This window comes from Kitasatospora sp. NPDC004272, assembly GCF_053603035.1.
This window is the reverse complement of the sequence record NZ_JBSGET010000027.1, coordinates 1-55,786: the sequence shown is the minus strand read 5'-3', so window position 1 is coordinate 55,786 and position 55,786 is coordinate 1. Positions and strand designations below refer to the sequence as shown.

At 74.3% G+C, this 55,786-nt stretch carries 53 protein-coding genes (1 of these 53 cut by a window edge); 26 read left to right on the top strand and 27 right to left on the bottom strand.

Annotated elements, in window-relative coordinates; all coding sequences use genetic code 11:
• Positions 1-7, top strand: the end of a protein-coding gene (locus ACWEO5_RS11735; protein ID WP_452162247.1) for a cellulose-binding domain-containing protein. Its footprint begins 1,220 nt before the window's first position; the window shows 7 of its 1,227 coding nt (coding positions 1,221-1,227); its start codon lies beyond the left edge, outside the window; its stop codon occupies positions 5-7.
• A 185-nt stretch (positions 8-192) separates the two neighbouring features.
• Here the strand turns inward: ACWEO5_RS11735 and ACWEO5_RS11730 are convergent, their stop codons facing one another.
• Positions 193-834 (bottom strand): MBL fold metallo-hydrolase, encoded by a 642-nt coding sequence (locus tag ACWEO5_RS11730; protein ID WP_452162246.1) that lies wholly within the window; start codon positions 832-834, stop codon positions 193-195.
• A gap of 95 nt (positions 835-929) precedes the next feature.
• Between ACWEO5_RS11730 and ACWEO5_RS11725 the strand changes: the two genes are divergently transcribed.
• The 12 genes from ACWEO5_RS11725 to ACWEO5_RS11670 all read left to right on the top strand — a co-directional run bounded on the left by ACWEO5_RS11725 (position 930) and on the right by ACWEO5_RS11670 (position 13,499).
• Complete coding sequence (locus ACWEO5_RS11725; RefSeq protein WP_452162245.1) at positions 930-1,478, top strand: MarR family winged helix-turn-helix transcriptional regulator; 549 nt, start codon at positions 930-932, stop codon at positions 1,476-1,478.
• A 185-nt stretch (positions 1,479-1,663) separates the two neighbouring features.
• On the top strand, positions 1,664-2,605 hold the full coding sequence (locus tag ACWEO5_RS11720) for a CPBP family intramembrane glutamic endopeptidase (RefSeq protein ID WP_452162244.1): 942 nt from the start codon (positions 1,664-1,666) through the stop codon (positions 2,603-2,605).
• 38 nt (positions 2,606-2,643) lie between these two features.
• Positions 2,644-4,041, top strand: coding sequence for a sensor histidine kinase (locus tag ACWEO5_RS11715; protein WP_452162257.1), 1,398 nt, complete (start codon positions 2,644-2,646; stop codon positions 4,039-4,041).
• Between the two features lie 33 nt (positions 4,042-4,074).
• Entirely contained in the window at positions 4,075-4,839 is a 765-nt protein-coding gene (locus tag ACWEO5_RS11710) for a response regulator (RefSeq protein WP_452162243.1), read from the top strand.
• Positions 4,840-5,108: 269 nt separating this feature from the next.
• Positions 5,109-6,410 carry a cytochrome P450 gene (locus ACWEO5_RS11705; RefSeq protein ID WP_452162242.1) on the top strand — a complete coding sequence of 434 codons (1,302 nt, stop codon included), beginning with the start codon at positions 5,109-5,111 and terminating at the stop codon, positions 6,408-6,410.
• Positions 6,411-6,543: 133 nt separating this feature from the next.
• Positions 6,544-7,674: an acyl-CoA dehydrogenase family protein gene (locus tag ACWEO5_RS11700; protein ID WP_344555578.1), complete on the top strand. Its 1,131-nt coding sequence runs from the start codon at positions 6,544-6,546 to the stop codon at positions 7,672-7,674.
• A gap of 28 nt (positions 7,675-7,702) precedes the next feature.
• Positions 7,703-9,046 carry a GNAT family N-acetyltransferase gene (locus tag ACWEO5_RS11695; RefSeq protein ID WP_452162241.1) on the top strand — a complete coding sequence of 448 codons (1,344 nt, stop codon included), beginning with the start codon at positions 7,703-7,705 and terminating at the stop codon, positions 9,044-9,046.
• Positions 9,033-9,488, top strand: coding sequence for a type II toxin-antitoxin system RatA family toxin (locus tag ACWEO5_RS11690; protein WP_452162240.1), 456 nt, complete (start codon positions 9,033-9,035; stop codon positions 9,486-9,488). The genes ACWEO5_RS11695 and ACWEO5_RS11690 overlap by 14 nt, the downstream gene beginning before the upstream one ends.
• Complete coding sequence (locus tag ACWEO5_RS11685) at positions 9,485-10,870, top strand: aspartate aminotransferase family protein (protein ID WP_452162239.1); 1,386 nt, start codon at positions 9,485-9,487, stop codon at positions 10,868-10,870. Before ACWEO5_RS11690 ends, ACWEO5_RS11685 begins: the two co-directional genes overlap by 4 nt.
• Positions 10,857-11,180 (top strand): acyl carrier protein, encoded by a 324-nt coding sequence (locus ACWEO5_RS11680; protein ID WP_344555570.1) that lies wholly within the window; start codon positions 10,857-10,859, stop codon positions 11,178-11,180. Before ACWEO5_RS11685 ends, ACWEO5_RS11680 begins: the two co-directional genes overlap by 14 nt.
• Positions 11,177-12,430, top strand: a complete 1,254-nt coding sequence (locus ACWEO5_RS11675; protein WP_452162238.1) for a beta-ketoacyl-[acyl-carrier-protein] synthase family protein — start codon at positions 11,177-11,179, stop codon at positions 12,428-12,430. The genes ACWEO5_RS11680 and ACWEO5_RS11675 overlap by 4 nt, the downstream gene beginning before the upstream one ends.
• Before the next feature lie 31 nt (positions 12,431-12,461).
• On the top strand, positions 12,462-13,499 hold the full coding sequence (locus ACWEO5_RS11670; protein WP_452162237.1) for an SDR family oxidoreductase: 1,038 nt from the start codon (positions 12,462-12,464) through the stop codon (positions 13,497-13,499).
• A 153-nt stretch (positions 13,500-13,652) separates the two neighbouring features.
• Here the strand turns inward: ACWEO5_RS11670 and ACWEO5_RS11665 are convergent, their stop codons facing one another.
• The 4 genes from ACWEO5_RS11665 to ACWEO5_RS11650 form a co-directional block, all read right to left on the bottom strand.
• Positions 13,653-14,615 carry a glycoside hydrolase family 11 protein gene (locus ACWEO5_RS11665; protein WP_452162236.1) on the bottom strand — a complete coding sequence of 321 codons (963 nt, stop codon included), beginning with the start codon at positions 14,613-14,615 and terminating at the stop codon, positions 13,653-13,655.
• Positions 14,616-15,060: 445 nt separating this feature from the next.
• Positions 15,061-16,077 carry a polysaccharide deacetylase family protein gene (locus ACWEO5_RS11660; RefSeq protein WP_452162235.1) on the bottom strand — a complete coding sequence of 339 codons (1,017 nt, stop codon included), beginning with the start codon at positions 16,075-16,077 and terminating at the stop codon, positions 15,061-15,063.
• Positions 16,078-16,529: 452 nt separating this feature from the next.
• Complete coding sequence (locus tag ACWEO5_RS11655) at positions 16,530-17,783, bottom strand: FAD-binding protein (protein ID WP_452162234.1); 1,254 nt, start codon at positions 17,781-17,783, stop codon at positions 16,530-16,532.
• Between the two features lie 189 nt (positions 17,784-17,972).
• Entirely contained in the window at positions 17,973-19,019 is a 1,047-nt protein-coding gene (locus tag ACWEO5_RS11650; RefSeq protein ID WP_344555553.1) for a LacI family DNA-binding transcriptional regulator, read from the bottom strand.
• Between the two features lie 178 nt (positions 19,020-19,197).
• On the opposite strand from ACWEO5_RS11650, the gene ACWEO5_RS11645 reads away from it, so the two are divergent.
• The 4 genes from ACWEO5_RS11645 to ACWEO5_RS11630 are packed head-to-tail and all read left to right on the top strand — an operon-like array spanning position 19,198 to position 24,645.
• Positions 19,198-20,487 carry an ABC transporter substrate-binding protein gene (locus ACWEO5_RS11645; RefSeq protein WP_452162233.1) on the top strand — a complete coding sequence of 430 codons (1,290 nt, stop codon included), beginning with the start codon at positions 19,198-19,200 and terminating at the stop codon, positions 20,485-20,487.
• An 11-nt stretch (positions 20,488-20,498) separates the two neighbouring features.
• Complete coding sequence (locus tag ACWEO5_RS11640; protein WP_452162232.1) at positions 20,499-21,434, top strand: carbohydrate ABC transporter permease; 936 nt, start codon at positions 20,499-20,501, stop codon at positions 21,432-21,434.
• Positions 21,434-22,252 carry a carbohydrate ABC transporter permease gene (locus tag ACWEO5_RS11635; RefSeq protein ID WP_452162231.1) on the top strand — a complete coding sequence of 273 codons (819 nt, stop codon included), beginning with the start codon at positions 21,434-21,436 and terminating at the stop codon, positions 22,250-22,252. Before ACWEO5_RS11640 ends, ACWEO5_RS11635 begins: the two co-directional genes overlap by 1 nt.
• An 8-nt stretch (positions 22,253-22,260) precedes the next feature.
• On the top strand, positions 22,261-24,645 hold the full coding sequence (locus ACWEO5_RS11630; protein WP_452162230.1) for a beta-xylosidase/alpha-l-arabinosidase: 2,385 nt from the start codon (positions 22,261-22,263) through the stop codon (positions 24,643-24,645).
• Positions 24,646-24,739: 94 nt separating this feature from the next.
• Here the strand turns inward: ACWEO5_RS11630 and ACWEO5_RS11625 are convergent, their stop codons facing one another.
• From ACWEO5_RS11625 to ACWEO5_RS11600, 6 genes are all read right to left on the bottom strand, one after another.
• Complete coding sequence (locus tag ACWEO5_RS11625; protein ID WP_452162229.1) at positions 24,740-25,123, bottom strand: hypothetical protein; 384 nt, start codon at positions 25,121-25,123, stop codon at positions 24,740-24,742.
• 277 nt (positions 25,124-25,400) lie between these two features.
• Positions 25,401-26,552, bottom strand: a complete 1,152-nt coding sequence (locus tag ACWEO5_RS11620; RefSeq protein WP_452162228.1) for an endo-1,4-beta-xylanase — start codon at positions 26,550-26,552, stop codon at positions 25,401-25,403.
• A 343-nt stretch (positions 26,553-26,895) separates the two neighbouring features.
• Positions 26,896-28,338 carry a condensation domain-containing protein gene (locus ACWEO5_RS11615; RefSeq protein WP_452162227.1) on the bottom strand — a complete coding sequence of 481 codons (1,443 nt, stop codon included), beginning with the start codon at positions 28,336-28,338 and terminating at the stop codon, positions 26,896-26,898.
• A 115-nt stretch (positions 28,339-28,453) separates the two neighbouring features.
• Positions 28,454-31,201: an alkaline phosphatase family protein gene (locus ACWEO5_RS11610; RefSeq protein WP_452162226.1), complete on the bottom strand. Its 2,748-nt coding sequence runs from the start codon at positions 31,199-31,201 to the stop codon at positions 28,454-28,456.
• Between the two features lie 6 nt (positions 31,202-31,207).
• Positions 31,208-32,611 (bottom strand): ABC transporter permease, encoded by a 1,404-nt coding sequence (locus ACWEO5_RS11605; RefSeq protein WP_452162225.1) that lies wholly within the window; start codon positions 32,609-32,611, stop codon positions 31,208-31,210.
• Entirely contained in the window at positions 32,608-33,636 is a 1,029-nt protein-coding gene (locus ACWEO5_RS11600; RefSeq protein ID WP_452162224.1) for an ATP-binding cassette domain-containing protein, read from the bottom strand. The genes ACWEO5_RS11605 and ACWEO5_RS11600 overlap by 4 nt, the downstream gene beginning before the upstream one ends.
• 259 nt (positions 33,637-33,895) lie before the next feature.
• Between ACWEO5_RS11600 and ACWEO5_RS11595 the strand changes: the two genes are divergently transcribed.
• From ACWEO5_RS11595 to ACWEO5_RS11585, 3 genes are all read left to right on the top strand, one after another.
• A complete protein-coding gene (locus ACWEO5_RS11595; RefSeq protein ID WP_452162223.1) occupies positions 33,896-36,097 on the top strand; it encodes an MMPL family transporter in 2,202 nt (733 codons plus the stop codon).
• Between the two features lie 152 nt (positions 36,098-36,249).
• Complete coding sequence (locus tag ACWEO5_RS11590; RefSeq protein WP_452162256.1) at positions 36,250-37,536, top strand: sensor histidine kinase; 1,287 nt, start codon at positions 36,250-36,252, stop codon at positions 37,534-37,536.
• Between the two features lie 112 nt (positions 37,537-37,648).
• Positions 37,649-38,320, top strand: coding sequence for a response regulator (locus ACWEO5_RS11585; RefSeq protein WP_452162222.1), 672 nt, complete (start codon positions 37,649-37,651; stop codon positions 38,318-38,320).
• 4 nt (positions 38,321-38,324) lie between these two features.
• Here the strand turns inward: ACWEO5_RS11585 and ACWEO5_RS11580 are convergent, their stop codons facing one another.
• From ACWEO5_RS11580 to ACWEO5_RS11570, 3 genes are all read right to left on the bottom strand, one after another.
• Positions 38,325-38,996 carry a LuxR C-terminal-related transcriptional regulator gene (locus ACWEO5_RS11580; protein ID WP_452162221.1) on the bottom strand — a complete coding sequence of 224 codons (672 nt, stop codon included), beginning with the start codon at positions 38,994-38,996 and terminating at the stop codon, positions 38,325-38,327.
• The gene (locus tag ACWEO5_RS11575; RefSeq protein WP_452162220.1) at positions 38,981-40,294 is read right to left on the bottom strand and encodes a sensor histidine kinase; all 1,314 of its coding nucleotides are present in this window, start codon (positions 40,292-40,294) and stop codon (positions 38,981-38,983) included. Before ACWEO5_RS11575 ends, ACWEO5_RS11580 begins: the two co-directional genes overlap by 16 nt.
• A 136-nt stretch (positions 40,295-40,430) precedes the next feature.
• A complete protein-coding gene (locus ACWEO5_RS11570; protein WP_452162219.1) occupies positions 40,431-41,456 on the bottom strand; it encodes an NADPH:quinone reductase in 1,026 nt (341 codons plus the stop codon).
• Positions 41,457-41,601: 145 nt separating this feature from the next.
• On the opposite strand from ACWEO5_RS11570, the gene ACWEO5_RS11565 reads away from it, so the two are divergent.
• Positions 41,602-41,937, top strand: a complete 336-nt coding sequence (locus ACWEO5_RS11565; protein WP_452162218.1) for an ArsR/SmtB family transcription factor — start codon at positions 41,602-41,604, stop codon at positions 41,935-41,937.
• 6 nt (positions 41,938-41,943) lie between these two features.
• Here the strand turns inward: ACWEO5_RS11565 and ACWEO5_RS11560 are convergent, their stop codons facing one another.
• From ACWEO5_RS11560 to ACWEO5_RS11550, 3 genes are read right to left on the bottom strand one after another with little or no spacing between them, the layout of a single operon-like run.
• Positions 41,944-42,243, bottom strand: a complete 300-nt coding sequence (locus ACWEO5_RS11560; protein WP_452162217.1) for a hypothetical protein — start codon at positions 42,241-42,243, stop codon at positions 41,944-41,946.
• Positions 42,240-42,551 (bottom strand): hypothetical protein, encoded by a 312-nt coding sequence (locus ACWEO5_RS11555; RefSeq protein ID WP_452162216.1) that lies wholly within the window; start codon positions 42,549-42,551, stop codon positions 42,240-42,242. The genes ACWEO5_RS11560 and ACWEO5_RS11555 overlap by 4 nt, the downstream gene beginning before the upstream one ends.
• A 45-nt stretch (positions 42,552-42,596) precedes the next feature.
• A complete protein-coding gene (locus tag ACWEO5_RS11550; protein WP_452162215.1) occupies positions 42,597-43,085 on the bottom strand; it encodes a hypothetical protein in 489 nt (162 codons plus the stop codon).
• Between the two features lie 119 nt (positions 43,086-43,204).
• Between ACWEO5_RS11550 and ACWEO5_RS11545 the strand changes: the two genes are divergently transcribed.
• The 3 genes from ACWEO5_RS11545 (at position 43,205) to ACWEO5_RS11535 (ending at position 44,643) form a co-directional block, all read left to right on the top strand.
• Entirely contained in the window at positions 43,205-44,038 is an 834-nt protein-coding gene (locus ACWEO5_RS11545; RefSeq protein ID WP_452162214.1) for a helix-turn-helix domain-containing protein, read from the top strand.
• The gene (locus ACWEO5_RS11540; protein ID WP_452162213.1) at positions 44,028-44,249 is read left to right on the top strand and encodes a DUF397 domain-containing protein; all 222 of its coding nucleotides are present in this window, start codon (positions 44,028-44,030) and stop codon (positions 44,247-44,249) included. Before ACWEO5_RS11545 ends, ACWEO5_RS11540 begins: the two co-directional genes overlap by 11 nt.
• Before the next feature lie 178 nt (positions 44,250-44,427).
• Positions 44,428-44,643: a DUF397 domain-containing protein gene (locus ACWEO5_RS11535; protein WP_452162212.1), complete on the top strand. Its 216-nt coding sequence runs from the start codon at positions 44,428-44,430 to the stop codon at positions 44,641-44,643.
• Positions 44,644-44,668: 25 nt separating this feature from the next.
• Here the strand turns inward: ACWEO5_RS11535 and ACWEO5_RS11530 are convergent, their stop codons facing one another.
• The 7 genes from ACWEO5_RS11530 to ACWEO5_RS11500 form a co-directional block, all read right to left on the bottom strand.
• On the bottom strand, positions 44,669-45,559 hold the full coding sequence (locus ACWEO5_RS11530; protein WP_452162211.1) for an NmrA/HSCARG family protein: 891 nt from the start codon (positions 45,557-45,559) through the stop codon (positions 44,669-44,671).
• A 98-nt stretch (positions 45,560-45,657) separates the two neighbouring features.
• Entirely contained in the window at positions 45,658-46,083 is a 426-nt protein-coding gene (locus tag ACWEO5_RS11525) for a MarR family winged helix-turn-helix transcriptional regulator (RefSeq protein WP_452162210.1), read from the bottom strand.
• Between the two features lie 109 nt (positions 46,084-46,192).
• Positions 46,193-47,293, bottom strand: a complete 1,101-nt coding sequence (locus ACWEO5_RS11520; RefSeq protein WP_452162209.1) for a M20 family metallopeptidase — start codon at positions 47,291-47,293, stop codon at positions 46,193-46,195.
• Positions 47,294-47,331: 38 nt separating this feature from the next.
• Entirely contained in the window at positions 47,332-47,937 is a 606-nt protein-coding gene (locus tag ACWEO5_RS11515) for a TlpA disulfide reductase family protein (RefSeq protein WP_452162208.1), read from the bottom strand.
• Between the two features lie 118 nt (positions 47,938-48,055).
• Positions 48,056-49,294: a cytochrome P450 gene (locus ACWEO5_RS11510; protein WP_452162207.1), complete on the bottom strand. Its 1,239-nt coding sequence runs from the start codon at positions 49,292-49,294 to the stop codon at positions 48,056-48,058.
• Positions 49,295-49,563: 269 nt separating this feature from the next.
• A complete protein-coding gene (locus ACWEO5_RS11505) occupies positions 49,564-49,863 on the bottom strand; it encodes a hypothetical protein (RefSeq protein WP_452162206.1) in 300 nt (99 codons plus the stop codon).
• Complete coding sequence (locus tag ACWEO5_RS11500) at positions 49,838-50,530, bottom strand: hypothetical protein (protein WP_452162205.1); 693 nt, start codon at positions 50,528-50,530, stop codon at positions 49,838-49,840. Before ACWEO5_RS11500 ends, ACWEO5_RS11505 begins: the two co-directional genes overlap by 26 nt.
• Before the next feature lie 113 nt (positions 50,531-50,643).
• On the opposite strand from ACWEO5_RS11500, the gene ACWEO5_RS11495 reads away from it, so the two are divergent.
• Positions 50,644-51,078 carry an Hsp20/alpha crystallin family protein gene (locus tag ACWEO5_RS11495; RefSeq protein WP_452162204.1) on the top strand — a complete coding sequence of 145 codons (435 nt, stop codon included), beginning with the start codon at positions 50,644-50,646 and terminating at the stop codon, positions 51,076-51,078.
• Positions 51,079-51,151: 73 nt separating this feature from the next.
• Here the strand turns inward: ACWEO5_RS11495 and pntB are convergent, their stop codons facing one another.
• From pntB to ACWEO5_RS11480, 3 genes are all read right to left on the bottom strand, one after another.
• Positions 51,152-52,582: a Re/Si-specific NAD(P)(+) transhydrogenase subunit beta gene (pntB, locus tag ACWEO5_RS11490; protein ID WP_452162203.1), complete on the bottom strand. Its 1,431-nt coding sequence runs from the start codon at positions 52,580-52,582 to the stop codon at positions 51,152-51,154.
• Positions 52,583-52,588: 6 nt separating this feature from the next.
• A complete protein-coding gene (locus ACWEO5_RS11485; protein ID WP_452162202.1) occupies positions 52,589-54,148 on the bottom strand; it encodes a Re/Si-specific NAD(P)(+) transhydrogenase subunit alpha in 1,560 nt (519 codons plus the stop codon).
• A 247-nt stretch (positions 54,149-54,395) separates the two neighbouring features.
• On the bottom strand, positions 54,396-55,232 hold the full coding sequence (locus tag ACWEO5_RS11480; RefSeq protein ID WP_452162201.1) for a siderophore-interacting protein: 837 nt from the start codon (positions 55,230-55,232) through the stop codon (positions 54,396-54,398).
• Between the two features lie 51 nt (positions 55,233-55,283).
• Here ACWEO5_RS11480 and ACWEO5_RS11475 point away from each other — a divergent pair, with 51 nt between their 5' ends.
• Positions 55,284-55,751 (top strand): DUF3995 domain-containing protein, encoded by a 468-nt coding sequence (locus ACWEO5_RS11475; protein ID WP_452162200.1) that lies wholly within the window; start codon positions 55,284-55,286, stop codon positions 55,749-55,751.
• Positions 55,752-55,786: the final 35 nt, after the last annotated feature.

Sequence of the window (55,786 nt, the reverse complement as noted above, 5' to 3'; positions counted from 1 at the left end):
CTGCTGAACCGGCCTGAACCGGCCTGAACCGGCCTGAACCGGCCGGGAACGGTCGGGAACGTTCGGACGGGTGGCCGTCCCCGGCCCGGTGGGTCGGGGACGGCCGCGCCGGCGCGGGTCCCCGGGGGTGGATGGCGGGCGGAGGGGGGCGACGCGTCCTCGGCTGCGCCGGGGGCCCGGGCGGGGCCGTCGTCAGGCGGTGACGGTGGTGCCGGGCGGGAGGACGGTCAGGGGCACCGGGCTGAGCATCGCGGGGCTGAGGAAGCGGGCCGTCGACTCCTGGCCGATCCGGCTGAGCATCACCTCGTGGATCTGGATCAGCCGCTGCGGGGCGAGTTCGCGGACGTAGTCGGCCGCCGCGCCGATGCCGGTCCAGGGGCCGCTGGTGGGCAGCAGCAGGGTCTCCACCGGGGCGTCCGGGACGTGGTAGGCGTCGCCGGGGTGGTAGAGGCGGCCGTCGACCAGGTAGCCGAGGTTGGTCACCCGGGGGACGTCGCGGTGGATCGCGGCGTGCAGCTCGCCGAAGACCGCGAGGTCGAACCCGGCGACGGTGACGCGGTCGCCGGCCCGCACCGCGGTGGCCCGGCCCCGGTGGGCCGACCAGCGTTCGACCACCGCTTGCGGGCCGAACACCCGCAGGTCGGGGCGGGTCTCCAGGGCCCGGTCGAGCAGTTCGGCGTCGAAGTGGTCGGGGTGCTCGTGGGTGATCAGGACGGCGGTGGCGGCGGCGACCGCGTCGGCCGCCTCGGGGGTGAACGCGCCGGGGTCGATGACGATCCGGGCGTCGTCCTTGGTCAGGGTGACGCAGGCGTGGGTGTGCTTGGTCAGGTGCATCGTCGGCCCTTCCGATGGCGGGGCGCGCGAGGGCGCGCAGCAGATGTGCAGGGTGGACTGTACAGTTGAAACTGTACTTCTGGTAACCTGGAGCCATGAACGATTCGCCCGCCCCCGGCTCCGTTGCCGCCGCCCCTGACTCCGTTGCCGCCGCCGGCCTCGCTGCCGCGGCGACCTCGCCCGACCGGCTCGCCGCCGACCTGCGGACGGCGGTGGGCGCCCTGGTCCGGGCCACCCGCTCGGAGGACCGGCTCGCCCCCATCCCGGCGGCGGTGCTGGACCTGCTGGACGTGCACGGGGCCCTGACCACCGCCGAGTTGGCGGCCGGCCGCGGCGTGCGGCACCAGACCATGGCCGCTACGGTCAAGGAGCTCACCGCCGCCGGCCACCTCGCGGCGGGTGACGACCCGTCCGACGCCCGGAAGAAGGTCCTCAGGCTGACCGCCGCCGGGAAGGCCGCGATCGAGCAGGACCGCCGGCACCGGGTCGGCCTGCTCTCCCGGGCCCTCGCCGACACCCTCGACGACGCCGAACGGCGGGAGCTGGCAAGCGCGTTGACGCTGCTGGGCCGGGTCACGGCGGCGCTCGCCGAGAGCGGGACGGCGCCCCGGGCCGACCGCGGCCCGGTCACCGGCGCCTGGTGAGCACGGCCTTCGGCGGCTGATCACGGGCCGATCGGGGGCCGATCGGGGGCGCGGCCGCCGTCGCGCATCCCCCGTGCGAGCTACCCGGGGTGTCCCGGCGCGGGTGATTCGCGGGCGTCGGCGGATTCCTAACGTGGTGGTCAGGTCGGCGCGAGGGCGACCGGACCGCGACTGGGGAGGACACCATGGGGACGACGACCACCGGACAGCAGGGCGTCGAGTTCGACGGATCGGGCGAGGGCACCGCCGGGGCCGGGGCCGAAGCCGGGGCCACCGCAGGTGCGGCGGGCGGCGCCGCAGTCCGCGGCGGGCGGCCCGGCCCGGTCGGGCGGGCGCTGCGCTCGCCGATCGGCTGGATGCTGACGGGGGCGGCGGGGGTCACCCTGGTCTCGGGGCTGACGGCGAACGGGCCCGGGCCGGTCCCGGCGCTGGGGGCGGCCGCCGCGGTGGCCGTGTACTGGCTGGTGATGCGGCGCCAGGCCGGGCGCCCGGTACCGGAGATCGCCCGGTCTGGCGCCTGGCGGGCGGCGCTGCAGGGCGGCGGGGTCGGGCTGGGGTTCGTCCTCGGCTCGGTGCTGGTGATCATGGCGTGCGGCGGCTACTCGTTCTCCTGGGCGGGCAAGGGCGTCCTGTCGGTGGTCGGGAGCGCGGTGGTGGTGCAGATCGGCGCCTCGGTCAGCGAGGAGCTGATCTTCCGGGGCCTGGCCCTGCAGGCGCTGGAACGGCTCTGGGGCAGCCGGGTCGCCCTGGTGGTCACCTCGCTGTTCTTCGGCGTCGCCCACCTGGTCGTCCCGGCGGCCAACGGCTGGAGCGCGCTGGCGATCTCGCTGGAGGCGGGCGGGCTGCTCGGGGCCGCGTTCCTGTGGCGGCGTAGCATCTGGTTCGTCACGGGCCTGCACTTCGCCTGGAACACCCTGGAGCAGCTGCTCGGCATCCCGGTCTCCGGGCACGCGCCCGAGGGCCTGTTCGACGTCGGCGTCCACGGTCCCGCCGTCCTGAACGGCGGCGCCTTCGGGCTGGAGACCTCGCTGGTGCCCGTGCTGACCGCGCTGGTCCTCGCCGCCGTGATGTTCGTCCGGGCCCGGCGCGAGGGCGGGATCAAGTCCCGTCGCCGGGTGGGCAACTGAGGCGCGGTCGGGCGGCGGAGGAAGAAGGGGGAAGGGTGATGGAGCGTCGGCTGGTCCGGCTGCTGCGGGGGTCGTACGACCGGTGGCGGGAGCGGGACGCCCTGCTCAAGGACGGTGTCCTGGCGGTGGCGCTCGCGCTGGCGGCCTTCGTGCCGACGCTGTCCGGGGTCGGCGCGCAGATCGGCGACCTGCCGGAGCGGCCGATCGGCCTGCTGGGCACCGGCCTGCTCGGCACCGGGCTGGTGCTGGCGCAGTCCCTCCCGCTGGCGGTCCGCCGCCGGTGGCCGGGGGCGGTGCTGGCGGTGGTGGCGGTCGCGTTCGCCGTGCACCAGGCGATGGGCTTCCCGACCACGCCCGCCAGCACGGGCCTGTACCTGGCGCTCTACTCCGCCGGGGCCCACCAGGTCCGGGCCCGGCGCGCGCTTGCCGCCGCCGCGGTCGCGCTCTACGCGGCGCTGGCGGTCGTGCTGCACCGGCTCGGTTCGCCGCAGGCCGTACCGGACTACCTGGTGTTCGGCCTGGTGCTGGCCGTGTTCCGGCAGGCCGGGAGCGCGGTGCGCGTCCGGCGGGCCGAGGAGGTGCAGCGGCGGCGGCTGGCGGCCGAGGCGGCCACCGCCGCCGAACGGGCCCGGATCGCCCGCGAGTTGCACGACGTGGTCACCCACCACGTGACGGCGATGGTGGTCCAGGCCGACGCGGCGCAGTTCCTGGTCGAGTCCGCGCCGCAGCGCGCGGTGGAGGCACTGGAGGCCGTCAGCGACACCGGCCGGCTGGCACTGACCGAACTGCGGTACCTGCTCGGCGTCCTGGAGGCGACCGGCGAGGCCGCGAGCGAGGCGGCGGGCGCGGCGGCGGGCGGAGTCGCGGGCGCCGCCGCGGGCGGGGCCGGCGGGGCGGCCGGCGGGGTGGTCGACACCGGGCCGCCCGCCGCCCTGGGGCGGGTGGCGGACCTGGTCGAGCGGGCCCGCCGGTCGGGGCAGCCGGTCGAGTTCGAGGAGCGGGGCGAGCCGGACCAGCCCGGCGTGGACGTCGAACTGGCCGCCTACCGGGTGGTGCAGGAGGCGCTCACCAACGCCCTCAAGTACGCGGCGGGGCGGCCGACCCGGGTCCTGCTGCGGCACGGCGGCGGGCAACTCGGGGTCGAGGTGGCCACGGACGGGCCGGCCGAGGGGGCGGCGGGCGGCGCGGCGAACGTCCCGGCGGCCCGGCCCGCGGCCCGCGGTCCGCGCGGCGGGCGGGGGCTGACCGGGCTGCGCGAGCGGGTGGGGATGCTCGGCGGCGAACTGGTGGCCGGACCGCGGCCCGGCGGCGGGTTCGAGGTCCGTGCGATGATTCCAGCCGGACCGGCGGGGGACGGCGGGGCCGGTGGGGACAGCAGGCTCGGCGGGTCCGGCGGGGGCGGCGGGTCCGGCCGGGCCGGGACGATTCGGGAGTGAGACCCAGTGACTGACGCGCCGACAGGGGCAGCGGTGCCGACGCCGATCCGGGTACTGGTCTGCGACGACCAGGCGCTGGTGCGGACCGGCTACGTGACCATCTTCTCCGCGCAGCCCGACCTGGAGGTGGTCGGGGAGGCCGCGAACGGCCACGAGGCGGTCGAGGCCGCGCGGCGGCTGCGCCCCGACGTGGTGGTGATGGACATCAGGATGCCGCTGCTGGACGGCATCGAGGCGACCCGCCAACTGGTCGGGCCCGCCGCGGAGGACGGCACCGCCACCGGGCCCAAGGTGCTGGTGGTCACCACCTTCAACGTCGACGCGCACGTGTACGAGGCGCTGCGCGCCGGGGCGAGCGGGTTCCTGCTCAAGGACGCGCGCCCGGTGGAACTCGTCAACGGCATCCGGACGGTGGCCCGCGGCGAGGCGCTGCTGGCCCCCGCCGTCACCCGGCACCTGATCGGCCACTTCGCCCAGCACGTGCGTCCGGCCGGGAGCGCCCGGGCCGCCGGGCACGACGTGGTACGGGTGCTGACGCCCCGTGAGCTGGAGGTGTTCCGGCTGATCGCGGACGGGCTGTCGAACGTGGAGATCGCCGGGGCGCTGTTCATCACGCCCGAGACGGTCAAGACCTACGTGTCGCGGATCCTGGCGAAGCTCGGCCTGCGCGACCGGGTCCAGGCGGTGGTCCTGGCCCACCGCGCCGGCCTGGCCCCCGGAGCGGACGGCGCCGCAGCGGCGGGCGGGCCGGGAGCGGCGGCCGGGCCAGGCGCAACGGGCGCCCCCGGCCGGGCCTGAGGGCCACCCGCCCGGGACGGCCCGGCCCCGGCGGAGCAGCGCCAGGCGCTCCGAGGCAGTGCTCGGGGTCAGCACGTAGGGCGCGGTCACCGTCCAGTCGGGGGATGATCTGACGATTGATAAGTCCTATGGGCGGATGGCTATTTCAATGATTTCCTGCCGTGCGCGGGAATTCACATTCGGCTACTCTCTACCCGAACGGCATGCCATTGCAGGGTCGCTTCGGCGGGCCCGGCGTGCGCCGCTGCGGGTGAAGGTGGGCGAGTTCGGTGAACGGTTCTGCGGTCGGCCCGGCGGGGGCGGTCGGGCTCCTGCGGGCGGCCCTGGCTCCTGGTGTCTCCGACTCCCCGGCGGGGCCCTACGCTTCGCTCGCGCTGCTGCGCGAGGTCGCCCCGGTGCTGCACGACGAGGAGTTGGACACCCGCTTCCTGACCGGGTTCGCCGACTGCCAGGCGGTGCTGTCCGGCCCGGCCTTCGCGGTGCCGGACGGCGACTGGCTGCGCCGCGAGCGCCCCGAGTGGGTGGCCCGGCCGGCGGCGGACTTCTTCTACGCCTCGCTGCTCGGCACCAACGGCGCCGCGCACGAGCGGCTGCGCGCGCCGCTGACGGGGGCGTTCGGTCCGCGCCGGGCGGCGGAGTTGTCCGCCGGGGTGGAGAAGACCGTGGAGGAACTGCTCGACCGGTTCGCCGACGCCACCTCGGACGGCGGGACGGCCGATTTCCAGGAAATCGTCGGATATCCGCTGCCGGTCGCGGTGGTGGGCGAACTGATCGGCGTCCCCGGGGCCGACCGGGAGCGTTTCCACCAACTGGGCCGGGACGCCGCCCGGTTGCTGGAGCCGGTGCGCTCGGACGAGGACTGGCGGCGGGCGGACGCGGCGGTGACCGCCCTGCGCGAGTACTTCGCCGCCCTGCTGTGCGAGCGCCGGGCCCGTCCCGCCGAGGACCTCGCCTCGGCGCTGCTCGCCCCGACCCCGGCCCCGACCTCGTCCGACCGCTCCGACGGTGCGGACCGGCGCCCCGCTGGAGGTCAACGACCGCTGAGTGAAGGCGAGTTGGCGGACCTGCTGGTGCTGGTCTTCGTGGCCGGGTTCGAGACCACCGCCGGGCTGCTCGGCACGGCGGTGCACACCCTGCTGGCCCACCCCGGGCAGGCCGCGCTGCTCCGCGCCGATCCGGGCCTGCTGCCCGGCGCGGTCGAGGAGGTGCTGCGCTGGGACGGGCCGGTGCTGATGACCGAGCGCCTCGCGCTGCGCCCGGTCGGGGTGGGCGGGGTGGACGTCCCCGCCGGGGGCAGCGTGACCGCGGTGCTCGGCGCCGCCAACCGGGACCCGGACCGCTACCCGGATCCGGACGCCTTCCTGGTGCACCGGACGGGCGTGCGGGTGCTGAGCTTCGGCGCCGGACCGCACTACTGCTTCGGCGCGGCGCTGGCCCGGCTGGAGGGGGCGCTGCTGCTGGGCCGGCTGCTGGAGCGCTTCCCCCGGCTGGCCCCGGCCGGGCCGCCGGTGCGGCGCCCCTCGGCCTGCCTGCGCTCGTTCGACGCACTGCCGCTGGCGGCCACCGGCTAGCCCCGCGCACCGGCCCGGCCCCCGGCCCCCGGCCCGTCGTACCGAACTGAACCGCATCCGCACCCGCACTCGCACCCGTACCCGTACCCCAGTCGTGTCCGAGCTGTCCCGTCCCTCCCCGAAGGACCAGCACGTGAACTTCCTGCACCGCGAACGCGCCGAACTCGAAGCGCTCATGCCCGGGTTGGACCGGGCGCTGGCCCGGTACCCGCTGGCCGAACTGGAGCGGTCGCCCAGCCCGGCGATCGCCGCGTTCCGGGAGGCCGGCGGCCCGGGGCTGCTGGTGCCCGCCGCGAACTCCGGCGCGGGGGCCACCGCGCTGCAGGCCGTCCGGGTCCAGCGGGCGGTCGGCGCCCGCTGCCCCTCGCTGGCGGTGGCCACCACCATGCACCATTTCTCCGTCGCGGGCCTGGTCGAGGCTGCCGCGTACGGGGACGGCCTGGAGGGGGCGCTGCTGGAGACCGTCGCCAAGGAGCGGCTGCTGGTGGCCTCCGCGTTCGCCGAGGGCCGACCCGGGCAGAACATCCTCACCCCGCACCTGACCGCCGAGCGGCGCGGCGACCGGATCGTGCTGAACGGCCGCAAGATGCCGTGCAGCCTCTCCCGCTCGATGGACCTGCTGACCGCCTCGGTCGCGCTGCCCGGGCCGGACGGCGTGGAGCGCCTCGCCGTCGCGCTGATCCCGGCCGACACCCCCGGCATCACCGTCCACCCGTTCTGGGGCACGCCGATCCTGGCGGGCGCCGAGAGCGACGAAGTCCGGCTCACCGACGTCGAGTTGGATCCGAGCATGGTGGTCGCCACCGAGGTCACCGCCGACGCCGTGCCGGACGCGCTCAACGTGGCCGGCTTCCTCTGGTTCGAACTGCTGCTCACCGCCGGGTACCTCGGCGTGGCCAGCGCCCTGGTCGAACGGACCCTGGAGCGCCCCGGCGGTGGCGAGGCCGACCCGACCCCGTACCTGGTCCCGGTGGAGGGCGCGGTGCTCGCCGTGGAGGCCGTCGCCCGGGCGATGGCCGACGAACCCCGGGACGAGGCGCTGCTGGTGCGGGCGCTGACCGCCCGCTACGCCGCGCAGGACGCGATCGCCGCCACCACCCGGGCCTGCCTGGAGGCGCTCGGCGGCATGTCCTTCATCGGCTCCCCGGACGGCTCCTACCTGGCCTCCGCCGCCACCGGCCTGACCTTCCACCCGCCCGCCCGCTCCAGGATGGCCCGCCCGCTGCGGGAGCACCTGGACGGCCGCCCGCTGCGGATCGGCTGAACCGGTGCGGCGATCGGTACGGAGGGCGGTGCTCCCGGGGCGGTCGTGGGCCGGGCCGCGGGCGGCGGACCCGGAACGGGACCGCTACCGGGTCGAGGTGCGGCGCGGCGTCGGACAACTGCCGCCCGGCCTGTGGGAACGGCTCGCCCCGGCCGACGACCCGATGTGGTCCCGGAGCGTCTTCGCCGCCCTGGAGGGCAGCCGGGTCGGGCCCGCCGGGTACGCCTACCTGACGGTGCACCGGGACGGCGAACCGGTCGCGCTGCTGCCGCTGAGCCTCTTCCCCGACCTGGCCCTGGACCGGATCGTCGGCCCGGACGAGCGCCGCCGCCTCGCCCCGCTGCGCCGCCTCGCCCCCCGCCTGCTGCGGGTGCCGACGCTGTTCTGCGGCCACCTGCTCGGCCAGGGCCACCTGCTGGCGCCGGAGCCGCTCGACCCGGTCGCCGGACGGCTGCTGGTCGCCGCCGTGCTGGACCTCGCCCGCCGCGAACGGCTCGGCACCGTGCTGTTCAAGGACTTCGCCGGAGCTGACCTCGCCCCGCTGCGCGCCCCGCTGACGGAGGCCGGGTTCTTCCTCGCCCCCGCCCTGCCCGACACCGAACTCGCCCTGCCCGGAGCCTCGTTCGAGGAGTACCTGGCCGCCCTCCCGGCCAAGCCCCGGCGCAACGCCCGGGCCAAGATCCGCCGCTTCGACGCCCACCCCGGCCTGCGGATCGAGGTGCTGGCCGAGTTCGACCACCTGCTGCCCCAGCTGCCCGCCCTCTACCGGCAGGTGATGGACCGGGCCGACCAGACCCTCGACGTGCTGGACGACGCCTTCCTGGCCGCCGTCGCCGCCGACCCGGACAGCCGCCTGGTGGCCTGCTTCGAGGACGCCCCGGCGGAGGGAGCGGGGGACGCCCCGGCGGCCGGGCGGGAGGGCGTCCCGCAGCGGGTGAGGCTGGTCGGCTTCCTGCTCTGCCTGTTCGCCGGGGACGGCGCGACCGGCGCCCGGATCGGCCTGGACTACCGCCTCGCCCACGAGGCCGCGCTCTACCACAACCTGCACTACGCGGCCGTCCGGCTGGCCCTGTCGAACGGCAGCCGGCGCATCCGCTTCGCGCAGACCGCGTACCTGCCCAAGGTGGAGATGGGCTGCGCCCTGGTCGGGCAGTGGCACGCGATGACCCACCTGCGCCCGCTGCCCCGCGCGCTGCTGCGCCGCCTGCTCCCGGCCGCCCTGGGCGCCGCCCGGACCCAGGCCCTCGGCCCGCACGCCGACCGGCTCCCGTCCCGCCCCGCCCGGGGGACCCCGTCCCGTCCCGCCCGGGGCGCCCCGCTCCCCGGGCCCGCCAGCCGTCCCGTAGAGAGGCCGTCAGATGCCGCACGTTGAAGTGGAACTGCCCGTCGCCGCGGCGCCCGAGGTCGCCTGGCCGGTGGTGGTCGACGTCCTCGGCTACCCCGGCTGCATGGACAGCGTCGACTCGGTCGAACTCGTCGAGCAGCCCGACCCGCGGCACCGCACCACCGCCTGGTCGGTCCGGTTGCAGGGCTCGGTGCTGCGCTGGGTCGAGACGGAGGTGATCGACCACGCCGCGCGCCGCTTCGACTTCGAGCAACTCACCGGCGACCTGGGCGAGTTCGCCGGTCACTGGGCGGTGCGGGCGGCGCCCGGCGGGGGCAGCACCGTCGAACTGCACGTGGACTTCGACATCGGCATCCCGCTGCTCGCCGAGATGCTCAACCCGGTCGCGGCGGACGCCCTGCGGGAGAGCGCCGCGCAGATGCTCGGCGCCCTGGAGCGCCGGATGATCCCGGAAGGGGCCGCCCGGTGACCACCACCCTGCCCGGCCCGGTCCCGGGCCCGGGCCCGAGCACGGCCGCCGCGGCCGCCGTCCCGGACGCCGCCGCCGTCTTCGACCGGCTGCGCCGCCACCTCTCCCCGAAGCTCGCCCTCACCGGCGGCTTCGCCGGTCGCGGCGCGGTCGAATCGGTCGCCGAGGGCTGCCAGGTGACGCTCTCCGACGGCCGGACCGCCCTGGACTTCGGCTCCTACGCGGTCACCCTGCTCGGCCACCGCCACCCCGCGGTCACCGCCGCCGTCCGCGGCCAGCTGGACGCCATGCCCACCGCGACCCGCAGCCTGGCCAACCCGGTCACCGCCGAGGCCGCCGCCCGGCTCAGCGGCTACCTCGGCGACGCGCTCCCGAAGGTCTACTTCGGCCTGAACGGCGCGGACGTGGTCGAAGTCGCGGTCAAACTGGCCCGGTTGGCGACCGGACGCCCCCGGGTGCTGGCGGTCCGCGGCGGCTTCCACGGCAAGTCGCTGGGCGCCCTCGCGCTCACCCACAGCCCGCTGTACCGGCGGGGGCTGCTCGGCTGCGAGGTGGACGTCGTGCACGTCGACGCCGAGGATCCGGCGGCGGTGGGCCGGGAGACCGCCGGTGGCGAGGTGGCCGCCGTGGTCCTCGAACCGGTGCAGGGCGAGAACGGCGCGCTGCCGCTGCCCACCGAGGTGCTGCGGCAGTGGTGCGCGGACGCGGCCCGCGACGGGGCGTTCGTGATCGCCGACGAGATCCAGTGCGGCCTGCGCCGGTGCGGACCCCGCTCGGTGGCCCTCGCCGACGGCCTGCCGGTGGACGCGGTGCTGCTCGGCAAGCCGCTCGGCGGCGGCGTCGTCCCGCTCTCCGCCCTGCTGTGCTCCGAGCGCCTGTACGCGCCGCTGGCCGCCGATCCGTTCCTGCACTCGGCGACCTTCGGCGGCCACCCGCTGAGCTGCGCCGCCGTCCCCGCCGCGCTCGACGCGATCGAGGAACTCGCCGACCACGGAACGGAGTTGGCCGCCCGACTGGACGCCGTGCTGACCGGCCTGCGGGAGCGCCACCCGGACGTGGTGCGGGCGGTGCCCGGCCGCGGCCTGCTGCGCGGCCTGGACTGCGCCTCCCCGCAGGCCGCCGGCGCGACGGTGCTCGAACTCGCCGCCACCGGCCTGCTGGTCTCCCCCTGCCTGAGCCGCCCCACCACCGTCCGGCTGCTGCCGCCGCTGATCACCAGCGCCGCCCAACTCGCCGAAGCGGAAAGCATCCTGGACGCCGCGTTGGCCGCCACCGGCCGCACCCTGCGGCCCACCCCGGGCACCGCCACCGCGCGGTCCGCCGCCGTACCGGGCACCGCCCGCACCACCACCGAAGGAGGGCACCCGGGTGCTCACGCGTGAGGAACTCGCCGCGACGGTCCGGACGGTCGTCTCCGACGTCCTCGGCACCGAACCGGACGACCTGCACGACCGGACCAGCCTGGCCGACGAGTACGGCATCGACAGCCTCGAACTCATGGAGATCGGCGCCCGGTTGGAGCGCACCCTGCGGCTGCGGATCGACCCGGACGACCTGCTCTCGGCCCGCGACGTCGGCCACGCCGTCGACCTGCTGCACGCCCGGGCGGCCGACCCCGCCACCGCCGCGCCCGGCAGCCGCACCGCCCACGCGGTGATCGCCCTGGTGCCCGCCCCGGAGGGCTCCGCGTGAACGCGCGAGACCGGCACCCCTCGGGCGGCCACCGGGTCGCCGTCACCGGCATCGGCCTGAAGACCCCGGCCGGCAACACCCTCGACGAGGCGTACGCCGCCGTCCTGTCCGGCAAGCCCGCCGCGACCCGGCTGGACCGCCTCGCCGAGGCCGGCCTGCCGGTTCACATCGCCTGCCTGGTACCGGAGTTCGACACCGAGCCGTACCTGAGCCGGCGCGAGGCCCGGCAGATCGACCGCCCGGCCCGGCTGCTGCTGTGCGCCGCCGCCGACGCGCTCGCCGACGCCGCACTGCCCGCCGAACAGCCGCGCGAGCGGATCGGCGTCCAGATCGGCACCGGCATCGGCGGCCTCACCAGCATGGAGGAGGCCACCGCCGGCTACGTCCACCGGCCGCGCGACCTGCCCGTGCACACCGTCCCGCGCACCATGGCCAACTCGCCCGCCTGCCGGGTCGCGCTGCGCCACGGCTTCCAGGGCGTCTGCACCACCTACTCCAGCGCCTGCGCCAGCGGCGGCACCGCCCTCGCCGAGGCCGCCCGCCGGATCCGGTACGGCGAACTGGACGTCGCGGTGGCCGGCGGCGTCGACGCGGCCGTCAGCACCGTCGTGCTCGGCTCCTTCGCCCGGATGCGCGCGCTGTCCCTGCGCAACGACGAACCCGCCCTGGCCAGCCGCCCGTTCGACGCCGACCGGGACGGCTTCGTGATGGGCGAGGGCGCCGTCGTGCTGATCCTCGAACGCTGGGAGGCGGCCCGCGCCCGCGGCGCCCGGATCCACGGCGAGATCGCCGGGTACGCCGAGAACTGCGACGCCTTCCACATCGCCGCCCCGCACGAGGACGGCGAGGTCGCCGCCCGCTGCATGCGCGCCGCCGTCGCCGACGCCGGACTCACCCTCGCCGACATCGGCCACATCAGCGCCCACGGCACCTCCACCGTCCCCGGCGACCGGGCCGAGGCCCGCGCCGTCGCCCGCTGCTACGGCGTCGAACCGCCGCCCGTCACCGCGATCAAGGGCGTCACCGGCCACCTGATCGGCGCCGCCGGGGCGCTCGCCGCCGCGCTCGCGCTGCGCTGCGCCGCCGACGGACTCGTTCCGCCGGTCGCCAACCTGTGCCGCAGCCCCGAGGCCGACCTGGTCGACCTGGTGCACGGCGCCCCGCGCGCCGTCGCCCCCGCCCCCGTGCTCTCCAACGCCTTCGGCTTCGGCGGCCAGAACGCCTGCCTGGTGCTCGCACCCCCCAGCTGACCCGCCCGCACACAGGATGAGGGAACACCCCATGCGCGTCCTGCTCACCGGGGCGACCGGTGTCGTCGGCACCGAACTCGCCCACCAGCTACCGGCCGCCGCCCGCGAACACGGCCGCCCGCTCGATCTCGTCCCGGTCGCCCGGCGCGGCCCGGGCACCGTGCACTGGCGGATGGGGGCCGAACCCCCGCCCCCCGAACTCGGCGGCCACTGGGACGTCATCGTGCACGCCGCCGCCAGCACCCGCTGGACCCTCGGCCGCGCGGAGGCCACCGCCGCCAACCTCGACCCGCTGCGCGCCGCCCTCGCCCTCGCCGACCGGGACACCCACCTCGTCCAGGTCTCCACCGCGTACGTCGGCGGCGACCGCAACCCCGAGGACCTGCGCGGCGCCGAGTTCGAGGGCTACCGCAACGGCTACGAGTGGTCCAAGGCCCGCTGCGAGGAGACCGCCCGCGAGCTCCACCCCGGCCCGCTCACCCTGGTCCGCCCGCCGCTGGTGGTCGGCCGCCGCTCCGACGGCGCGATCGCCCGCTTCTCCGGCCCCTACACGATGCTCCAGGCGCTGGTCTCCGGCACCGCCGCCGTGGTGGTCGGCGACCCGGCCGGCCACGCCGAGATCAGCCCCGTCGACGAGGTCGCCGCCGCGCTCACCGCCGCCGTCCTCGCCGCGCCCCCCGAGCGCCCCCGCACCGAGGTGATCGCGGCCGGGCCCGACAGCCTCGACCTCGACACCCTGCTCGACGTCATCCTGGACACCCTCAACGCCTTCCGCGCCACCCGCGGCGTCGCCCCGCTGGACCGCCCGCCGCTGGTCTCCACCGACAGCTGGAACCGCTTCTTCCTCCCGCTCTCCGACCGGTACCTCTCCCCGGTCCAGAGCCAGGCCGTCAAGCTGCTCGCGATGTTCCAGAGCTACACCGGCATGCGCCGCCCCTTCACCCCGACCTGGAAGGTCCCCGACCCCGCCACCGCGATGGCCACCGCCGTCCACCACTGGGCCCACCGCCGCCCCCGCCTCGCCCTGGCCCACCCCGAACCCTGGACCCGGCTCGACCCGGCCCGCTGAGCCGGCGGCGTCTCGCGGTGGGCCCGGGCCGGCAGCTCCATCCGGTCGAGGGGGTCCCGGGCCCGCGGCAGGTCGTCGGGAACGGGCCGGCCGGGTCGGCCGTCGACCGCACCGGCGGGTGCGTCCGACGGCCGACCCGGCCCGGGGGACGGGTCAGTTCAGGCTGCAGCTGACGGTGGGCCAGGTGGTGGTGCCGTTCTTCATGATGGTCATGCCCCAGTTGTTGCCGGCGCCGTTGGGGGTGGCGACCAGGGTCTGGGCGTCGGGGTAGCTGGCGTTGACGTTCCAGGTGGCGCTGACCTTCTCCGGGGAGGGCACCTTGACGGTGACCTTCCAGGTGCTGGAGCCGGTCACGTTGACGTTCAGGTTGTAGCGGTCGCTCCAGGAGTCGCCCGCGGACAGCGACGCGCTGCAGCTCCCGCCGGTGCCGCCGCCGCCCGTGCCGCCGCCGGTGCCGCCGCCGCCGGTGGAGGAGCCCAGGGTGATGTTGGAGCTGCCGCTGCTCTGGTAGCCCTCGGTGGCGAGGATCTCGTAGTTCATGCTGCCGAGGTTCATGCCGTGCTGGGCCCAGGCGTCGAAGTGGTTGCCGACGGTGATGGTGCCGCCGGTGCGCTTGGACTGGCGGACGCTCCAGTACTGGTTGAAGGTCTTGTTGCCCTCGATGGAGGGGGCGTTGGTGCGGGTGGTCTCGTAGATGTCGTAGGTGCCGCCGTCGCTGGTGACGGTGCCCTTGTAGGTGCCGGTGGGCTTGTAGGAGCCGTAGTTGTCGACGATGTAGTACTCGACCAGCGGGTTGGTGGTCCAGCCGTACAGCGACAGGTAGGCGTTGCCGCTGGTGCTCCAAGTGCCGGAGTACGTCACGGGGTTGCGCGAGCCGGTGCTCCAGCCCTTGCCGGCCACGAAGTTGCCGACGTTGCTCCAGGAGGTGCCGTAGTTGCCACCGCCGTTCAGGGACATCGAGGACGAGCCGTTGCCGTCGCTCCAGAACGAGTAGAAGTACCCGCCGTCGTTGCCGGTCTGGTTGTTGGTGATGGTCGCGGCGTCGGCGGTGCCGGGGAGCAGGACGACGGCGGCGAGGGCCAGCGGGAGGACGCGGGCCTTGTGGGGGATCTTCACGGGGCGATCCGTTCTGTGGGTGGGGTGGGGGGAGCGGAGGCCGTGGGGTTCGGCGACAGTGTTGGGCGGCGCCGGACGGGCTGTCAACGGTTTCGACAGAGTTTCCGAATGCGTCGGTCGTACCGGAGTTGAGGCTCGGTCAGTAAATCTGCTGGTCAGTGCCGGTGTCGTGGGGCGGAAGGAGGCCCAGTCGAATTCGCGGCCTGCGTGTTCGATGGCGCTCGTCGGCTCGGTGGGGCACAATTTTCGATCACGAGGCTTCGAAAGTTTCGATCGCTCGGGAGGGCGGGCCGCACCGGAGGGCGACCGCCCGGACCGTGGAAAGCGCGGATGCGAGAGGACGGGCGCGCGGACGCCGGAACCGATCAGGTACGTACACGGCCGACTGGTGCTGCTTTTTTCGCGCGCCCGGGGAAAAGCGTTTTCCGGCTGCCCGGAATTGCTTTCAGGAGGTGGCGCAGCTGACGGTGGGCCAGGTGGTGGCGCCGTTCTTCATGATGGTCATGCCCCAGTTGTTGCCGGCGCCGTTGGGGGTGGCGACCAGGGTCTGGGCGTCGGGGTAGCTGGCGTTGACGTTCCAGGTGGAGCTGACCTTCTCGGGGGAGGGCACCTTGACGGTGACCTTCCAGGTGTTGGAGCCGGTCACGGCGACGTTGAGGTTGTAGCGGTCGCTCCAGGAGGCGCCGGCCGAGAGCGTGGCGGTGCAACTCCCGCCCCCCGTACCGCCGGTGCCGCCGCCCGTGCCCCCGCCGGTGCCGCCGCCGTTGTCGGTGGGGGCGACGGCGCGGCCGGTCTGCGGGGAGATCATTCCGGCGCACAGGCCGCGGGAGGCGAGGTTCTGGGCGATCTGCGGGATCGCGGCCAGGGTGTTGGCGGGCCACTCGTGCATCAGGATGACCTGACCGCTGGTCAGGCGGCCGACGGCCTGGACGATCGCGGCGGTGGTGGCGCCGTTCCAGTCCTGCGAGTCGACGTCCCAGATCACCTCGGTCAGGCCGTACTTGGCCTCGACCGCCTTCAGGGTCGCGTTGGTCTCGCCGTACGGCGGCCGGAACAGCTTGGGGGTGCCGCCGCCCGCGTTGGCGATGGCGGACTGGGTGTTGCCGACCTCGGAGTCGATCTGGGCCTGGCTCTCCTGGATCAGGTGCGGGTGGGTGTAGCTGTGGTTGCCGACCCACATGCCGGCCGCCACCTCGGCCCTGACCTGGGCGGGGTAGGCGGCCGCGTACTGGCCCTCGTTGAACATGGTGGCCCGCAGGCCGTTCTGCTGGAGGGCGCTGAGCAGGGCGGGGGTGTGGTCGTTGGAGGGGCCGTCGTCGAAGGTGAGGCCGACGTAGCCGGTGCAGCCGGCGGCCCGGGCCGGGGTGGGGTCGAGGGCGGTGGCGGTCAGTGCGGTGGCCGCGGTGGCGGCGACGGCCAGGGCCGCGATCAGCGGGCGCGGCGAGAGCGTGGTGATGCGCATGGGGGTGCGACTCCTCGTGGTTCGCTGGGGAGCCAGGGAGGCGGGTGGAACCGGCGACCCGGCTCGACTGTGGTCGGCGGCGACGGCCGACGTCGAAGAGTTTTGACCCGGGTCAGTTCGGGTGTCAATGCAGCGGTTGAAACTTTCTGCGAACATTCGAAAACTCGCGGGAATTGCGGCCGGAAACCGGCCTCGCGCCCAACGCCCGGAGTGGAAAAGGCGGTTGGCGGTGGGCAGTCGGTGGACCGATCGAGTTTCGGAAGCCTGGACCGGCCGTCGGCGGGTTCCGCGTCGTTGCGGACCGACGGCCGGTCGGCCCGTCCTGCGCCGCCCGCGCACCCCGGAGCGGGGTACGGGAGCGGCGCGGGACGGGGTACCGCGGACCGGGCGGCGAAGCGGGGGGCCGACCGGGCGGCGGAGCGGGGTGGCGGGCCGGGGGCCCGGACGCGGCGTCAGCCCAGGGCGGCGGCCAGCGTCTCGGTGAAGCGGTTGCCGAACTTACCCGCCGGGTCCCGCTCCTGACGCAGCGCCAGGAAGTCGGGCAGCCGCTCGTAGGCGGTGGCGGCGGCCCGCGGCGCGTGCGTGACCTTCCCCCAGTGCGGGCGGCCGCCCAGGGCCAGCAGGACGCGCTCGACGTCGGCGAGGACGGGGGCGAGGGCGGCCGGGTCGGGCTTCCAGGTGAAGTGGAAGGCCACCGAGTCCCGCCCGTACGCGGGGCTCAGCCACAGCCCGTCGGCGGCCACCGTGCGCACCTCGGAGATGTGCAGGACGGGCGCCAACCGCGCTCCCAGGGCCCGCAGTTCGGCGATCGCGGCGCGGGCGGCGGGGCGCGGGAGCAGGTACTCGGACTGCAGCTCGGCGCCGCTGCTGGGGGTGAACTCCGGGCGGAAGTGCGGCAGTCGCTGGTGCCAGGGGCCGGGGGCGCCGAGCTGCGGCGTGCAGTTGCCGACGGGCATGCCCGGTACGGGGTGCTCGGGGGCGGCGGCCGGACGGGCGCCGGGGACGGCGGCGGCGGGGGTGCCGTCGTCGAGCTGCTTGACCCAGACCCGGCCGGTGTCCGAGCCCCAGTCGGTGAACAGGCTGACGCTGTACCCGGCGGCGTGCACCTCGTCCAGCTGCTCCGCGTACCGGGCCAGCGGCAGGCTGAGGTGGACGTACTGGCGCAGGGCGAAGGCGGGGACGACGTCCAGGGTGAGCGCGGTGACGATGCCGAGCGCGCCCAGGTGGACGGTCTCGCCGGGGTGCGAGGTGGTGCGCGGCTCTCCGTCGGGGCCGATCAGCTCCAGCGAGCGGACGGCGGCCGCCAGCGAGCGGCGGCCGTCGCCGGAGCCGTGGGTGCCGGTGGCGGTGGCGCCCGCGACCGAGATGTGCGGCAGCGAGGCCAGGTTCTCCAGGGCCAGGCCGGCCGCCTGGAGGGCGGTGGCCAGCTCGGCGTACCGGGTGGCGGCGGAGACGGTGACGCTGCGGGCGTCCGGGGCGATCTCGATCCGGGTGGGCAGGCCGTCCAGCAGCACCAGGTCGCCGTCGGTGTCGGCGACCGGGCTGAAGGAGTGCCCGCTGCCCAGCGCCCGGACCCGGTCGCTGCGGCGGACCAGCTCGCCCAGCTCGTCCACCGAGCGGGGCCGGTGCACGGCGCGGGCGCCGTAGGCGAGGTTGCCCGCCCAGTTGGTCAGCGGGCTGCCGGTCGCCAGGTCGTCGGTCGTCATCGGGCACCCCCGGGGGTGGTCGGTGCGGGGCGCCCGAGCGTCGGCCGTTCCCATTTGCAATGGCACACTACAAATTAGTCCGCCGAGGTCAGCAAGGCAAGAGGGCGGCTGCCGAAACTTTCGCAGCCGCCCTCCGGTCACTCGGTGCGGTGGCCCCGGCCGCCCGGCGGGGCCGCTCGGCGCGGCCGTTCAGCGCGGTCCGGGGACCGTGTGGCGCGCCCCCGGCGCCACCGTGCTGGAGCGCTCCACCAGGGTGGTGGACAGTTCCAGCCGGGTGGGTGCGGCGCCCGCCTCGCCGTTGCGCAGGGCCATGAGCAGGCGGGTGGCCTGCTCGGCCATCTCGCGCAGCGGCTGGCGGACGGTGGTCAGTGCGGGGCTGGTCCACTTGGCGATGTCGAGGTCGTCGTAGCCGACCACGGACAGCTCCTCGGGGACGCGCAGGCCGCAGACCCGGGCGGCCTCCATCACGCCGAGGGCCTGCAGGTCGCTGCCCGCGAAGATCGCGGTCGGCCGGTCGGGCAGCTCCAGCAGCCGCTTGGCGCGGGCGAACCCGCCCTCGGCGTGGAAGTCGCCGAAGGCGATCAGCTCGGGGTCGACCTCCAGTCCGGCCATCGACATCGCGGAGCGGTAGCCGTCCAGCCGGGCCAGCGAGCAGAGGGTGTCCTCGGGGCCGGTGACGATGCCGATCCGCCGGTGGCCGAGCTCGATCAGGTGCCGGGTGGCGGCCAGGCCGCCGGCCCAGTTGGCGGAGCCGACCGAGGGGATGTCCGGGTCGGGGTTGCCCGCCGGGTCGATGATGACGAACGGGATCGAGCGGGCCCGCAGTTGGCGCTTGAGCTCGGGCGGCAGGCTGGAGAAGACCAGCACCACGCCGAGCGGCCGCCGGCGCAGCACCGCGTCGATCCAGCCGGGCGCGGGGGCGTGCCGGGAGCCGCTGTGCGCGACCACCACCGCCGCCCCGTACTCGTTGGCGACGTTCTCGACGCCGCGCAGCAGCTCCATCGCCCAGAGGCTGTCGAGTTCGTGGAAGACGATCTCGACCAGCGGGGCCTCGCCGCCGTTGCGGGCGGCGCGCTGGTAGTCGTGTTCGCGCAGCACCCGTTCGACCCGGCCGCGGGTGGCCGCCGAGACGTCGGTACGTCCGTTGAGGACTTTCGAAACCGTCGAAACCGAGACGTCGGCCTCTCGCGCGATGTCCGCGAGGGTGACCCGTCCCAGTTCATCGCCCTTTTCCATGGACGCAGCATAGGGCACGGGCGCTCCGGGCCAACCCCCGCACCGGCTGCGGATCACGCTGCGGATCACGCTTCAGTAACCCTCCGTTCGAAGGGTTGACCCGCAACATGTTCGCAACTTAGCGTCCGGGCCAGGCAGTTATTTCGGGACTCAGCTCGAAACTTTAGGAGACTCCCTGATGAAGAGACGCGCTTTCGCTGTGGCCCTCGGCCTCTCCCTGGCGACCGTGGGCGTGACGGCCTGTAGCAGCGGCTCCACCGCCGCCGGCGGTTCCAACACCATCCACGTGCTGGTCTACGGCGACGCCAGCAACAAGGTCGAGAAGCAGCTCGTCGAGACCTTCAACAAGACCTCGAAGGTCAAGGTCGTCCTCGACACCATCCCCGGCGCCGACTACCAGTCCAAGCTGAACACCATCATCAACACCCCGCAGGCCCCGGACGTCTTCTTCAACTGGGGCGGCGGCAGCATCCAGCCCTACGTCAAGGCGGACCTGCTGCTCCCGCTGGACGACATGATCACCGAGGACCCGCAGCTGAAGAGCAACTTCCTGCCCTCGGTGTTCAACACCGCGGTGATCGACGGCAAGTCGTACGGCATCCCGATGCGCGGCACCCAGCCGGTGCTGCTGTTCAACAACAAGAAGGTGCTGTCCGACGCGGGTCTGAGCGCCCCGAAGACCTGGGACGAGCTGCTCAACGCCGTCCAGGTGCTCAAGGGCAAGGGCGTCACCCCGTTCGCCCTCGGCGGCGGCGACCAGTGGCCGACCCTGATGTGGTACGAGTACGTCTTCGACCGGGTGGCCGGCCCCGAGCTGTTCCAGAAGGCGCTGTCCGGCGACAAGACGGCCTGGGAGAGCCCGGAGTCGAAGAAGGCCCTCGGCATGCTCAAGCAGCTGGTCGACGCGGGCGCCTTCGGCTCCAACTACGACTCGGTGAAGTTCACCGACGGCGGCTCCCCGGCACTGCTGGCCAAGGGCAAGGCCGCGTTCGAGCTGATGGGCTCCTGGGCGTACGCCACCCAGCAGGATGCTAACCCGGACTTCGCCAAGAACGACCTCGGCTACAGCAGCTTCCCGTCCGTGGCCGGCGGCAAGGGCGACCCGGCCGACCTGGTCGGCAACACCAACAACTTCTACTCGGTGCTGAAGAAGACCAAGCACCCCAAGGAGGTTGCCGAGTTCCTCAAGCTCATGTACTCCGACGAGTTCGTCAACGCGCAGATGGCGATCGGCAACCTGCCGACCACCACCAGCACCGAGCAGTTCCTGACCAGCGCGGAGGACCCCGCGTACTCCAAGTTCCAGTACGACCTGGTCAAGACCGCCCCGTCGTTCCAGCTCTCCTGGGACCAGGCGTACCCGCCGGCCGCCACCACGCCCATCCACACCGCCGTGCAGCAGTTCTTCAACGGCAAGCTCGACGTGGACGGCTTCATCAAGGCCATGCAGGCCTTGCCCGCCTCCTGAGACGAATCTCCATGAGTACTTCCTCCCTCGGGTCCGTGTCCGGCCGCGGTGCGCGCGCCGGGCGCCGGGCCGGCGTCGGGGTGACCCGCCCGGGCATCGTCTGGGCGGTTCCCGCGACCGTCTTCTTCCTGCTGTTCGCGCTCCTGCCGCTGGTGCTGGTCGCGGTCCTCTCCTTCACCAGCTGGGACGGCGTCGGCGCCCCCACCTTCAACGGCCTGGACAACTGGACCAAGCTGCTGCACGACCCCGTGATGACCCAGAGCATCTGGCTCACCCTGGTGCTCACCGTGGCCGGCGTCGTCGTGCAGACCCCCGTCAGCATCCTGCTGGGCGTGTGGGCGGCCGGGCACCAGCGCAACCGCGCCGTGCTGTCCGCGATCTTCTTCATCCCGCTGCTGCTGTCCGCCACCGCGATATCGGTGGTCTGGCGGGCCATCCTCGACCCCAACTTCGGCGTCCCCTCGCAGATGCAGTGGCTGTTCGGGGACGGCAACCTGATGGGCTCGCAGAGCGGCGCCATCGCCGTGCTGACCTTCGTCGGCATGTGGCAGTGGACGCCGATGCACGCCCTGCTCTACCAGGGCGGCGCCCGGGCGATCCCGCAGGTGCTCTACCAGGCCGCGTCCATCGACGGCGCGGGCAAGGTCCGGCAGTTCCTGCACATCACCCTGCCGCAGCTGCGCAACACCATGATCACCTCGGTGATCCTGATGCTGGTCGGCGGCCTCACCACCTTCGACACCGTGCTGATCCTGACCCAGGGCGGCCCGGGCACCGACACCACCAACAGCGCCTACTACATGTACCAGCAGGCCTTCAAGAGCTTCGACTTCGGCTCCGGCTCGGCCATCGCCCTGGTCCTCGTGGTGGTCGCCACCCTGATCTCGCTCGCCGTCGTCCGGTTCTCCGGCTACGACAAGATGCGCGGCACGACGGAGGGACTGTGATGCGCAAGCGTCCCAACTACCTCGCCGGGCTCGGCTCGCTGGTCTGGCTGGTCGTCGTCGGCTTCCCGCTGTACGTCCTGCTGATCTCGACGTTCCGCACCCGCTCCAGCTACTCCTCCGAGGGCCCGCTCAGCTTCCCCGAGCACCTGACCCTGCAGAACTACGTCGACGACTTCTCCAACGGCTTCGGTCAGGACTTCCTCAACACCGTGATCGTCACGGTGAGCGTGGTCGCGATCGTGCTGCTCGTCGTGCCCCCGCTGGCCTACGCGATCGTCCGGGCCCAGGGCAGGACCATCAGCACGGTCTTCCGGATCTTCCTGCTGGGCCTGGCGATCCCCGCCCAGGCCGTGATCGTGCCGATGTTCTACGTGATCAGCAAGGCCGGCCTGTACGACCACCTGATCGGCATCATCCTGCCCACCGCGGCTTTCTGCCTGCCGGTGTGCACGCTGGTGCTGACCGGTGCGATGCGCGACATCAGCAACGAGCTGTACGAAGCCATGGCGATGGACGGCGCCACCCCCTGGCGGGTGTTCTGGCAGATGGTGGTGCCGCTGTCCAAGGGCGGCCTGTCCTCCGTCGTGGTCTTCTCGGCGCTCCAGGCGTGGAACGGCTTCCTGTTCCCGCTGATCCTCACCCAGTCGGAGAGCACCAAGGTCATCACCCTCGGCCTGTACAACTTCCAGACCGAGCACGGCGTCGACGTGCCCGGCCTGCTCAGCGCCGTCGTGCTGTCGATGCTCCCGATCTTCATCGTCTACCTGTTCGCCCGGCGTGCCTTGGTCCAGGGCCTCATGGGCGTCGGAGGAAAGTGACCGCCGAAATGACCGCCGAACCGATCGCCGAGACGAACCCGGCCGCATCCCCCACCTCCTCCGCCCCCCGCTGGCGCGACCGCACGCTGACCCCGGCGGAGCGCGCGGACGCCCTGATCGCCGAGATGACGCTCCCCGAGAAGCTCGGCCAGCTGGTCGGCCTCTGGGTCGGCGCCTCCGACGAGGGCGGCGACGTCGCCCCGCACCAGCACGACATGGAGGAGCCGCCCGACCTGGACGAACTGCTCCCGAACGGACTGGGCCAGCTGACCCGCCCGTTCGGCACCGTCCCGGTCGACCCGGCGCTCGGCGCGCTCTCGCTGGCCCGCAGCCAGCAGCGGATCGCCGCCGCCAACCGCTTCGGGATCCCCGCCCTCGCCCACGAGGAGTGCCTGGCCGGCTTCGCCGCCTGGGGCGCCACCGCCTACCCGGTCCCGCTGTCCTGGGGCGCCACCTTCGACCCCGACCTGATCCGGCGGATGGCCGCCGCGATCGGCCGCGACATGCGCTCGGTCGGCGTCCACCAGGGCCTCGCCCCCGTCCTCGACGTGGTCCGCGACGCCCGCTGGGGCCGGGTCGAGGAGACCATCGGCGAGGACCCCTACCTGATCGGCACGGTGGCCACCGCCTACGTGCAGGGCCTGGAGTCGGCGGGCATCGTCGCCACCCTCAAGCACTTCGCCGGGTACTCCGCCTCCCGCGCCGGGCGCAACCTCGCCCCCGTCGGCATGGGCACCCGCGAACGCGCCGACGTCATCCTGCCGCCGTTCGAGATGGCCGTCCGCGAGGGCCGCCCGCGCTCCGTCATGCACGCCTACACCGACACCGACGGCATCCCCTCCGCCGCCGACGGCGAACTGCTCACCGGACTGCTCCGCGACACCTGGGGCTTCGACGGCACCGTGGTCGCCGACTACTTCGGCATCGCCTTCCTGAAGGTGCTGCACGGCGTCGCCGGCGACTGGGCCGAAGCCGCCGCGCTCGCCCTGGCCAGCGGCGTCGACGTCGAACTGCCCACCGTCAAGACCTTCGGCGAGCCGCTGCTGCGGGCCGTCGAGGACGGCACCGTCCCCGAGGCGCTGATCGACACGGCGCTGCGCCGCGTCCTGGCCCAGAAGGCCGAACTCGGCCTGCTGGACGAGGACTGGGACGCCGTCCCCGCCGTCCTGGCCGGCCGGTCGCTGGACGACCCGGCCGCCCTGCGCGGCAGCGTCGACCTGGACCGGCCGGAGAACCGCGAACTCGCCCGCGAGATCGCCGAACGCGCCGTGGTGCTGCTCGCCAACAACGGCACCCTCCCGCTGCGCGCCCCCCGCCGGATCGCCCTGATCGGCCCCAACGCCGACACCCCGACCTCGGTGCTCGGCTGCTACGCCTTCCCCGTGCACGTCGGCAGCCAGCACCCGGACGTCCCGGTCGGCATCGAACTGCCCACGCTGCGGCAGGCGTTGGCCGCCGAGTTCCCCGGCAGCGAGATCTGGACGGTCGCCGGGACGAGCGTCGACGGCACCGACACCTCCGGGTTCGCCGAGGCCCTCGACACCGCCCGCCGGGCCGACGTGGTGATCGTCGCCCTCGGCGACCGGGCCGGCCTGTTCGGACGCGGCACCAGCGGCGAGGGCTGCGACGTGGAGCTGCTCGAACTCCCGGGCGTGCAGCAGCAGTTGCTCGACGCCCTGCTGGACACCGGCAAGCCCGTGGTGCCGGTGCTGCTGGCCGGCCGCCCCTACGCGCTGGGCCGCGCCGTCACCGAGGCGGCCGCCCTCGTGCAGACCTTCTTCCCCGGCGAGGCCGGGACCGAAGCGGTGGCGGGCGTGCTCAGCGGCCGGGTCAACCCGTCCGGCCGACTGCCCGTCAGCATCCCGGCCCGGCCCGGCGTCCAGCCCTCCACCTACCTGGCCGCCCGGCTCGCCGGACCCAGCGAGGTCTCCAGCACCGACCCCACCCCGGCCTTCGGGTTCGGGCACGGCATCGGCTACACCTCCTTCGACTGGAGCGCGCTGGAGGTGGAACGGGGCACCGCCGACACCGACGGCACCCTCGAACTCTCCTTCACCCTGCACAACACCGGCGACCGGGCGGGCAGCGAGACCGTGCAGCTCTATCTGCACGACCCCGTCGCCAGCGTGGTCCAGCCCGTCCAGCGTCTGATCGGCTACCGCCGCATCACCCTGGAGCCGGGCGAGCGGACCCGGGTCCGGATCGCCGTCCCCGCCGACCTCGCCTCCTTCACCGGCCGCGACGGCCGCCGGACCGTCGAACCCGGCGCCCTGGAACTGCGCATCGCCGCCTCCAGCACCGACCCCCGCCTCACCGCCACCACCCACCTGACCGGCCCGGCCCGCGTCCTCGACCACACCCGCCACCTGCACGCGGACATCCGCACCGCCTGACCCCGCACCGCCACCACGGCCGCGCCCCCTCCCGCTCCGGGCAGGGGGCGCGGCCGTCGGCGTTCGCCGGTCAGACCGTCAGACGGTCAGGCGGTCAGGCGGTGATCTCGGAGAGCCTCCCCCGCAGGGGCCCCGCAAGGTCGAGGTTGTCGCCCCGGGCGGTGGTCTGCAGGAGCTCGGTGATGACCACGAGCTCGGCGAACCTCCCCGCCGGTGTGTCGAGGACGTGCCCGAGCCGCCGCCGGACCTCCGCGGCGGTCTCCGGCACGAGCAGGCTGTAGCTGTGCAGGACGGCCGCGTCGTACCCGGCGGGCGCGACGCCCCAGCCCTCCCAGTCGAGCACCGCGAGGGTCGGACTCGTGAGGTCGGCCCAGTGCAGGTCACCGTGGGCGGTCGTCCAGGTGCTCACCCTGGTGTCGACCGCCACGCCGAGGTACTGCGGCATGGCGCGGTCCAGGTACTCCTGACGGACCGCCACCCGGTCGCTGGGGACGGCGGCGACGGCGCCGAGAGCGGCGGTGAGGCCGTCCCACCAGGCGTCGTCCAGGTCCGGTACTGCCCGCAGGGCCGGCTCGTGGGTGGTGACGGTGGGCGAGGTGGGAGCGGACTGCGGTGCAGGGGAGCCGGGCGGGCTTCACGCGTCCACACTCCTCGTCCCCCGTTCCGCTGGCAGCCTGCGCGGGCGTGCTGCCGGGCATGGGTCGGCCCGCCGGGGCGCCCCCCACAGGGCGCTCCGGCGGGCCGGGTCGGAGGGGTCAGTGCTTGGCGTTGCGGGCGCCCAGCTGGAGGTCCTGCTGGAGGGTGTAGTAGGCGGGCTTGGGGGCCTTGTTGACGTCGTAGAGCAGGCCGTAGCCGGTGCCGGCGAAGGTGCCGGGGATCCAGGAGTCGCCGTCGTAGACGCCCCAGGCGGTGAACGAGATGCACTGGTCGACGAGTTGGCAGGCGGTGAGCATCTGGGAGAACTCGTAGGGCTGGGCGAACGCGGCGAGCTGGCTGGTCGGGACCTGCTCGGTGGAGTTGTTGACGAAGGTGCGGACGTCGGCCTCGGTGACGGCGACCTTCAGGCCGAGGTCGCCGTAGGACTGGAGGTCGGACTGGAAGAGCTTGCCGTCGAAGCCGTACTGGGTGTCGAGGTGGCCCTGTTCGCCGATGCCGTTGACGGGGACGCCCTGGGCGACGAGCTTGGCGAAGAAGTCGTGCACGGCCTGGAACTTGGCGTTGCTGCCGTCCTGGCCGGCGATGTTGTAGTCGTTGTAGAAGAGCAGGGCCTTGGGGTCGGCCTGGTGGGCCCAGCGGAAGACGTCGGCGAGGACGCCCTCGCCGAGGTTCTTGATCCAGAAGTCGTCGCCGTTGAGGCCGTTGGGCAGCGGGTTCGGGTCCCAGGAGTTGGCGAACACCTCGTTGGCGACGTCCCACTGCCAGATCTTGCCGCGGAAGTGGGTGACCTCGTCGGTGACGTGCTTGTGCAGGATCTCGCGCAGCTGGTCCTTGGTGATGGTGCCGTTGTCGACGCCGGTGGTGAGCCAGGACGGCAGCTGGTTGTGCCAGAGCAGGGTGTGCCCGCGCACCTGCTGGTCGTGCTCCCCGGCGAAGGCCACCAGCCGGTCGGCGGCGGCCCAGTCGTAGGTGCCGCGGGTGGGCTCGACGGACTCCCACTTCATGGCGTTCTCCGCCGTCACGACGGAGAACTGGTCCGCGACGATGGCGGTGTAGGGCTGGTCGCTGCCGAGGTGGGCGTCGTCGACGGCCGTTCCGATGGCGAGCTTCTGCCGGTCGCCCAGGGCCCGCAGCGAGTCGGCCGGCACCTTCGGGTGCTTGTCGGGGGCGGCGGCGGCGATCGCGGACGGGACGAGCATGAGGACGGCGGCGGTGGCGGCCGCGGCCGCGAGCTGACGGCGTAGCTTCACAGCGGACTCCTGGGTGGGGGAGGAGAGAGAAGTATCGAAAGTTTCGAAAAATCGATCGAACTTCCAAGAAGCTAGTGCGGCAAATCCGTCCCAGTCAATAACGCTGCACATCCCAGAAGTTGAACGATGAGCGCCGGGGGGTCGCACCCGCTGTCCGAGTGGTCTGGGCGAATGCCGGTCCGGGCCGGGCCGACCGAGTTTCCGATCGAAGTTCGGTACTTTTCATTGACGCGCCGCGCCGCGGCCGCCTAACCTCCGTCTCGGTGGAGGCCCGCCGAGACGGACCTGCCCGCCGCACCGTCACGGTGCGGCGGGCAGGGAAGTCCCGTGGCCCGACCGGGCGTCAGCGCACGCCGCTCGGGGCGTCCGGGTCGTGGGCGGCCGCGACGGCCAGGTCCTCGATCTCGCGGAGCAGGACCTCGACGCGCTCCGCGGGGAAGTGGTGGACGTCCGCGGTGAAGGAGAGCAGCACGGCCCCGGGGCGGTCCTCGACGTTCAGGAACAGCCGCTCGGAGGGCCGGTCGGTCCGCTCGGTCCAGCGGAAGCCGCTGCCCGCCCGGGCGGAGCGCAACTCGGCCGCCGCCGGCACGGGTCGGCCGTCGTCGGGCGCCTCGGCGCGGCGGTCGTTGAAGACCCGGGAGACGTCCAGGCCGGGGCCGCGCTCCCGGGAGACCCGGTCGAGCAGCTCGGCGAACCGGCGCGGGTCGTAGTAGCCGTGCTTGTAGGCGGTCAGTGCGGCGCGGCGGGTGCGCTCCACCGCCTCGTCCAGGGTGGTGCCGGACAGGTCGACGGAGCACAGGCCGAGTTGGGAGAGCATGCAGACCACGTCGGCCAGGCCCGGCCGGAAGCGGTTGCCGACCATCGGGCGCAGCACCACCGGGTTGACGCCGGTGGCCCGGGCGAGTGCGACGGCGTACAGCGCGAGCAGGACGGTGGTGGGCGTGGTGCCGGTGCGCCGGGCGACGGCCGCGGCGGCGGGGCCCAGGGCGCGGGCGTGCAGTTCGGCGGTCCAGTAGCGCGGGCCGGGCGGCGGGGTCGGACCGGGCAGCGGCCGCAGCGGCGCCGCGCGCAGCAGCTCCTCGTGGTGGCGCAGCGCCCGCTCGTCCTGGCGCAGGCCGGCGGGGGAGCGCTGCCAGCGGGCCTGTTCCAGCGGCTGCCGGCCCTCGGTGGGGGCGGTGCCGCGCTCGGCGACCTCGCGCAGCATGGTGCGGGCCCCGGCGGCGTCGGTGGCCAGGTGGCAGATCAGCGCGACCAGGTGGGTGGGGGCGCCGCGGTGCCGGACCACGGCCATCCGCACCGGCCAGTCGGCGGCGAGGTCGAGGGGCGCGTGCCGGTGGTGCGCCTCGACGGCGGCGGCGGTGGCCGCGGGGTCGGCGTCCGCCGGGGCGTCGTGCACCTCCAGCAGGACCCGGCCCGCCCCGGCCACCTCCTGGCGGGGCTCGGGGCCGCCGTCGAAGCGCAGCCGGGTGCGCATCGACGGGTAGCGGGTGACCAGGTAGCGCAGTTCGGCGGCGAGGTCGGCGAGGTCCGTCCCGGGCTCCAGCTCCTTGGTGCCGCCGAGCGGCATCCAGGAGCCGTGCCGGACCATCGCCTCCCGGAGCGACCACTGCCCCCAGGTGAGCGCTCCGGTCCCTGCCGCCAGCCCGTCGAAGACGACGGCGACCTGTTCGGCCGGGGCGGCCAGTGGTCCGCCGGGGCCCTCCCCGGGCAACCGGACGGGCGGGTCGGCGGGCGGACGGGCGGACGGATGGGCGGCATGGGTGCGGACCGTGCGGCTGGCGTGCATCGCCGGGACCTCCGGGCAGGAGTCGTGGTGTGCGGCACCGCCGGCCCCGGTCCCCTTCGCGGCCAGCCTACCGGGTCAACCCCGTTCCGGGAGGCGGAAGTTGACACCGTCCGGATCAGCCGTCGCCCTCCGCGGCCGGGAGGAGGGCGCCGGGGACGTCGGCCGGGTCGAGGACGGCCTGCTCGCCCGGGTAGGGGGTCTGCCAGTCGTGGGCCTCGTACCAGGTCAGGTGGTTCATCTGGGCCGGGTTGGCCAGGTCGGCGGCCGCGTCGGGTCCGGACAGCCGCTGCTGCTGCTTCCAGTCGGACCACTTCTGCACGGTCGCGGCCGCGGCGGCCGGGACGGTCCCGGTCGCCGGGGCGGTGGCCCCCGGGTTCTGCGGGGCCGGGACGTCCGGGCCACAGGGGGGTGCGGTGGCCAGGCCGTTGGTCAGCGAGGTGCGGTTGGGCAGCGCGGTGAACGGGGTGGGGTCGGGGGTGCTGGTGAAGGCCCCGGTCATCGGGGTGGCCGCGGTGTCCTTCTGGTTCATCGGCTTGATCCCGAGGATCTGCTCGATGGTGCGGATCACGTTGATCTGGGTGTAGTAGCGGCTGTCCACCACCCCGTGCTGGGCGTAGGGGCTGATCACCTGGATCGGCGCCCGGTGGCCGTCGACGTGGTCCAGGCCGCCCTGCGAGTCGTCCTCGACGACGAAGATCGCCGAGTCCTTCCAGTACGGGCTGTGGCTGATCTCGTCGACGATCCGGCCGACCGCGAGGTCGTTGTCGGCGACCTGGGCGGCCGCGTTGGCGGGGCCGCCGGTGTGGTCGCTGGAGAGCCAGAGCATGTTCAGGTCGGCCGGGCCGTTCTTCTCGAAGTCCTGCTTCCAGATCTCGGCCCGGTAGACGTCCGGGACGCTGGTGTCGAACTTCGGGTAGGCCGGCACCGACACCTCGTTCAGCGACGGGATCGGCGAGGAGGAGACCATCCGGTAGGCCGAACCGGCGCCGGTGGCCGCCATGTGCCGGGCGTCGCAGTACAGGTTCTGCCAGGTCGCGCCGGCCGGCTTGGTGAGGAACCGGTGGAACTCGCCGAAGTCGCGCACCGTCCGGCCCGCCGCCTGCGCGCTGCTCCACAGCAGGCCGCTGCTCTGGTGGCCGAGCGCGTCGTCCTGGGTGTCGTAGCTGCGCAGGTGCTCGCCGGCCGAGGACTCGCTGTACTCCGGGTTGTCGGCCTGCATCAGCCAGTTGTGGCCCTCGGCCGAGTTGGTGCCGATGTCGTACGTGTTGTCGTACAACCCGAACCGGGCGGCCAGCGCGTGCTGGTTGGGCGTCACGTTCTCGCCGAACTGGGTCAGCGTCGGGTCGCCGTTGCCCTGCGGCATGTCGCCGTAGACCTGGTCGTACGTCCGGTTCTCCTTGACCAGCAGGAAGACGTGCTTGATCGTCGACGGGTCGCCGATCCGCTCCGGGACGGGCACGGCCTCGGCCTTGTGGCTGCCGGCGGTCCTGGCCGCGCCGGAGGTCCAGTTGTTCTGCTTGAAGACCCGGGCGGTCTGCCGGCGGATCTCCTGGTCGCCGGGCAGCGCGAAGCGCACCACGCTGGAGGTGGTGTCGTGGGTGGAGTGCCCGGCCGCGGCGGTGGGGCGCAGCGCGTCGATGCCGCGGGTGCTGGAGACCAGCACGTCGTTGCCCGAGGAGGTGATCTCCGCGGGGAAGTAGTCGGTCGGCAGCAGGCCCAGGTAGCTCGCGGGCTCCAGCGGGCTCGCGTACCGGTAGACCGCGACCGCGTTGGCCCGGCCCAGGGTGACCAGCAGGTGGCCGTCGTCGGTGAGGGTCACCGCGTCGGGCTCGTAGCCGATCGACGCCTCCGACCACGGCCGGGTGGATATGGTCTGGACGACCCGGCCCCGGCGGGTGTCGATCACCGAGACGCTGTTGGTGGCGGTGTTGGTGACGAACACCGCGCCGTTCTTGGCGTAGACGGCGGTCGGGTGCAGGCCCACGTCGATGCCGACCGGGGCGGCCGTCGGGTGCGCCAGGTCGATCACGCTGACCGTGCCGGTGGTGACGGCGCCGGTGCGCGGGTCGGCCGGGACCTTGGTGCCGTAGGAGTCGAGGGTGCTCTCGCCGGGCTTCGCCGGGCGGCCGCCCTCGTTGCTGACGTACAGCTTGCCGCCCGCCAGGGCGATCCCGCGCGGCGCGTTGCCCACCTTCCAGCTCTGCTTGACGGTGCCCGCCGCGGTGTCGATCGCCACCACCCGGTTCTGGCCGTTGACCGCCGCGTACGCGGTCGAGCCGTCCGCGGAGAAGACCAGCCCGGCCGCCAGGGCCTGCTGCGCACCGCTCCTGGGGATCTTCACGGCCACCGGGTCCGTGACGCTGCCGTCCGGGGCGACGGTGAACCGGGTGTAGCCGTCGGGCTGGCCCAGCCACAGGTGCCGGCCGTCGGGCGAGTACGCCGGGCCCTCCTGCCCCACGCCGTTGTCGTTGATCCGCGGCACCGAGGCCGCCGCGCTGCCGACCAGTTGCTGGACCCGCCAGTTCCGCACGTCCACGATCACCAGCGCCGTGCGGCCGTCGGCGACCGCCGCCGCCAGGTGGGTGCCGTCCGGGCTCACCCCGGAGGACATGATCTTGCCGTTGGGGATCAGCAGCCGGTCGCCGTACGGGTCGACGTACTGGTTGGCGGAGACCAGCTGGCCCTGCTCGTAGAGCCGGCCGACCTGGTCCTCGCCGAAGGGGTCGCTCCGGGGGAAGCCCACGTCCGTGCCGGCCGCCAGCACCACCGCGGTCATGGCGAGCGTGAACAGCACCCGGCGGCGCGCGCCGGGCCGCCTGATCCGGGTCGCACCGTCACCGATGCGGCGACGTGTGACCTGCATGCTGCGTCATCCCTTCGAAGGAGCGGGAAGCAACTCGATGTTGCCGTCGAACTGCCAGAGCGGGTTCGGCGCGTCGCCGGTGGAGGTGCGCACCAGGAAGTAGCCGTTCACTTCCTTCGGCCCGTCGCCGTCCGCGACGAACCGCCCGTCGGGGGCGACGTCCAACTGGTAGATCGCGGTACCGGTGGCCTCGGTTCCCGGCAGGTGCCAGGTCACGGTGCACCGCCAGTCGTTGCCCGGGCCCTCCGGCACCACCAGGGTGCTGCCCTTGTCGCAGGACGCGGCCACCCGCAACTGCTCCTCCGTCACCTCCGGACGGTTCAACTCGGTGGTCTGCAGCCGGTACAGGTGGGCGAAGGCCACGGCCAGCGCGCGCTCCACCTTGTCCCGCTCGACCCCCGACCCGGACCCGGCCAGCGGGGTCAGCACCCCGGCCGACACCAGCAGCAGCCCGGCCAGCGGCAGCGCCCCCAGCAGGGCCGCCCGCCGCCCCGGACCGTCCTGCGCCGGGGAGGTGAAGTCCCGCCGCAGGAACAGCGCCCGGGCCAGCAGCGTCGCCGCCACCGCCCAGACCAGGCTCACCGCGACGCCGACCAGCAGCGGACCGAGCTGCGCCGGGCCGGTGAACAGGCCGTTCCAGGACACGAACGCGTAGCCCGGCAGCGCCAGGCGCACCCCCACCGGCAGCGGCATCATCTGCGCCAACTGCACCACCAGCGCCACCAGCGCGGGCAGCAGCAGCCCCATCGGGGAGCGCCCCAGGGCGACCGAGCCGAGCAGGCCGATCCCGGCCAGCGCCAGGGTCGGCGCCAGCGCGCACAGCCAGGCCAGCAGGACCCGCAGCGCGGCGTCCCCCGGCGACAGCAGGTCCCCGTCCAGGCCCACCAGCGGATGGCTGCCCACCGCCAGCAGGCCGCCCACCGCGCCCGACACCGCCAGCCCCGCCACCAGCAGCACCAGCACGCTCAGCCCGGCCAGTGCCTTCGCGGCGAAGATCCGGCGCGGCGAGCGCACCGCCACCAGCAGGTGCCGCCAGGTGCCGAGCCGGTCCTCGGCGGCGAACACGTCGCCCGCCACCACCGAGGTCAGCAGCGGCAGCGCCCAACTCCCCGCGAACCCCAGCACCACCAGCGGCCCGGCCCATCCGGTGGCGTGCATCCAGCGGCCGAACAGGGTGTCGGTGGGCAGCGTGCCCTGCTGCTCCACGGCGGCCACGAACAGCCCCGGGGCGAGCCAGCAGGCCAGCACCAGCAGGCGGATCCGCCACTGCGAGACCAGCTTCACCAGTTCGAAGCGGTAGACCCGGGCCACCGGCACCCGGCCCGCGCCGGGGGCTCCGGGCGCGGGTATGGGTGCGGGCGTGCTGCCGGTCCTGCCGACGGCGTCGGCCCCGGTGCGGGAGGCGGTCATCGGCGGGCCCCTTCCGGCCGCTGCGGCTGCGGCTGCTGCCGCGGTTCGGTGAGGGCGAGGAAGGCGGCCTCCAACGGCGAGACCACGGGCGCCAGTTCGCGCACCGCGACGCCGTCCAGGACCAGCCGGGACACCAGGGCGTCCAGTGCGGGGACCCGGGCGCGCAGCACCAGCCGTCCGGTGTCCGGCGAGCCCGGGCCGGGGTCGAGCAGGCGGACGCCGGCGGTGGCGGCGGCGGTCCGGCGGGCCGCCGCCGGGTCGGAGGTGAGCAGCCGGTAGTCCAGCTCGCGGTCCTCGGTGGCGAGCCGGTGCAGCGGGCCGGAGAAGACGACCCGTCCGGTGGCCAGGATGGTGACCTCGGAGCAGAGCGCCTCCAGGTCGTCCATCCGGTGGCTGGAGAGCACCACGGCGGTGCCCTCCGCCGCGAGCCGGTGCAGGACGCCGTGCACGTGCCGCTTCCCGGCCGGGTCCAGCCCGTTGGCGGGTTCGTCCAGCACCAGCAGCCGGGGCCGGGCGAGCAGGGCGGCGGCCAGGCCGAGGCGCTGGCGCATGCCCAGCGAGAAGCCGCCCACCCGGTCGTCGGCGACGTCGCTCAGCCCGACCTGGTCGAGCGCGTCCACGACGTCCCCGCCCTTGCCGGTCTTCCCGCTCCCGCCGCTGCTCCCGCTCCTGCCGCTGCTCCCGCTCCTGCTCCTGCCGCTGCCTCCGCGCAGGGCGGCGAGGGCGGCGAGGTTCTGCCGGGCGGTCAGCGACGGGTACAGGCCGGGGCCGTCCACGAACCCGGCCACGCCCTCGGGGGCGGACAGCGCCCGGCCGACCGGCGTGCCCAGGATCTCCAGGGTGCCCCGGTCGGCGACGGCCAGCCCCAGCAGCAGACCCAGCAAGGTGGTCTTCCCGGCGCCGTTCGGCCCGACCAGGCCGTGGATCCGGCCCCGGGTCACCTCCAGGTCGACCCCGTCGAGCGCGACGACGTCCCCGAAGCACTTGGTGATCCCCCGGGCCCGCACCGCGAGGCGTGCGTCCATGATGTCCCTTTCCCCCGTACTCGGAGGAGATTCTAAGGAATCGGCCGGGCGCCCCCGGCGCCCCCTCCTGAACGTCCCCGGAACGGTGCCCGACATCCGCCCCGGGCCCCGCCCGCCGTGGTCCGCGGACGCGGTAGCGGGCGGCGGCCGGGTACTGCGGACGCGGTACGGCGGGTGTCCGCGGACGGGGGACGACAGCGGGCGGGGCGGGCGGCGAGGGTGGGGGAGACCGGGAGAAGGCCGAAAACGGGAGTCGCGCATGTCCGTCCTCGCACGCTGGTGCCACCGGCACCGGCTCGTCACGGTGCTGTTGTGGTTGGGCCTGCTGGTCGGGCTCGGAGCGGTCTCGGGCGCGGTCGGCACCAAGTACAGCGACAGCATGGCGATGCCCGCCACCGAGTCCACCCGGGCGCTGGAGCTGCTGAAGGAGCAGATGCCCGCCGCGGCCGGCGACACCGACACCGTGGTGTGGCACACCGCGACCGGCACGGTGAACGACCCCGCCGTCAAGGAGCGGATGACCGCCGCGCTGGACGGCATCGCGCACAGCCCGTCCGTCGCCTCGGTGTCCGGCCCGTACGGCGAGCGCGGCGCCGGGCAGATCAGCGCCGACGGCACCACCGCGTACGCCCAGGTGGTCTTCACCGGCGACGCGCACGCCGTCCCCAAGGCCGACGTCGAGCACGTCATCGACCTCGCGAAGCAGGCCCGCACCGACGGCCTGGACGTCCAGCTGGGCGGGCAGGCCGTGCAGAACACCGAGACCGAGATGGGCGGCCTCAGCGAGGTCATCGGCATCGTCGCCGCGCTGGTCGTGATGACCCTGGTGTTCCGCTCCGCCTGGGCCGCCGCGCTGCCGATCCTCACCGCCGTCGCGGGCGTCGGCACCGGCGTGATCGGCACCGGACTGCTCAGCCACGGCATGAGCATCGCCTCGGTCGCGCCCACCCTGGGCGTGCTGGTCGGCCTCGGCGTCGGCATCGACTACGCGCTGTTCATCGTCAACCGGCACCGCAAGGGCCTGATGGCGGGCCTGAGCGTCCAGGAAGCCTCCGCGAAGGCGCTGAACACCTCCGGCCGGGCCGTGCTGTTCGCCGGCCTGACCGTGGTGATCGCCCTGCTCGGCATGCTGATCCTCGGCATGGGCTTCCTCAACGGCATGGCGATCTCCGCCGCGCTCACCGTCGCCCTGACCGTGCTGGCCGCGATCACCCTGCTGCCCGCGCTGCTCGGCATGCTGAAGCTGCGGGTGCTCTCCCGCGCCCAGCGCCGCCGGCTGGCCGAGCAGGGCCCCGGCGAGGAGCACACCACCGGGTTCTGGCCGCGCTGGGCCGCCAAGGTGCAGGCCCGGCCCACCGGCAAGGCGCTGGTCGCGCTGCTGCTGATGCTCGCCGTCTCGCTGCCGGTGCTGTCGCTGCGCCTGGGCAGCTCGGACGCGGGCAACAACCCGAAGTCCACCACCTCCCGGCAGGCGTACGACCTGATGGCCGACGGCTTCGGCCCCGGCTCCAACGGCCCGCTGCTGCTGGTCGCCGAGGCCCCCGGGGCCGCCGACAAGGCTGCGCTCACCGACCTGGTCGGCACGCTGAAGGGCCTGGACGGCGTCGCCCGGGTCGCCGCCGTGCCGATGCAGGACGGGCAGCGGGTCGGCATCGTCCAGGTGGTGCCCACCACCTCCCCGCAGTCCGCGAAGACCTCCGACCTGATCACCGAGCTGCGCGAGCACACCGTCCCCGCCGCCGAGGCCGGCACCGGCCTGCAGGTGCACGTCGGCGGCGCCACCGCCACCTCCGCGGACTTCGCCGACGTGCTGATCTCCAAGCTGCCGCTGTTCATCGGCATCATCGTCGGCCTGGGCTGCCTGCTGATGATGGTGGCCTTCCGCAGCCTGCTGGTGCCGCTGATCGGCGTTGCGATGAACCTGCTCACCATGGGCGTGGCGTTCGGCGCGATCGTCGCGGTGTTCCAGTGGGGCTGGGGCTCCGAGGCGCTCGGCGCCGGCGCGGCCGGGCCGGTCGAGGCGTTCGCCCCCGTGATGATCATCGCGATCCTGTTCGGCCTCTCGATGGACTACCAGGTCTTCCTGATCAGCCGGATGCACGAGGAGTGGACCCACACCCGGGACAACCACCGCGCCGTCCGGGTCGGCCACGGCGAGACCGGCCAGGTCATCACCGCCGCCGCGGTCATCATGGCCTGCGTGTTCGCCGCCTTCCTGTTCGGCGGCCAGCGCATGATCGCCGAGTTCGGGCTCGGCCTGGCCCTGGCCGTCCTGCTCGACGTGCTGGTGCTGCGGATGGTCCTCGTCCCGGCCCTGATGCACCGCTTCGGCGCCGCCAACTGGTGGCTCCCGGGCTGGCTCGACCGCCTGCTGCCGCACGTCTCCGTCGAGGGCGAGCCCGACCCGGCCCCCGTCGCGCCGGTCCACGACCTCCGCGAGACCGTGGACGCCCGGCGCTGACACCTCCCCCCGCGGGGCCCGGCCGGTCACCCGCACCGGCCGGGCCCCGCCGCGTCCGGCGCGACCGCGGCCGAACTGCCCTCGACCGAACTGTCCTCGGCCGAACTGTCCTCGGCCGAACTGCGTACGGTGAAGGAGTGCGAATGACGGAGATGCTCAGGCGGTGGTGCGGCGGGCGCCCGCAGCGCGTCGACGTGGCGGTGGCGCTGTCCTGCTTCCTGATCGCCGCGCCCGTCACGGCCGCCACCGCCTACCACCGCGGCGCCTCGGTGACCGGCTACCTGCTGTTCCTGCTGGCCTCCTGCCTGCCGCTGCTGGTCCGCAGCCGGTGGCCGGTGGCGGTGGCCGCCGCCACCGTCGTGGTCGGCGTGGTCGAACTGGTGCTGATCCCGTTCACGCGCGGGCCGCGCCCGGAGACCCTCGGGATCTCGATGTTCGCCGTCGGCGTCGCCCTGTACGCCGTCGCCACCCGCACCGACCGGCGCACCGCCTGGCGGACCGGCTGCTGCGCCGCCACCGCGCTCACCCTCACCGCGCTGATCGTCCGCCCCGGGCTGGAGGAGCTCCCGCAGAACCTCGGCCTGGTCGCCTGGCCCTGCCTGTCGGTGGCGATCGGCGACGCCGTCCGCAGCCGACGCGAACTGCTCGCCTCCGCCGTCGAGCGGGCCGAGCGCGCCGAACGCACCCGCGAGGAGGAGGCCCGCCGCCGGGTCACCGAGGAGCGGATGCGGATCGCCCGCGAACTCCACGACGTCGTCGCCCACCACATCACCCTGGTCAACGCCCAGGCCGGCGTCGCCCACCACCTGATGCGCACCGACCCCGAACACGCCTACCAGGCCCTGGAGCGGATCCGCGACACCAGCCGCACCGCGCTCGACGAACTGCGCGCCACCGTCGGCCTGCTGCGCCACAGCGGCGACCAGGCCGCCCCGCGCGAACCCGCCCCCGGCCTGGCCGGGCTCGACGACCTGCTCGACGCCTTCCGGCACTCCGGCCTGCCAGTCGCCCTGGAACGCTCCGGCGCGCCCGCCGCGCTGCCGCCGATCACCGACCTGACCGCCTACCGGATCATCCAGGAGGCGCTCACCAACACCCACAAGCACGCCGGCCCCGCCAGCGCGCACGTCCGCCTCGACTTCGGCCCCGAACAGCTGCGGATCACCGTCGAGGACGACGGGCGCGGCGCCCCGGCGGACCCGGACGGCGCCGGGCCGGGCCGGTTCGACGGAACGGGTGCGTTCGGCGGGACGGACCCGGGCGGCGGCACCGGGGCCGGGCCGGGCGGGGGCACCGGGCACGGCATGATCGGCATGCACGAGCGGGCCCGCGCCGCCGGCGGCACCCTCACCGCCGGACCCCGCTCCCGCCGGGGCTTCCGGGTCCACGCCGAACTGCCGCTGCCCACCGCCGGCGGCCGCGGCTGCTCCCGGAACTGACCCGGGCCGGGGGCGACCGGCCCGGGGGAGCGGCCCGCCCGGGGCGCGACCCGCGCCGGGCCCGAGGGCCCGGCGCGCGAAAACCGACCGTGAGATGAGAGAGGCCCCGTCCATGACCGTCCGCGTCCTGCTGGCCGACGACCAGGCCCTGCTCCGGGGCACCTTCCGACTGCTGATCGACTCCGCCCCCGACCTGGAGGTGGTCGGCGAGGCCGGCACCGGGCGGGAGGCGGTCGCGCTCGCCCGCTCCGCGCGCGCCGACCTGGTCCTGATGGACATCCGGATGCCCGACCTGGACGGCCTGGCCGCGACCAAGCTGATCACCGCCGACGAGGACCTGGCCGGGGTCAAGGTCCTGGTCCTCACCACCTTCGAGAGCGACGAGTACGTGGCCGAGGCGCTGCGGGCCGGAGCCAGCGGCTTCCTGGGCAAGGGCATCGACCCGGAGGAACTGCTGGACGCGATCCGGGTCGTCGCGGCCGGCGACTCGCTGCTCTCCCCGGCCGCCACCAAGGCCCTGATCGGCCGCTTCCTCGCCCAGCCGGACCCGGGCCGCCGGGCCGCGCTGCCCCGGCTCGACGTGCTCACCGCCCGCGAGCAGGAGGTGGTGGCGCTGGTCGCGGCCGGCCTGTCCAACGACGACATCGCCGAGCGGCTGTTCGTCACCCCGCTCACCGCCAAGACCCACGTCAACCGGGCGATGACCAAGCTCGGCGCCCGCGACCGCGCCCAGCTCGTCGTGATCGCCTACGAGACGGGCCTGGTCCGGCCCGGGAGCGCGTGAGCCGTCACCGCCCGTCGGGGTCGGGGCCCCGCTCCACCGCGAGGTAGGCCAGCACGGCCCGGACCCGGCGGTTGGTGTCCTCGGCGTCGGCCAGGCCCAGCTTGGCAAAGATCGTGGTGGTGTACTTGCTGACCGAGCCCTCGGAGAGGAACAGCCGGGCGGCGACCGCCGCGTTGGACAGGCCCTCGGCCATCAGCGCCAGCACCGAGCGCTCCCGTTCGGTGAGGGCGGCCAGCGGGTCGGCGCGCACCGGCCGCCCGAGCAGCTTGGCGACCACCGTCGGGTCCAGCGCGGTGCCGCCGTCGGCGACCCGCTGGACGGCGTCCATGAACTGCCCGGCGTCCAGCACCCGGTCCTTGAGCTGGTAGCCGATGCCGCCCTGCCCGTCCGCCAGCAGCTCGCGCGCGTACAGCTGCTCGACGTGCTGGGACAGGATCAGCACCGGCAGGCCCGGCACCGCCCGGCGGGCGGTCAGCGCGGCCTGCAGGCCCTCGTCGGAGAAGGTCGGCGGCAGCCGGACGTCGACGATCGCCACGTCCGGCCGGTGGGTGAGCAGCGCCTCCAGGGCGGCCGGGCCGTTGTCGACGGCGGCCACCACCTGGTGGCCGTACGCCTCGGCCAGGCGCACCATCCCGTCCCGGAGCAGGAAGAGGTCCTCGGCTACGACAATTCGCACGGCACCGCCACAGTGACACGGGTTGGTCCCCCGAGGGGGCTGTCGATCTCCAGGCGCCCGCCGAAGGCCGCCATCCGGCGCCGCACGCCGTCCAGCCCGGAGCCGGGGGCCGCGGCGGCCCCGCCGCACCCGTCGTCGCTCACGGTAGCAGTCAGCGTCCTTTCCGCGTACGAAAGTTCGACGCCCACCCGCTCGGCGTGCGCGTGCTTGACGGCGTTGGTGAGCAGCTCGGCGACCGAGAAGTACAGCGCCGCCTCCACCGGCCGCTCGGGCCGGGCCGGCACCCGGCTGACCACGTCCACCTCGACCACCGCGTCCAGGGCCAGCGCCCGGACGGCGTCGACCAGCCCGCGCTCCACCAGCACCGGCGGGTTGATGCCGCGCACCAGTGCCCGCAGCTCGGCCAGCGCCCCCGCCGAGTTGGCCCGGGCCTCGGCCAGCAGCCGCTTTGCCGCCTCCGGGTTGCTGTCCACCAGGTGCTCGGCCGCGCCCATCGACATGCCCAGTGCGACCAGCCGGGCCTGCGCGCCGTCGTGCAGCCCGCGCTCGATTCGCTCCAGCTCGGCGGCCTGGGTCTGCGTCAGGTCGGCCCGGATCTCCTCCAGCTCGGCCACCCGCCAGCCCAGCCGGGTCGACGTCACCGGCCCCAGCAGCCGCCGCCCGACCGGCCCGAGCACCCGCCAGCCGAACGGCGCCGCCAGCAGGCCGGCGGCCAGCAGCGCCGCCCCGAGCGGTGGTCGGCCCGGCACCAGCAGCGCGCCCAGGACCAGCGCGAGCAGCGGCAGCGCCGCGACCGGCAGCACCGTCACCGCCGCCGCCAGCAGCCACACCCCGTCCCAGTGCAACTGCGGGTCGTGGAACCTGGCGTGCACCCGGGCCCGGCGCCGGGCCTCCCGCTCCGAACGGTGGTACTCCTGCCCGTCCCACCAGAAGCCGGTGGCCATCCGGGTCACCGGCTTCGGCTCGCGGTACGTCACCGCCAGCTCCAGGCCGAGCCAGCGCGCCGCGCACCGCCGGGCCGCGCCCGCCAGCGCCCGGCTGGTGAACGGGTGCACCGTCCACACCGCGACCGACACCCAGAGCAGCACCAGCAGCGTCTCCCCGAACACCGCCAGCGCGCGCAGCGGCCAGGCCGCCGCCGACCCCGCCGACCAGCCGTACGCGAGCGACCCCCCTGCCCACCCCACCGGCACCGCGACCAGCGCGAACGGGCAGGTCAGCGCCACCAGCACGGCCGACCGCCACCACCCCGCCCCGACCGCCGCCCCCCACCGCACGAGACCGCCCGTCGCACCCATCCCGCCGCACCTCCCCTTCCGTCCCGACGGCCGCCCCGCTGTCCCGGGACGGCCCACCAGCGACGTTACGGGCCCGAACGGCGCCCCGACATGGCCCTACCCACCCAATTCACGGTGGGCCCAGCCCCACCCCGGGTCAGGTGGAGGGGTGGACGTCGACCAGGACCTTGCCGACGGTTCCGGCCTCCACCGCCCGGTGCGCGTCGGCGGTCCGCTCCAGGGGGAAGCGGGTCAGCGGCAGGCCGTGCTCCCGGCCCACCGGGAGGGCGCCGGCCGCCGCGGCGGCGGCGACGTCCGCCACGGCGGCGGCCCGTGCCCCGGGGCCCGCGGTGTAGAGCACCAGGAACTGCAGCCGGACGTTGCGCACCAGGTGCGCCAGCACGTCCAACCGCACCGGCCCGCCACCGGCGTTGGCGTAGGTCGCGATGGTGCCGCGGGGGCGCAGCACGGCCAGGTCGAGGGCCAGGTTCGCGCCCAGCGCCACTTCGGCGACGAGGTCGACGCCGTCCGGGGCGGCCGCGCGGACCGCCGCGACCGGGTCGCCCGCCCGGTAGTCGATCACGTGGTGGGCGCCCGCGGCGGCGGCCAGCGCGGCCTTGGCCGGGCCGCTGACCGTGCTGAGGACGGTCGCACCGGCCCAGCGGGCGAGCTGGACCACCGCGTGCCCGACCGCGCCCGCGCCCCCGGCGGCCAGCACCACGGCGCCGTCCAGCGCGCCGGGCCGCAGCCGGCGCGGGCCGTCCTCGGAGACGGTGAGCGCGCGGTGCGCGGTGAGCGCGGGCACGCCGAGGGCCGCGCCGACCTCGAAGGGGACCTCGTCCGGCAGCGGCACGGCCCGGTCGGCGGGGAGGACGGCGTACTCGGCGGCGGTGCCGGTCGGCCGCCCGGCCGCGGCCATGAACACCCAGACCCGCTCGCCGACCCGCCCCGGGTCGACCCCCGGGCCGGTGGCGTCGACCACCCCGGCGCCGTCGAGGTGCGGGGTGATCTCCGGGAACCCCTTGGGGTGGGCGACCCCGGCCCGGGCCTGCACGTCGGTCGGGTTCACCCCCGAGACGGCGATGCGGACCCGGACCTCGCCGGGCCCGGGGGCGGGCAGCTCGCGCTCGACGAGGCGCAGCACCTCCGGGCCGCCGGTTTCGGGGTAGACGATCGCCCTCATGCCCCGCTCCCGCGGCTCGGCCGGGGGGGTTCGGCGCCGGGCGGCCCGGCGGTCCGCGCCAATGTTCGATGTGTATCGAATGTTCGACATGGATGAAACATACGATGCTGATCGAACATGTGGCAAGGGGAGGTAGGCTCTCCCCGTGAACGAGGTGCAGGAACCGCCCGTCGAAGCGGTGACGATCGATGCCGTCCTGGTCGCGCTGGCCGACCCGATCCGGCTCACCCTCGTCCGCGCCCTGAACGACGCGGGCGACTGGACCTGCGGCAGCGACGTCCTGCGCAGCACCGGCATCACCATCGGCCGCTCCACCCTGTCCCACCACCTCAAGGTCCTGCGCGAAGCCGGCCTGGTCCGGACCCGCGTCCAGGGGACCCGCCGCATGGTCATGCTGCGCCACGACGACCTGGAGCACCGGTTCCCCGGCCTGCTGCGGATGCTCGGGCCGCTCGCGGCCGGTGGGGCCGGGGCGGGGTAGCGCCGTTCAGCTCGTCGCCCGGTCGTTCTGGTCGGCCGGGGTGTGGACTTCGCTCCAGACGAGTTCGCGGGCGGTGCCGTTGTTGCGGGAGGGCGGGGAGTAGCGATGTCCCCAGCGGTCGCCGAGGGCGAGGGCGGCCAGGACGACCATGTGGTCCTCGGGGCTGGGGGAGCCGTCCTCGGGCCGGACGATGTCGAGTTCGATCCGGTAGCCGTCGGGGATGACGGTCAGCCGGGCCTCCCCGCCGCCGGCCTTGGCCAACTGCTCGGCGATCTCCCAGGCGCGTTGCCGCAACACGTCGCTCACGAGGCGGCCCCCGGGGCGGGCGCGGTTCGGGGCGGGAGGGGGAACTCGCCGCGCAGGAAGGCGAGTTCGATCAGGGCCTGGGCCGTCCGCCGGGCCCAGGGCAGTCCGACGCAGCCGAGCGCGAGGGCGCCGCACTCCGGCGGCGCGTCGTCCCGGTAGACCGGGGACAGGCCGGACGGCGGCTCCAACCCGGCGGCCCGGAAGGCTTGTTCGAGCAGGTCGGCGGCCCGTTCGGCCTCGGTGAACCTGCCGCGCAGGAACCGCCGGAGGACGTCGGTGTCCTCCAACGGCTGTCCGGTGTACAGCACTTGTGCTCCTCGCCTCGATGGTTGGTGTGGCTGGTTCGAAGGGATTCAGTTCGCGGAACGTCGCACCGGCCGGACGATCCCCGCCCGCACCAGGTCCGCGAAGGCCGGGTGCCGCACCCGGCTCCGCTCGGCCGGCCAGGGGACGCCGTCGCCGCCCGCGGGGAGCAGCAGCAGCTCGCCCCCGTCGCCGACGTGGGAGAACTCGCCGAGCCGGCCGGTGGCCGCGTCGATCAGCAACTCGCCGCGCTCGCAAGGCCAGACGGCCCCGGCCGTCCCGGCGAACTCCCCGCCCCGCGCGGCCCGCACGTACGGCGCGCCCGTCCAGACCAGCGTCGCCAACTCGCTCGCCACCTCCGGGCTGACGCCCCCGAGCTGCACCAGGTGCGCGCCGGTGACGGTCCGCTCCACCGCCAGCGAGGGCAGCCTGAGCCCCGCCGAGTGGAAGGCGTCCCGCAGCGCGTCGCGCACCTTGCACGCGAAGGCGCGGTCCTGTCGCGCCAGTCGGTCAAGCAGCGAGTTGCCCACGATGGTCACCGCCCGTTCCCTTTTCTTGCCAATGTGTAATCAGGATCGGCATTCGGGCGTAGCATCGGAAGCCTTCCGCACTTGACTCTTGTCCCGTGGGGGACTCGGCGTCGAAAGAGTGATCGAGCATGCGCCGTACGGAACTTGATCCATCGTCATCTCCCGCTGCCGCCTTCGGCCTGCAGCTCCGCAGGTCGCGGGAGATACGGAACCTGTCCCAGGTGCAGCTCGGCGAGCTCATGGGGTACAGCGACACCCTGATCTCGTGCATCGAAAGAGCGACCCGCAGTCCCACCGCTGACTTTGCCGCCCGGGCGGACGAGGCCCTCGCCACCGGCGGAACCCTGGGGCTGATGTGGTGGAGCCTCAAGAACCAGAGCCTGCTGGAGGGCTTCCCCGAGTACGCCGCGGAGGAGGCCAAGGCGGTGGAGATCCGCCTGTTCGAACTGGGCATCATCCCTGGGCTGCTGCAGACCTCGGCCTATGCCCGGGCACTGGCCCAGGCGGCGGTGAAGCGCGGCAGCATCACCCAGGCGCAGGCGGACGAGCGGATGGACTTCCTCGCGGCCCGGCAACGCCTGTTCGAGCAGCCGAAGCCGCCCCTGCTGCACGTCGTCCTGGACGAGAGCTGCATCAGGCGCCCGATCGGCGGCCGGGAGGTGATGGCGGCCCAACTCGCCCATCTCGTCGAGCTGTCGGAGCAGCCGAACATCACCCTGCAGCTCGCCCCGTACAGCCTGGGCGAGATCGCACCGTTCCGCATGGCGGTGACCCTGCTGACCATGGCCGACCGGTCCGTACTCGCGTACACGGAGTCCCAGCACCGGGGGATCCTCGCACGTGAAATCGAGACCGTTCGGCCGTGGGAGAGGGACTACCATCGGCTGCAGGTGGAAGCCCACGGCACGTCGGCTTCCGTGGCGAAGATCAGCAGGCTTCGGAAGGAAGAGCATGGACCGTGACCACGACCTGAGCGGTGCGGAGTTCCGTAGCTCCAGCTACAGCGACAACGGCGGTCAGTGCATCCAGCCGGCGATCAACCTGCACGCGGCCCGGGGCATCGTGCCGGTGCGCGACTCGAAGGACCAGGGCGGGCCCGTGCTGGTCTTCCCGGCCCCGGCCTGGGCCGCCTTCTGCGCCGCCACCGCCGCCGGGGAGTTCGGCGCGATCTGATCCACCCTCAACTCCGTGCAGTAGAACGCCCTCTCTCCGGAGGGGGCGTTCTGCCGCGCGGCGCGGTTTTGAGGATCCGGTCCTTCCGGCACGGGGGAGGAACTAGCATCGGCGGCGGACGGAAGCCGTGGCAGGCCGGCTTCCGTGGCGGTGGCCAGCGGCCCTCGGGAGGAACACCATGGACCACGACCTGAGCGGTGCGGAGTTCCGCAGCTCCAGCTACAGCAACAACGGCGGCCAGTGCATCCAGCCGGCGATCAACCTGCACGCGGCCCGGGGCATCGTGCCGGTGCGGGACTCGAAGGACCGGGGCGGGCCGGTGCTGGTCTTCCCGGCCTCGGCCTGGGCCGCGTTCTGCACCGCCACCGCCGCCGGTGGGTTCGGCACGATCTGACGCCCGCTCAGCGTCGGTCGGGGGCTCAGGCGGCGGCCGCGTCCGTGGGCGGGGTCCAGCCGGTGGCTCGGATCCACCGGGCCAGGTCCAGGGTGGCCGGCTCGATCGAGCGCACCGCTGCGGGGTCCCCCGGGTGTTCCGCCGCCTTCGCGAACTCGCGGAACATCACCCGGTCGAGGTCGGTGGGGAGCACGCTCAGCGGGAGGACCTCGTACCGGGCCGGGAGTCCGGCGTGCGCGCCGAACAGCGCGGCGATCCGGGGGCCCGTCAGTTCGTCGCCGACGAGTTCGACGGCTCCGCCGGGCGCCTGTGCGGTGTCGAGCAGGAGCGCGGCGATGACCCGGCCGATGTCCCCGATCGAGATCATCTTCAGGGCGGCGTCCGCCGGCAGCGGCATCCGCAGCACGATCTCGCCGTGCTCCAGGCTCGGTGCCAGCACGCCCGCGAAGTTCTCCATGAAGGCGGTCGCGCGGACCATCGTGGCCCTCAGGCCGGTCTGCCTCAGGTGCTCCTCGATCACGTGCTTCGAGTCGTGGTGCGGCACGCCCCGCTCCCGGTCCGCTCCGAAGACCGAGTTGAACACGACGTGCGGGACGCCCGCCCCGACCGCCGCGTCGACGAGCGCGGTGCCGATGCGGATCTCCGTCTCGACCTCTTCGAGGCTGTTCGCCTCCGGGGTCATGAAGGAGAACCCCGCGACCGCCGCCAGTGCGGCGGCCAGCGAGGCCGGGTCGTCGGTCCGGACGGCCGCCAGTTCGACGCCCCGGGCGGCCAGCGCCCGGGCCCGGTCGGACCGCGGGTCGCGGACCAGGGCCCGCACCCGCGCCCCGTGTTCCAGCAGTGCGTCGACCACGGCCCCGCCCTGCTGCCCCGTCGCGCCGAAGACGGCGATCGTGCCGGTCGTCCGCATGCTCATCGCTGCCACCCCTCAGTAGTTCACGGCGTGAACGAAACTAGTTCACGCCGTGAACTTCGTCAAGGCACGGATGTGGCGGGACCCGGCGGTCCGAGGGGTCAGTTCGAGGTCGGCGAGGAGAGGTCCGAGGTGTCCACGATGGCGGTGGCCACGCGCTCGAAGTCGCGCTGGTCGTCGGGGTCGAGGTTCCCCGCGATCTCGGGCAGCCGCTTGGTGACCTCGGCGTAGAAGGCTTCGGCGAGCACCTTCCCCGTGGGCGTCACGCTGAGCATGACGACCCGTCGGTCCTGCTCCGAACCCGCCCGGCTGACCAGCTCGCGCCGCGCGGTGCGATCGACCAGCTGGCTCAGGGCGTTCTTGGTCATGCCCAACGACGCGGCCAGACCGGCCATCTGCCGCGGCTCGTTCCTGACCGCGCAGAGCAGCGTGGCCTGCGCGGGGGTCAGGTCGAACCCGGCGCAGATCTGCGCGTACTTGCGCTGGATCACCACCGAGAGCCAGAAGAGCTTGTCGCCATAGTCCACGTCGATCTCCCCGGTTCGATGCCGAACAGCCTACTCGGCGCGGGGCGGGGGTCGGCGCCGCTCACGGGGTGAAGGCCCGGGGTGACGGGGCGGGGTGACGGGGCGGCCCTCAGTCGTTGCGGATCGCGCGCACCAGTCCGGTGACCAGCTCCGCCCGTTCGGCCATGGCGTCGACCAGCAGGTACTCGTGATCGGAGTGGGCGCCGCCGCCCACCGCGCCCAGGCCGTCGAGCGTCGGTACGCCGAGTGCCGCCGTGAAGTTGCCGTCGCTCCCGCCGCCGACCGCCCGGCCTTCGAGGCCGGGGAGCAGCCGCCGGGCCGCCGCGAAGAGCCGGAGCGAGGCGGACTCGGGCATCGGGGGCCGCCCGACGGCTCCCCGGACGGTGATCCGCGCGCCGTCGAGGTGCGGGGTCAGGGCGGCGAACGCGGCCTCGACGCGGTCCTTCTCCTCGGCGGTCTCGACCCGGACGTCGACGAGGACGGTCGCCTCGGCGGGGACGACGTTGTCCAGGGTCCCCGCGGACGCGACGGTCGGGGTGACGGTCGTCCCCAGCTCCGGGCGGCCGAACGCGGAGATGTCCAGGACCTGGTGGGCGGCCTCGACCAGCGCGTTGATCCCGGCCTCGGGTTCGAGCCCGGCGTGCGAGGCGCGGCCGGCGACGGAGACCTCGAAGGTGCCGCAACCCTTCCGGGCGGTCTTCAGCCCCCCGCCGTCGGCGGCACCCTCGAAGACCAGGACGGCGCCGCAGGCGAGCGCGCGCTCCTCGATCAGGGCGCGGGAGGTGCGGGAGCCGACCTCCTCGTCCGCGGTGACCAGGATCTCCACACCGGTCAGGTCGTCGAGCGCGGCCAGCCCGTGGACGGCCTGGACCAGGCCGCCGAGCATGTCGAAGACACCGGGGCCGGTGACCCGCCCGTCCGCGACCGCGAAGGGACGGCGCTCCAGGGTGCCGAGCGGGAACACCGTGTCGTGGTGGCCCAGGACCAGCACCCGGGGCTCGCCGCCGCCCGACCAGTGGACGTGCGGCAGCCCCCCGCGCTCGACCAGGACGGCCCGCCCGCCGAGCCGCCCCTCGATCACGCCGGCGACCACCCCGGCCGAAGCCTTGAGCGCCGTGACGTCACCCGAGGGGGACTCGGTCTCGACGAGTGCCCTGAGGTCCTCGATCATCGCCCCGACACTCACCGGGACGCTCTTGCGCATCGTCATCCCCGAAGGCTATCCGGCCCGGCCCGGCGCCCTGCCGCTCAGGGCGTGCCGGCGGGCTGCTCCGCGACCACCGGCCGGATCATGGAGTCGAGGACGTCGGAGCTCCGGCCGCCGAAGACGCGGGCGGCCATCCTGCCGTTCCGATCGATCACCATGGTGCTGGGGATCGCCTGCGGGCTGAGGTTGCCCTTGGGGAAGCGCAGGATCTGGGTGCCGTCCGGGTCGTAGATGCTGGGGAAGGTGACGCCCTTGTTCCTCTCGAAGGCGACGGCGTTGGCCGGGTCGTTGTCCCTGGTGTTGATCCCGAGGAACTGGACGTCCTGGTCCCGGTACTTCTGCCACAGCTCCTGCAGGCCCGGCGCCTCGGTGCGGCAGGCGCTGCACCAGGAGCCCCAGAGGTTCAGGACGACGACCTTGCCCCGGTAGTCGGACAGCTTGACCTGCTTGCCGTCCAGCGTGGTGCCCGAGATGTCCGGCGCCTCCTCCCGCTGGCCCGGACCGGCGGTGGAGATCCCGCCCCCGGCGGCGACCAGCCCGGTGCCGTCGCCGGACGAGGAGCCGGACGCCGAACAGCCGGCCAGGGTCAGCAGCAGGGCGGCGGCCGCTGCCGCGAGCGGGGCGCGAGCGCGTTCGGTTCCAGGCACGTGAAGAGCATCGCACGGGGGGTGGGGCGGGCCCGAAGGGGGGTGCGGCGCGCGGGGGTTCTGTGGCGTTTCAGCTGATGGGCAGTCAACTCCGTTCAGGTTGACGGCCATTGTCGGATCAGGTGCTCGCGGCGGGAACGGGAGAGGGGGTGAAGGAGACCTGGAGGCTGTCCAGGCCGCGGAAGTTGAGGCTGCGTTGCCAGGACGGGGCGGGGCCGTCGAGCCGCCAGTCGGGCAGCCGGGTGAGCAGGGCCGCCAGGACGACGGCGCCCTCCAGCCGGGCCAGGGCCGCGCCCAGGCAGAAGTGCGGGCCGTAGCCGAAGGCGACGTGCCGTCCGGCGGGGCGGTGGAAGTCCAGCCGGTCCGGGTCGGCGAACACCGCGGGGTCCCGGTTGGCGGCCCCGCAGACCAGCAGCACCGCCTGCCCGGCGGCGATCTCGCGGCCCGCCAGGTCGAGGTCGTGGCGGGCGCGGCGCAGCATCAGCTGCACCGGGCTGTCGTGGCGCAGCAGTTCCTCCACCGCGGCCGGGATCAGCTCCGGCCGGGCGCGCAACTCCGCGGCGGCCTCCGGGTGCCGGAGCAGGGAGAGGGCGGCGTTGCCGATGAAGTGGGTGGTCGTCTCGTGGCCGGCGACCAGCAACAGGGCGCAGTTGGCCAGGAGTTCGTCGAAGTCCTGGTTGCCGTCCCCGGCCCCGGCGGCCAACATCGCGCGCAGCGTGTGGGGTGCGGGCCGGTCCTCCTCGCGGGTGAGGACACCGCGGAGGTAGTCGAGCATCTCCTGCACGGCCCGCGAGGCGGCCCGGCTCTCCTCGGCGTCCAGCCGGGAACTGCCGATGGCCGCGGCGACCGGGTCCGACCAGGCGGACAGCGCGTCCCGGTCCTGCGCCGGCACCCCCAGCAGGTCGCAGATCACGGCCAGCGGCAGCGGGCGGGCCAGGTCCGCCACGACGTCCAGCCGCCCGGTCGGTGCCGCCGCGTCGAGGATCCGGTCGACCTCCTCGGATATCCGGCCGCCCAGCGCCGCCACCGACCGGGCGGTGAAGGCCCGGCTGAGCAGCGACCGCAGCCGGGTGTGGTCCGGGGCGTCGCTGTAGAGCATCTGCCGACTCAGGACCCTTGCCAGCGGCCGAAGTTCGTCGGAGACCGCCTCGATGTCCGGGTAGCGCACCGAGGAGAAGCGCGGATCGCTCGCCGTCGCGCTGACCACCTCGTAGCCGGTGGCGACCCAGGCGTTCAGCGCCCGGTCCCAGAACAGGTCGTCGGTGTCCCGGAGGTCCCGGTAGAAGTCGTAGAGCCGGTCCTGGTTCTGCGGCCGGAGGGCGGACAGCAGCGACGGCGGCGCGGTGTGGGCGTTCACCGCCGCAACCTAGCACCGGGGGAACGCTGTTGCCGGACGGATCCGCCGACCTGCCCACCGCGGAGCGGGAGCTTCTGGCCCGGATCGGGCTGGACTACATCCTGCACCTCGACTGAACCCGGGACCGCACGCGCGGCTCGGCGACGGCGAGCAGCGGGTGGCCTCCCTCGCCGTTCACAGTCGCACCGGCCGGGGGATCGTCCGCCGTCCGCGCGTCACCGTCAGCACCGTTGAGCAGCACGTCGCCCGGATCCACCGCAAGCGCGGCGTCACCCGCCGCCGGGGCCTCCCGGCCCGCCTTCGCTCCCGTTCCGCAGCCCGCCCGGGGCCCCTGCGGCCAGCTCTTCGCGCAGGGCGTCGAGCCGGGCCAGGCGGGTGTCGAGGCCGGCCAGGGCCGCGGCCGTCTCGGAGCGGTACCGGGCCCGGACCTGCGCCAACCCGTCCAGTAGTCGTTCCCAGCGGGCGTCGGGGGTCTCGGGGCGGGCCTCGGGGCGGGTGTCGGGGCGGTCGAGGACTCCGGGGGCGGCCGGGGCCGTGGCGAGGTCAGGTGCGGCGCCGGTTGCTGGCATCGCGGAGTCGGCCGGTGCGGTCGGCCAGGGCGTCGAGGCGGGCGGCGAGGTGGTCGTGGTCGGCCCCGAGGTGGGGGCGCATGCCGCTGAGGGGGGTGAGCAGGTCGGCGGCGTCCGCGGTGCCGAGGGCGGCGGTGAGCGTCTCCTGGGCGGGGCGGGCGCCGGGGGCGAGGCCGATCCCGGTGAGTTGTGCGGCCAGGACGCGCAGCTCGGCGGCGTGCTCGCGGGCCCAGGTGCTCACGGAGCGCTCGGCGGCCCGGTGGTCGCGGACGGCCTTTACCCGTTCGGCGCCGGTCCCGGGGGCGGGGGTGGTGCCGGTGCGGCGCAGCCGCAGGTAGCGGTTCTCGGCGGCCTGGCGGCTGGCCACCCCCATCGGGCGGGCGAGGTCGGCCCAGGTGGCGCCGGCGGCGCGGGCGTCCTCCACCAGGCCGGCTTCCCAGCCGGCGAGCTGGGCGCGGAGCTCGCGCAGCAGGGTCAGGGCCGCGAGGGCCGGTTCGGGGCGGGGGTCCGGGCGGTCGGCGGTCGGCGTCCCGGGCTCCTGGGCGGTGCGGACGGCTTCGTCGATGGCGGCCAGCGCCGCTGCGGCGGCGAGCAGCGACACCGGTTCGGCGGGCGGGGCGGGGGCACGGCCGGCGGGGGCGCGGTCGGTGGTGGGCTTCCGGGTCATGGTGTCACCCTAATGACGACACTGCTGCTTTGTCATCCATCGGATGACGTGTTAGAACGGTTCGCAGGTGATGTGCACCGGCACTCCTCGATCCGAACTGGAGGTGTTTCGCGATGCTGCTGCGCACCGACCCCTTCCGCGAACTCGACCGTCTCACCCAGCAGTTCACGGGCTCGAACGGCACCTGGTCGCGTCCGGCCCCGATGCCGCTGGACGCCTACCGGGCCGGCGACGAGTACGTGATCCACTTCGATCTGCCGGGGGTGGACCCGGACGCGATCGACGTCGACGTGGAACGGAACATGCTGACCGTGCGGGCCGAGCGCCGCCCGCACCCGCAGAGCGAGGACGTCAAGTGGGAGCTCTCGGAGCGGCCCCTCGGCGTCTTCTCCCGCCAGGTGATGCTCTCCGACACCCTCGACCCCGGGGGCATCACGGCGGACTACGACCAGGGCGTGCTGACGCTCCGCGTTCCGGTCGCGGAGCAGGCCAAGCCCCGCAAGGTGGCGGTCGCGCACAGCGGCACCCGCAGGCAGCTCCGGGCCTGATCCGGGCCTGATCCGGGGCCCGGGAACGCAGGTGCGTTCCCGGGCCCCGGAGAGCGGGACGGAGCGGGGCGGGTCAGGTCAGGGCCGGGTCGAGGGTGTCGAGGGACTGGAGGATCTGCTCGACGCTCTGCTTGGCGTCGCCGAAGAGCATGCCGGTGTTGTCGCGGAAGAAGAGCGGGTTCTGGACGCCCGCGTAGCCGGAGGCCATCGAGCGCTTGAAGACGACGACGCGTTCGGCCTCCCAGACCTTGAGGACGGGCATGCCGGCGATGGGGCTGGCGGGGTCGTCGAGGGCGGCGGGGTTGACGGTGTCGTTGGCGCCGATGACCAGGACGACGGAGGTGTGCGCGAAGTCGTCGTTGATCTCGTCCATCTCCAGGACGACGTCGTAGGGGACCTTGGCCTCGGCGAGCAGCACGTTCATGTGGCCGGGCAGCCGGCCGGCCACCGGGTGGACGCCGAAGCGGACCTCGACGCCGCGTTCGCGCAGCCGGCGGGTGAGGTCGGCGACGGGGTGCTGGGCCTGGGCGACGGCCATCCCGTAGCCGGGGGTGATGATGACGGACTTGGCGGCGGCGAGGAGTTCGGCGGTCTCCCGGGCGCTGATCTCGTGGTGCTCGCCCTGTTCGGCGTCGCCGCTCGCGGGCGCCTCGATGCCGAAGCCGCCGGCGATGACGGACAGGAAGGAGCGGTTCATCGCCTTGCACATGATGTACGAGAGGTAGGCGCCGGAGGAGCCGACCAGCGCGCCGGTGACGATCAGCAGGTTGTTGTCGAGCAGGAAGCCCGCGGCGGCGGCCGCCCAGCCCGAGTAACTGTTGAGCATGGAGACCACCACCGGCATGTCGCCGCCGCCGATCGAGGCGACCAGGTGCCAGCCGAGCAGCAGGGCGAGGACGGTGACGGCGACCACCAGGCCGAGCGAGGGCGAGGCGGTGAACCAGGCGGTGAGCGCGACGAAGGCGCCGAGCGCGCCCAGGTTGAGGGCGTTCTTGCCGGGCAGCACGAGCGGCCGGGAGGCGATCTTCGCGGAGAGCTTGAGGTAGGCGACGATCGAGCCGGTGAAGGTGACGGCGCCGATGAAGATGCCGATGAACACCTCGGCGTGGTGGATCGACAGCAGGTCGGCGGCCACCGAGGTCTGGGCGTCGCCGTGCCGCTCCACCTCCAGGTAGCTGTTCCAGCCGACCAGGACGGCGGCCAGGCCGACGAAGCTGTGCAGGACGGCGATCAGCTCCGGCATCCCGGTCATCTCGACCCGGCGGGCCCGCCACAGGCCGATCGCGGCGCCGAGCGCCATCGCGAGCAGGATCAGCGCGACGGCCCCCGCGCTGATCGAGCGGGAGGCGACCACGATCGTGGCGGTCAGCGCGAGGGCCATGCCGGCGATGCCGTAGACGACGCCGGCCCGGGAGGTGCGGTGCTGGGAGAGGCCGGCCAGGCTGAGGATGAACAGCAGGGCGGCGACCAGGTCCGCGGCGTGCGCGGCGGTGAGGGACGTCATCTCGGCTCAGCCTTTCGAGAACATGCTCAGCATGCGGCGGGTGACGGCGAAGCCGCCGAAGACGTTCACGCTGGTCAGCAGGATCGCCACGAAGGACAGCACGGTGACCAGGGTGCTCTCGTGCCCGATCTGCAGCAGCGCGCCGATCACGACGATGCCGGAGATCGCGTTGGTCACCGACATCAGCGGCGTGTGCAGGGCGTGGTGGACCTTGCCGATCACGTAGTAGCCGATCACCACGGCGAGCGCGAACACCGTGAAGTTCTCCGCCAGTTGGGCCGGGGCGAAGGCGACCAGCAGGAACAGCGCGAGCATCCCGGCGCCGATCAGGCCGAACCGGACGGCGGGGGTCACCCGTGAGGGCGCGGGCGGCGCGGCCGGCGCGGGCGGGGCGGCCGGGGGAGCGGCGGGCGCCGCCGAGACGGCGACCGGCGGGGGCGGCCAGGTGGTGGCGCCGTCCCGGACGACCGTCACCGCGCGCTGCACCACGTCCTCGAAGTCGATCGCCAGCTGCCCGTCCTTGCCGGGGGTGAGCAGCTTCAGCAGGTTCACCAGGTTGGTGCCGAACAGCTGCGAGGCCTGCGCGGGCAGCCGGGAGGCCAGGTCGGTGTAGCCGATCAGGGTCACCCCGTTGTCGGTGACCACGGTGCGGCCCGGCACCGTCCCGGCGACGTTGCCGCCCTGCGCGGCCGCCATGTCGACGACCACGCTGCCCGGCTTCATCGCCGCCACGTCCTCGGCGGTGAGCAGCTTCGGCGCCGGGCGGCCGGGGATCAGCGCGGTGGTGATCACGATGTCCACCTCCGCGGCCTGGGCCCGGTACAGCGCGGCCGCCGCCCGGTCGTAGTCCGCCGAGGTGGCCTTCGCGTAGCCGTCGGTGCTCGCCTCCTGCTCCGCCCGCACCGCCAGGTACTCGCCGCCCAGCGACTTGACCTGGTCGGCGACCTCGGGCCGCGGGTCGGTGGCCCGGACGATCGCGCCCAGGCTCGACGCGGCGCCGATCGCGGCCAGCCCGGCCACGCCCGCGCCCGCCACCAGCACCTGCGCGGGCGGCACCTTGCCCGCCGCGGTGACCTGACCGGTGAAGAACCGGCCGAAGGCGTGCGCGGCCTCGATGACGGCCCGGTACCCGGCGATGTTCGCCATCGAGCTGAGCACGTCCATCGACTGCGCCCGGGAGATCCGCGGCACCGCGTCCAGCGACAGCGCCGTCACCCCGCGCGCGGCCAGCGCGGCCAGCAGCTCCGGGTGCTGCGCGGGCGCCAACAGGCCCACCAGGACGGTGCCCGGGCGCAGCCGCTCGACCTCGGCGTCCGAGGGCGCGTTCACCTTCAGCACCACGTCCGCGGCCCAGGCGTCCCCGGTGGCGGCACCCGCCGCCGCGTACGCCGCGTCGTCGAACCCGGAGGCCGCGCCGGCCCCCGGTTCGACCACCACGTCGTAGCCGAGGGCCAGCAGGCCGCGCACGGTGGCCGGGGTCGCCGCCACCCGGGTCTCCCCGGGCGCGGACTCGGCGACCACGCCGACCCGTTGGGGCGGGCGGGCAGAGGAGTCGTATCCAGACATCGCTCGTTCTCTCTCGTCGGAGGAGGTGGTGCCGGACGTGTTCCGCGATCGAAGGGGAACTACTTCCCTCGACCGCAGGAACCTAGACTCCCGACCCCCTCCGGCAGAACGGGGCGAACGGTGAAATGTGTCACCACAACTCCCACCGACCGGACTACACGACCCCCCGACGCCGGAGGCCGGCCGTCCGCCGCCGCCGCGCGGGTGAGGGTTCGTCCCGGGCGGCGGCGGACGGCGGTTCGTGGGGTCAGGCCCGCTCCTGCTCGGCCTCGACGCGGGCGTTCCAGGCGCGTTTGGCGGCCTGCCAGCCGTCCTCGTCGTGGCCCTGGCGCCAGTAGCCGGAGACGGACAGGTCCTCGCGGGGGACGGCGAGTTCGAGGCGGAGCAGGGCGCGCAACTCCTTGGTGAAGCCGGCCTCGCCGTGGACGAACGCCTGCACCCGGCCGGGCGGGAACTCCAGGGCGCGGACGGCGGCGACCAGGGCCGCGCCGACCGGGCGGTCGCCGCGGTGCAGCCAGTGCAGGTGGGCGGTGGTGGCGACGGGCTGTTCGTCCGCGGGGCCGGCGACCTCGACGAAGGCGTGCGCGAGGGCGCCGGCGGGCAGCGCCTCCAGGGTGGCGGCGATCGCGGGCAGCGCGCTCTCGTCGCCCGCGAGCAGGTGCCAGTCGGCGGTCGGGTCGGGGGCGTGGCCGCCGCCGGGGCCGAGCAGCCGGACGGGGTCGCCGGGGCGGGCGCGCACCGCCCACGGGCCGGCCAGGCCCTGGTCGCCGTGCACGACGAAGTCGAGGGTGAGCTCCCGCCGTTCGCGGTCCCAGGCGCGCACGGTGTACGTCCGGGTGGACGGCCACTGCTCGCGCGGCAGTTCGGCGCGGATCCGCTCCAGGTCGAACGGCTCCGGGTACCGCGCGCCGGGGGCGTCGAACAGCACCTTGACGTAGTGGTCGGTGTACGCGCCCGCGTCGAACGCGGCGAGGCCGTCGCCGCCGAGCACCACCCGCTGCATGTGCGGGGTGAGCCGCTCGGTGCGGACGACGTGCGCGGTGTGCGGCTTGCGGGGACGGCGGGGCGGTCGGTGGTCCGGCACGGGCGGGCTCCTGGAAGGATGGGGTGCGAAGCACTACGGACGGGGGACGGGATGCGGGCGTGGGGAGGGGGCGGCCGGGGCTGGGGGTACGCCGCGGCCGGCTGGGCGGCGGTCTTCGCCGGGGCCCACCTGTACTGGGCGGTCGGCGGGGACCGGGGGCTGGCCGTCTCCGCGGGCGGTCGGCTCGCGGCGGAGCGGCCCGCCTGGTTCGTGCTGACCGGACTGTGGGGGGTCGCGGCGGCCTGCCTGGCCGGGGCGGTGCTCGGGGTGCTGCTGGCCCGGTCGGGGCGGTCGGGGTGGTGGGGGCGGGTGCTGCGGTGGGCGGGCCTGGGCGTGGGGGCGCTGCTGCTGGTGCGGGGCCTGGCCGTCGAGGTGCTGCTACTGGCGGACCCGGACGGGTTGGCCGCCGAGGTGAGCCGGGCGCAGCGGGCCTGGACGCTGGCGCTGTGGAACCCGTGGTTCCTCGCGGGCGGCCTGCTGTTCTGCCTGGCCGCCCGCGGGGCGCGGCGCGACCGCTGAACCCGCCTGCCCGCATTCCGCCCGCCCGGTCGGCC

Excerpts from the sequence above, each read along its gene's own strand:
- ACWEO5_RS11725 (WP_452162245.1), top strand. The coding sequence starts at position 930 with ATGAACGATTCGCCCGCCCCCGGCTCCGTTGCCGCCGCCCCTGACTCC.
- ACWEO5_RS11630 (WP_452162230.1), top strand. The coding sequence starts at position 22,261 with ATGACCGCCGAACCGATCGCCGAGACGAACCCGGCCGCATCCCCCACC.
- ACWEO5_RS11500 (WP_452162205.1), bottom strand. The coding sequence starts at position 50,530 with ATGACCCGGAAGCCCACCACCGACCGCGCCCCCGCCGGCCGTGCCCCC.
- ACWEO5_RS11530 (WP_452162211.1), bottom strand. The coding sequence starts at position 45,559 with ATGAGCATGCGGACGACCGGCACGATCGCCGTCTTCGGCGCGACGGGG.
- ACWEO5_RS11600 (WP_452162224.1), bottom strand. The coding sequence starts at position 33,636 with ATGGACGCACGCCTCGCGGTGCGGGCCCGGGGGATCACCAAGTGCTTC.
- ACWEO5_RS11720 (WP_452162244.1), top strand. The coding sequence starts at position 1,664 with ATGGGGACGACGACCACCGGACAGCAGGGCGTCGAGTTCGACGGATCG.
- ACWEO5_RS11570 (WP_452162219.1), bottom strand. The coding sequence starts at position 41,456 with ATGAGGGCGATCGTCTACCCCGAAACCGGCGGCCCGGAGGTGCTGCGC.
- ACWEO5_RS11645 (WP_452162233.1), top strand. The coding sequence starts at position 19,198 with ATGAAGAGACGCGCTTTCGCTGTGGCCCTCGGCCTCTCCCTGGCGACC.
- ACWEO5_RS11650 (WP_344555553.1), bottom strand. The coding sequence starts at position 19,019 with ATGGAAAAGGGCGATGAACTGGGACGGGTCACCCTCGCGGACATCGCG.
- ACWEO5_RS11575 (WP_452162220.1), bottom strand. The coding sequence starts at position 40,294 with ATGGGTGCGACGGGCGGTCTCGTGCGGTGGGGGGCGGCGGTCGGGGCG.
- ACWEO5_RS11635 (WP_452162231.1), top strand. The coding sequence starts at position 21,434 with ATGCGCAAGCGTCCCAACTACCTCGCCGGGCTCGGCTCGCTGGTCTGG.
- ACWEO5_RS11545 (WP_452162214.1), top strand. The coding sequence starts at position 43,205 with ATGCGCCGTACGGAACTTGATCCATCGTCATCTCCCGCTGCCGCCTTC.
- ACWEO5_RS11590 (WP_452162256.1), top strand. The coding sequence starts at position 36,250 with ATGCTCAGGCGGTGGTGCGGCGGGCGCCCGCAGCGCGTCGACGTGGCG.
- ACWEO5_RS11535 (WP_452162212.1), top strand. The coding sequence starts at position 44,428 with ATGGACCACGACCTGAGCGGTGCGGAGTTCCGCAGCTCCAGCTACAGC.
- ACWEO5_RS11485 (WP_452162202.1), bottom strand. The coding sequence starts at position 54,148 with ATGTCTGGATACGACTCCTCTGCCCGCCCGCCCCAACGGGTCGGCGTG.
- ACWEO5_RS11615 (WP_452162227.1), bottom strand. The coding sequence starts at position 28,338 with ATGCACGCCAGCCGCACGGTCCGCACCCATGCCGCCCATCCGTCCGCC.
- ACWEO5_RS11505 (WP_452162206.1), bottom strand. The coding sequence starts at position 49,863 with ATGCCAGCAACCGGCGCCGCACCTGACCTCGCCACGGCCCCGGCCGCC.
- ACWEO5_RS11585 (WP_452162222.1), top strand. The coding sequence starts at position 37,649 with ATGACCGTCCGCGTCCTGCTGGCCGACGACCAGGCCCTGCTCCGGGGC.
- pntB (WP_452162203.1), bottom strand. The coding sequence starts at position 52,582 with ATGACGTCCCTCACCGCCGCGCACGCCGCGGACCTGGTCGCCGCCCTG.
- ACWEO5_RS11595 (WP_452162223.1), top strand. The coding sequence starts at position 33,896 with ATGTCCGTCCTCGCACGCTGGTGCCACCGGCACCGGCTCGTCACGGTG.
- ACWEO5_RS11605 (WP_452162225.1), bottom strand. The coding sequence starts at position 32,611 with ATGACCGCCTCCCGCACCGGGGCCGACGCCGTCGGCAGGACCGGCAGC.
- ACWEO5_RS11640 (WP_452162232.1), top strand. The coding sequence starts at position 20,499 with ATGAGTACTTCCTCCCTCGGGTCCGTGTCCGGCCGCGGTGCGCGCGCC.
- ACWEO5_RS11495 (WP_452162204.1), top strand. The coding sequence starts at position 50,644 with ATGCTGCTGCGCACCGACCCCTTCCGCGAACTCGACCGTCTCACCCAG.
- ACWEO5_RS11475 (WP_452162200.1), top strand. The coding sequence starts at position 55,284 with ATGCGGGCGTGGGGAGGGGGCGGCCGGGGCTGGGGGTACGCCGCGGCC.
- ACWEO5_RS11730 (WP_452162246.1), bottom strand. The coding sequence starts at position 834 with ATGCACCTGACCAAGCACACCCACGCCTGCGTCACCCTGACCAAGGAC.
- ACWEO5_RS11660 (WP_452162235.1), bottom strand. The coding sequence starts at position 16,077 with ATGCGCATCACCACGCTCTCGCCGCGCCCGCTGATCGCGGCCCTGGCC.
- ACWEO5_RS11610 (WP_452162226.1), bottom strand. The coding sequence starts at position 31,201 with ATGCAGGTCACACGTCGCCGCATCGGTGACGGTGCGACCCGGATCAGG.
- ACWEO5_RS11540 (WP_452162213.1), top strand. The coding sequence starts at position 44,028 with ATGGACCGTGACCACGACCTGAGCGGTGCGGAGTTCCGTAGCTCCAGC.
- ACWEO5_RS11520 (WP_452162209.1), bottom strand. The coding sequence starts at position 47,293 with ATGACGATGCGCAAGAGCGTCCCGGTGAGTGTCGGGGCGATGATCGAG.
- ACWEO5_RS11655 (WP_452162234.1), bottom strand. The coding sequence starts at position 17,783 with ATGACGACCGACGACCTGGCGACCGGCAGCCCGCTGACCAACTGGGCG.
- ACWEO5_RS11715 (WP_452162257.1), top strand. The coding sequence starts at position 2,644 with ATGGAGCGTCGGCTGGTCCGGCTGCTGCGGGGGTCGTACGACCGGTGG.
- ACWEO5_RS11670 (WP_452162237.1), top strand. The coding sequence starts at position 12,462 with ATGCGCGTCCTGCTCACCGGGGCGACCGGTGTCGTCGGCACCGAACTC.
- ACWEO5_RS11690 (WP_452162240.1), top strand. The coding sequence starts at position 9,033 with ATGCCGCACGTTGAAGTGGAACTGCCCGTCGCCGCGGCGCCCGAGGTC.